At 38.4% G+C, this 57,671-nt stretch carries 49 protein-coding genes, 1 tRNA gene and 1 riboswitch (1 of these 51 running past the window's edge); of the genes, 10 read left to right on the top strand and 40 right to left on the bottom strand.

Translation table 11 applies throughout. From position 1 onward, the window contains the following. The 7 genes from AC1EK4_RS01405 to galE all read right to left on the bottom strand — a co-directional run. Window positions 1–27: the start of a vWA domain-containing protein gene (locus tag AC1EK4_RS01405; protein ID WP_480356746.1), read on the bottom strand. 1,002 nt of this gene lie to the left of the window's left edge; only the first 27 of its 1,029 coding nucleotides appear in the window; the start codon lies at window positions 25–27; its stop codon lies off the left edge, out of view. Between the two features lie 30 nt (window positions 28–57). Further along, window positions 58–1,056, bottom strand: a complete 999-nt coding sequence (locus AC1EK4_RS01400) for a vWA domain-containing protein (RefSeq protein WP_480356745.1) — start codon at window positions 1,054–1,056, stop codon at window positions 58–60. A 1-nt stretch (window position 1,057) separates the two neighbouring features. Further along, window positions 1,058–2,143: a hypothetical protein gene (locus AC1EK4_RS01395; protein WP_480356743.1), complete on the bottom strand. Its 1,086-nt coding sequence runs from the start codon at window positions 2,141–2,143 to the stop codon at window positions 1,058–1,060. A 2-nt stretch (window positions 2,144–2,145) separates the two neighbouring features. After that, a complete protein-coding gene (locus AC1EK4_RS01390) occupies window positions 2,146–3,015 on the bottom strand; it encodes a DUF58 domain-containing protein (RefSeq protein ID WP_062432374.1) in 870 nt (289 codons plus the stop codon). A gap of 50 nt (window positions 3,016–3,065) precedes the next feature. Then, window positions 3,066–4,061, bottom strand: a complete 996-nt coding sequence (locus tag AC1EK4_RS01385; protein ID WP_036898670.1) for an AAA family ATPase — start codon at window positions 4,059–4,061, stop codon at window positions 3,066–3,068. A gap of 186 nt (window positions 4,062–4,247) precedes the next feature. After that, on the bottom strand, window positions 4,248–4,790 hold the full coding sequence (locus AC1EK4_RS01380; RefSeq protein WP_062432368.1) for a 30S ribosomal protein S16: 543 nt from the start codon (window positions 4,788–4,790) through the stop codon (window positions 4,248–4,250). A gap of 146 nt (window positions 4,791–4,936) precedes the next feature. Beyond that, on the bottom strand, window positions 4,937–5,974 hold the full coding sequence (galE, locus tag AC1EK4_RS01375) for a UDP-glucose 4-epimerase GalE (protein WP_036898675.1): 1,038 nt from the start codon (window positions 5,972–5,974) through the stop codon (window positions 4,937–4,939). Between the two features lie 187 nt (window positions 5,975–6,161). Between galE and AC1EK4_RS01370 the strand changes: the two genes are divergently transcribed. Continuing rightward, window positions 6,162–7,067 (top strand): hypothetical protein, encoded by a 906-nt coding sequence (locus AC1EK4_RS01370; protein ID WP_156431008.1) that lies wholly within the window; start codon window positions 6,162–6,164, stop codon window positions 7,065–7,067. Further along, window positions 7,064–8,260 (top strand): GH25 family lysozyme, encoded by a 1,197-nt coding sequence (locus AC1EK4_RS01365; protein WP_480356741.1) that lies wholly within the window; start codon window positions 7,064–7,066, stop codon window positions 8,258–8,260. Before AC1EK4_RS01370 ends, AC1EK4_RS01365 begins: the two co-directional genes overlap by 4 nt. Before the next feature lie 235 nt (window positions 8,261–8,495). Here AC1EK4_RS01365 and AC1EK4_RS01360 read toward each other — a convergent pair whose 3' ends face one another. Then, the gene (locus AC1EK4_RS01360) at window positions 8,496–10,805 is read right to left on the bottom strand and encodes a transglycosylase domain-containing protein (protein ID WP_036898681.1); all 2,310 of its coding nucleotides are present in this window, start codon (window positions 10,803–10,805) and stop codon (window positions 8,496–8,498) included. A 143-nt stretch (window positions 10,806–10,948) separates the two neighbouring features. Here AC1EK4_RS01360 and pyrB point away from each other — a divergent pair, with 143 nt between their 5' ends. The 4 genes from pyrB to AC1EK4_RS01340 all read left to right on the top strand — a co-directional run bounded on the left by pyrB (window position 10,949) and on the right by AC1EK4_RS01340 (window position 14,155). Next, window positions 10,949–11,896, top strand: a complete 948-nt coding sequence (gene pyrB / locus AC1EK4_RS01355; protein WP_480356739.1) for an aspartate carbamoyltransferase — start codon at window positions 10,949–10,951, stop codon at window positions 11,894–11,896. Between the two features lie 5 nt (window positions 11,897–11,901). Next, window positions 11,902–12,366 (top strand): aspartate carbamoyltransferase regulatory subunit, encoded by a 465-nt coding sequence (gene pyrI / locus AC1EK4_RS01350; RefSeq protein WP_036898707.1) that lies wholly within the window; start codon window positions 11,902–11,904, stop codon window positions 12,364–12,366. Window positions 12,367–12,416: 50 nt separating this feature from the next. Further along, window positions 12,417–13,697 carry a serine hydroxymethyltransferase gene (gene glyA, locus AC1EK4_RS01345; RefSeq protein ID WP_480356737.1) on the top strand — a complete coding sequence of 427 codons (1,281 nt, stop codon included), beginning with the start codon at window positions 12,417–12,419 and terminating at the stop codon, window positions 13,695–13,697. Between the two features lie 370 nt (window positions 13,698–14,067). After that, window positions 14,068–14,155: transfer RNA gene (locus AC1EK4_RS01340), tRNA-Ser, on the top strand. A 54-nt stretch (window positions 14,156–14,209) separates the two neighbouring features. On the opposite strand, the gene AC1EK4_RS01335 is transcribed toward AC1EK4_RS01340, so the two are convergent. The 10 genes from AC1EK4_RS01335 to AC1EK4_RS01290 form a co-directional block, all read right to left on the bottom strand. Then, the gene (locus tag AC1EK4_RS01335; RefSeq protein WP_036898689.1) at window positions 14,210–14,791 is read right to left on the bottom strand and encodes an IMPACT family protein; all 582 of its coding nucleotides are present in this window, start codon (window positions 14,789–14,791) and stop codon (window positions 14,210–14,212) included. Between the two features lie 3 nt (window positions 14,792–14,794). Then, complete coding sequence (locus AC1EK4_RS01330; RefSeq protein ID WP_036898691.1) at window positions 14,795–16,045, bottom strand: DUF1015 domain-containing protein; 1,251 nt, start codon at window positions 16,043–16,045, stop codon at window positions 14,795–14,797. A gap of 4 nt (window positions 16,046–16,049) precedes the next feature. Further along, complete coding sequence (locus tag AC1EK4_RS01325) at window positions 16,050–16,967, bottom strand: NAD(P)-dependent oxidoreductase (protein WP_480356735.1); 918 nt, start codon at window positions 16,965–16,967, stop codon at window positions 16,050–16,052. 123 nt (window positions 16,968–17,090) lie between these two features. Continuing rightward, a complete protein-coding gene (serC, locus tag AC1EK4_RS01320; protein ID WP_036898693.1) occupies window positions 17,091–18,158 on the bottom strand; it encodes a 3-phosphoserine/phosphohydroxythreonine transaminase in 1,068 nt (355 codons plus the stop codon). Window positions 18,159–18,305: 147 nt separating this feature from the next. Then, window positions 18,306–19,622 (bottom strand): DEAD/DEAH box helicase, encoded by a 1,317-nt coding sequence (locus tag AC1EK4_RS01315; protein ID WP_480356733.1) that lies wholly within the window; start codon window positions 19,620–19,622, stop codon window positions 18,306–18,308. After that, complete coding sequence (locus AC1EK4_RS01310) at window positions 19,619–20,827, bottom strand: tetratricopeptide repeat protein (RefSeq protein ID WP_480356732.1); 1,209 nt, start codon at window positions 20,825–20,827, stop codon at window positions 19,619–19,621. Before AC1EK4_RS01310 ends, AC1EK4_RS01315 begins: the two co-directional genes overlap by 4 nt. Window positions 20,828–20,834: 7 nt before the next feature. Next, window positions 20,835–21,905, bottom strand: a complete 1,071-nt coding sequence (locus tag AC1EK4_RS01305; RefSeq protein WP_036898696.1) for a hypothetical protein — start codon at window positions 21,903–21,905, stop codon at window positions 20,835–20,837. A gap of 10 nt (window positions 21,906–21,915) precedes the next feature. Beyond that, the gene (locus tag AC1EK4_RS01300) at window positions 21,916–23,139 is read right to left on the bottom strand and encodes a tetratricopeptide repeat protein (RefSeq protein WP_036898697.1); all 1,224 of its coding nucleotides are present in this window, start codon (window positions 23,137–23,139) and stop codon (window positions 21,916–21,918) included. A gap of 28 nt (window positions 23,140–23,167) precedes the next feature. After that, window positions 23,168–25,771, bottom strand: coding sequence for a DNA gyrase subunit A (gene gyrA, locus AC1EK4_RS01295; RefSeq protein ID WP_062432340.1), 2,604 nt, complete (start codon window positions 25,769–25,771; stop codon window positions 23,168–23,170). A gap of 450 nt (window positions 25,772–26,221) precedes the next feature. Continuing rightward, entirely contained in the window at window positions 26,222–26,620 is a 399-nt protein-coding gene (locus AC1EK4_RS01290; RefSeq protein ID WP_156431081.1) for a hypothetical protein, read from the bottom strand. Between the two features lie 169 nt (window positions 26,621–26,789). Here AC1EK4_RS01290 and AC1EK4_RS01285 point away from each other — a divergent pair, with 169 nt between their 5' ends. After that, a complete protein-coding gene (locus AC1EK4_RS01285) occupies window positions 26,790–27,593 on the top strand; it encodes an MBL fold metallo-hydrolase (protein ID WP_036898699.1) in 804 nt (267 codons plus the stop codon). A 3-nt stretch (window positions 27,594–27,596) separates the two neighbouring features. On the opposite strand, the gene tamL is transcribed toward AC1EK4_RS01285, so the two are convergent. The 8 genes from tamL to dnaB all read right to left on the bottom strand — a co-directional run bounded on the left by tamL (window position 27,597) and on the right by dnaB (window position 38,580). Further along, a complete protein-coding gene (gene tamL / locus AC1EK4_RS01280; protein WP_480356731.1) occupies window positions 27,597–29,798 on the bottom strand; it encodes a translocation and assembly module lipoprotein TamL in 2,202 nt (733 codons plus the stop codon). Between the two features lie 127 nt (window positions 29,799–29,925). Beyond that, window positions 29,926–30,603: a tetratricopeptide repeat protein gene (locus AC1EK4_RS01275; RefSeq protein ID WP_480356729.1), complete on the bottom strand. Its 678-nt coding sequence runs from the start codon at window positions 30,601–30,603 to the stop codon at window positions 29,926–29,928. Between the two features lie 92 nt (window positions 30,604–30,695). Next, a complete protein-coding gene (gene leuB, locus AC1EK4_RS01270) occupies window positions 30,696–31,757 on the bottom strand; it encodes a 3-isopropylmalate dehydrogenase (RefSeq protein WP_036900132.1) in 1,062 nt (353 codons plus the stop codon). 2 nt (window positions 31,758–31,759) lie between these two features. Continuing rightward, a complete protein-coding gene (locus AC1EK4_RS01265; protein ID WP_062434165.1) occupies window positions 31,760–33,292 on the bottom strand; it encodes an alpha-isopropylmalate synthase regulatory domain-containing protein in 1,533 nt (510 codons plus the stop codon). Beyond that, entirely contained in the window at window positions 33,268–33,861 is a 594-nt protein-coding gene (leuD, locus tag AC1EK4_RS01260; RefSeq protein ID WP_062434162.1) for a 3-isopropylmalate dehydratase small subunit, read from the bottom strand. The genes AC1EK4_RS01265 and leuD overlap by 25 nt, the downstream gene beginning before the upstream one ends. A gap of 8 nt (window positions 33,862–33,869) precedes the next feature. Beyond that, complete coding sequence (gene leuC / locus AC1EK4_RS01255) at window positions 33,870–35,261, bottom strand: 3-isopropylmalate dehydratase large subunit (protein WP_480356726.1); 1,392 nt, start codon at window positions 35,259–35,261, stop codon at window positions 33,870–33,872. Between the two features lie 11 nt (window positions 35,262–35,272). Further along, window positions 35,273–36,775: a 2-isopropylmalate synthase gene (locus AC1EK4_RS01250; RefSeq protein ID WP_480356724.1), complete on the bottom strand. Its 1,503-nt coding sequence runs from the start codon at window positions 36,773–36,775 to the stop codon at window positions 35,273–35,275. Window positions 36,776–37,050: 275 nt separating this feature from the next. Further along, complete coding sequence (dnaB, locus tag AC1EK4_RS01245; RefSeq protein WP_036900141.1) at window positions 37,051–38,580, bottom strand: replicative DNA helicase; 1,530 nt, start codon at window positions 38,578–38,580, stop codon at window positions 37,051–37,053. A 102-nt stretch (window positions 38,581–38,682) separates the two neighbouring features. Between dnaB and ispE the strand changes: the two genes are divergently transcribed. Both ispE and AC1EK4_RS01235 read left to right on the top strand, forming a co-directional pair. Then, complete coding sequence (gene ispE, locus AC1EK4_RS01240) at window positions 38,683–39,525, top strand: 4-(cytidine 5'-diphospho)-2-C-methyl-D-erythritol kinase (RefSeq protein WP_480356723.1); 843 nt, start codon at window positions 38,683–38,685, stop codon at window positions 39,523–39,525. Between the two features lie 2 nt (window positions 39,526–39,527). Continuing rightward, complete coding sequence (locus AC1EK4_RS01235) at window positions 39,528–40,046, top strand: NUDIX hydrolase (protein WP_036900144.1); 519 nt, start codon at window positions 39,528–39,530, stop codon at window positions 40,044–40,046. 50 nt (window positions 40,047–40,096) lie between these two features. Here the strand turns inward: AC1EK4_RS01235 and AC1EK4_RS01230 are convergent, their stop codons facing one another. Genes AC1EK4_RS01230 through AC1EK4_RS01220 form a run of 3 tightly spaced genes read right to left on the bottom strand, consistent with a single transcriptional unit; the run spans window position 40,097 to window position 42,739 of the window. Beyond that, complete coding sequence (locus tag AC1EK4_RS01230; protein WP_036900146.1) at window positions 40,097–40,861, bottom strand: MBL fold metallo-hydrolase; 765 nt, start codon at window positions 40,859–40,861, stop codon at window positions 40,097–40,099. An 11-nt stretch (window positions 40,862–40,872) separates the two neighbouring features. Beyond that, complete coding sequence (murB, locus tag AC1EK4_RS01225; protein ID WP_480356720.1) at window positions 40,873–41,883, bottom strand: UDP-N-acetylmuramate dehydrogenase; 1,011 nt, start codon at window positions 41,881–41,883, stop codon at window positions 40,873–40,875. A 1-nt stretch (window position 41,884) separates the two neighbouring features. Then, window positions 41,885–42,739, bottom strand: coding sequence for a DUF4348 domain-containing protein (locus AC1EK4_RS01220; protein WP_036900149.1), 855 nt, complete (start codon window positions 42,737–42,739; stop codon window positions 41,885–41,887). A gap of 128 nt (window positions 42,740–42,867) precedes the next feature. Here AC1EK4_RS01220 and pheS point away from each other — a divergent pair, with 128 nt between their 5' ends. Then, window positions 42,868–43,908, top strand: a complete 1,041-nt coding sequence (gene pheS / locus AC1EK4_RS01215) for a phenylalanine--tRNA ligase subunit alpha (protein WP_036900151.1) — start codon at window positions 42,868–42,870, stop codon at window positions 43,906–43,908. Here pheS and cbiB read toward each other — a convergent pair. From cbiB to AC1EK4_RS01160, 11 genes are all read right to left on the bottom strand, one after another. Next, the gene (gene cbiB, locus AC1EK4_RS01210; protein WP_480356719.1) at window positions 43,905–44,843 is read right to left on the bottom strand and encodes an adenosylcobinamide-phosphate synthase CbiB; all 939 of its coding nucleotides are present in this window, start codon (window positions 44,841–44,843) and stop codon (window positions 43,905–43,907) included. The genes pheS and cbiB overlap by 4 nt on opposite strands. 1 nt (window position 44,844) lies before the next feature. Next, entirely contained in the window at window positions 44,845–45,825 is a 981-nt protein-coding gene (locus AC1EK4_RS01205; protein WP_480356717.1) for an aminotransferase class I/II-fold pyridoxal phosphate-dependent enzyme, read from the bottom strand. After that, window positions 45,822–47,267: a cobyric acid synthase gene (locus AC1EK4_RS01200; RefSeq protein ID WP_480356715.1), complete on the bottom strand. Its 1,446-nt coding sequence runs from the start codon at window positions 47,265–47,267 to the stop codon at window positions 45,822–45,824. Before AC1EK4_RS01200 ends, AC1EK4_RS01205 begins: the two co-directional genes overlap by 4 nt. 7 nt (window positions 47,268–47,274) lie before the next feature. Continuing rightward, complete coding sequence (locus AC1EK4_RS01195) at window positions 47,275–47,784, bottom strand: cob(I)yrinic acid a,c-diamide adenosyltransferase (RefSeq protein ID WP_480356713.1); 510 nt, start codon at window positions 47,782–47,784, stop codon at window positions 47,275–47,277. Next, entirely contained in the window at window positions 47,756–49,045 is a 1,290-nt protein-coding gene (locus AC1EK4_RS01190) for a cobyrinic acid a,c-diamide synthase CobB (protein ID WP_062434148.1), read from the bottom strand. The genes AC1EK4_RS01195 and AC1EK4_RS01190 overlap by 29 nt, the downstream gene beginning before the upstream one ends. A gap of 5 nt (window positions 49,046–49,050) precedes the next feature. Beyond that, window positions 49,051–50,346 carry a hypothetical protein gene (locus AC1EK4_RS01185; protein ID WP_480356711.1) on the bottom strand — a complete coding sequence of 432 codons (1,296 nt, stop codon included), beginning with the start codon at window positions 50,344–50,346 and terminating at the stop codon, window positions 49,051–49,053. Between the two features lie 12 nt (window positions 50,347–50,358). Continuing rightward, window positions 50,359–52,488 carry a TonB-dependent receptor plug domain-containing protein gene (locus AC1EK4_RS01180; protein ID WP_480356709.1) on the bottom strand — a complete coding sequence of 710 codons (2,130 nt, stop codon included), beginning with the start codon at window positions 52,486–52,488 and terminating at the stop codon, window positions 50,359–50,361. 60 nt (window positions 52,489–52,548) lie between these two features. Further along, a riboswitch (cobalamin riboswitch) is annotated at window positions 52,549–52,748 on the bottom strand. 441 nt (window positions 52,749–53,189) lie between these two features. Further along, window positions 53,190–54,380, bottom strand: a complete 1,191-nt coding sequence (locus AC1EK4_RS01175; protein WP_480356708.1) for a clostripain-related cysteine peptidase — start codon at window positions 54,378–54,380, stop codon at window positions 53,190–53,192. 168 nt (window positions 54,381–54,548) lie between these two features. Then, window positions 54,549–56,039, bottom strand: a complete 1,491-nt coding sequence (locus tag AC1EK4_RS01170) for a hypothetical protein (RefSeq protein ID WP_480356707.1) — start codon at window positions 56,037–56,039, stop codon at window positions 54,549–54,551. A gap of 41 nt (window positions 56,040–56,080) precedes the next feature. After that, window positions 56,081–56,791 carry a hypothetical protein gene (locus AC1EK4_RS01165; RefSeq protein WP_480356706.1) on the bottom strand — a complete coding sequence of 237 codons (711 nt, stop codon included), beginning with the start codon at window positions 56,789–56,791 and terminating at the stop codon, window positions 56,081–56,083. 4 nt (window positions 56,792–56,795) lie between these two features. Further along, on the bottom strand, window positions 56,796–57,671 hold an 876-nt coding region (locus AC1EK4_RS01160; RefSeq protein ID WP_480356705.1), incomplete at its 5' end, for a hypothetical protein.

The following is a 57,671-nucleotide window of genomic DNA, read 5'->3' as shown; positions in this document are numbered from 1 at the left end:
ATATGTGGGATCTTCAAATCTAATCATAAAAAATCAATCAGTATTTTTTTATTACCTTTAAGGAAGTCTCCTCAATACTATATATTGTGTGAGTATTTCCAATAATAGGAATATGAATGCAAAAAGGACGAATGGTTGGAATGCCTCGTATCTTTTAGAGAATTGCTTGACATCCATCTTCGTTTTCTCCAATTTATCAATATCTTTATATATCTGCTTTAATTCATTATTATTGGTAGCTCTATAAAAGTTCCCATCCGTCGTTATTGCTATCTCACGTAATGTTTTTGTATCTATTTCTACCGGCATATTTACATATTGTACTCTACCGGCAACATTCATGGGATAGGGAGCAACTTTATTGGTGCCTACTCCGATTGTATATACCCTTATTCCTAAGCTCTTAGCAATCTGTGCTGAAGTCATTGGCGACAAATCACCCATATTATTACTACCATCAGTTAACAGAATCACAACTTTACTTTTTGCTTTGGAGTTCTTTAAGCGTGAAACTGCATTTGCCAGTCCCATACCGACAGCTGTTCCATCAGAAATTAAGCCTCTCGCAGCAATATCTGTTCTTACATTATGTAAGAGATTGGCTAAAGATGCATGATCGGTCGTCATAGGGCATTGTGTAAAAGCTTCACCAGCAAAGATTGTCAAGCCTATATTATCATTAGGACGATCGGCAATAAATTCCGCAGCAACATTTTTTGCAGCTTCTATACGATTGGGCTTCAGATCTTCAGCAAGCATAGAGGTTGATACATCCATAGCCATCATTATATCAATACCTTCTACCAATTTGTTATTCCATGAATGACGAGTTTGAGGTCTCGCCATAGCTACTACAATCAATGTAAATGTTATACACCTTAATATCATAGGGGCATGGATAAGTCGCATTCTCCAACTCTTATGAACATATTTATAAGCGAATGTATCGCTCATCCTTAAAGTTGGCTCAGAATCTTTCCTGTATAAGAAATACCACAAGATATATGGTATCAATAATATCAATAATATAAAATATTCCTTATTTGCAAATTCCATATCAGCCAATTAATTGATAAATAGCATACATGATATATCCGAAGAGAATCGCAGCAAATCCTATAACAACACTAATTGTTGTTTTAATAATGACGCGCTGTTTCTTAGATTCCAATTCGTTCTCTGTCAGTTGTGGAACTATACGTTCTTCTTTCGGTTCAATATTCTGTTTGGTGCTGTCTATAAAATTGACAGCATTGACTAAATTCAAATCATTTTCATTGATTAATGTCGAGTATTTGGCAAATTTTACTAAGTCTGCAGTCTCAAATAAGTTATGAAGTTCGTTTAGCATTACTTGATCTCCATTATCGTGCAATTTAGAAATAATTTCACTACTTGTCATTTCCATTGCACTGAATCCGAAACGCTCTTGGATATACAATCTCAATGTGTCGGTCAATTTTGTATAATACTCCTTCGTATTTTCTGATATATCCATCTTGTCAGATTTAATCTTCTCTATCTCGTGAAGAGCTTTCTGATGAGGTGGTATATGTTTAATTATCCTTATCTTTGTGATAATAGGTTTGTTTTGTTTTAGTCTTACATATAGGTATATGGCTGATATACAAAGTAAAAGCAATAATATGCTCAAGAAAAATAAAGGAGCCCATTCACTCCATAAGAATGGATTGGACTGAACATCTTTTGGTGGATAAAACTTGTTAGGATGAAGAGTATCCACATCAATTGTCAATACTTTTAGTGCAAGAGGATTACCTTGAAAGTTCTTTCCATTGATTAAAACCTTGATAGCAGGGATGGCATATAGCTTTTCTGAGAAAGCTGTCAGCGTAATAGTTTTGGAATATTTGCTTTGGTTGTCATCAGCATCAGTAAGCACGACAGGACTTGATTCAATGATCTCAAGTCCGGGAACAATTTGCTTGGCAGACATTAGCTTTGGAAAGGTGACCTTACTTCCCCTTGGAGCTGTTATGTCAATAGTGAGATGCGCTTGTTCACCTATTAAAATAGATATAGAATCTATCTTTTGAACAACTTGTACTTGTCCAAAAGTAGAGACTGGAAAGAGCCCAATAAAAGCAATACTTAATAAGAAACTTTTAATCCAAACGTGCATAATCAATTCCTTTGCTTAAACAAATACATGAGAGACTTTACATAATCTTCATTTGTTGCTACAGAAATCCAATCAACTTGTCCCTTTGCAAATAATTGTTTCAAGACTCTTTGTCTTTGATTCCAATATTGGGTATGGGCATTCCTAACGAGTTTGGAATTGGTGTCTATTATCATCTCATGACCTGTTTCCGCATCCACGATATTTACCAAACCTACATTTGGTAATGCTTTTGCACATTGGTCATAAACTTGAATAGCCACTACATCGTGCCGTCTACTTGCAATAAGAAGTTCTTTTTCGAATGATTTTTTATCATAGAAGTCGCTTATGACAAATGCAGTAGTTCTATGTTTCATCATCCGTGAAAAGTAAGAGAGAGCGAATGATATATCTGTCTTACGACTCTGAGGCTGGAAATCCAACATCTCTCTGATAATGAAGAGAATATGTTTCCTGCCTTTCTGAGGCGGAATATACTTTTCTATTCTATCTGAGAAAAAGATTGCCCCTATTTTGTCATTGTTTTGGATCGCACTAAATGCCAATGTCGCAGCAATCTCTGTAGCCAAATCTCGTTTCATCTGGATTTGTGTCCCAAACTCAAGGCTACCGGAAACATCTATCAGCAGCATGGCTGTCATTTCCCGTTCTTCTTCGAATACCTTAATATATGGATGGTGAAAACGTGCCGTGACATTCCAATCGATGTCACGAACATCATCACCAAACTGGTATTCTCTGACTTCAGAGAAAGCCATTCCCCTACCTTTAAAGGCTGAATGATACTGTCCGGCAAAGATGTTTTGACTCAAACCTTTGGTCTTTATCTCAATCCGTCTTACTTTTTTTAGAATATCGCGAGTTTCCAAAATGAATTCTATGATTGATAAATCTTAAATATAACTACAATGAAATTCAATTATGGAACTTCCACCTTATTGATAATCTTTGATACGATTTCCTCTGTAGATACATTATTGGCTTCTGCTTCGTAGCTTAGACCGATACGGTGCCTCATGACATCATGCACGATAGCTCTCACGTCTTCAGGAACAACATATCCACGATGTTTGATGAAAGCATAAGCCCGTGCAGCATTTGCAAGATTAATACTAGCTCTAGGACTACCACCGAATGTAATCAAATCCTTTAATTCCGGTAGTTGGTATCTCTCCGGGAATCTGGTAGTAAATACAATATCTGCGATATATTGGGTGATTTTATCATCAATGTATACTTGATTGACGATAGAACGAGCCCTAACAATGTCGTCCAAAGAAGTAACAGGCGCTACCGTCCCCCAATCCGACGACAGATTCTTACGGATAATGAGCTTCTCTTCTTCTAAAGTTGGATAGTCAATAACCACTTTCAACATAAAACGGTCAACTTGTGCTTCTGGCAATTGATAAGTACCTTCCTGTTCAATTGGATTCTGGGTAGCCATAACCAAGAATGGATTTGGCAATTTGAAAGTGTTGTCACCAATTGTTACTTGATGCTCTTGCATAGCTTCCAATAAAGCACTCTGTACTTTGGCTGGAGCACGGTTAATTTCGTCTGCAAGAATAAAGTTTGCAAAGACCGGGCCTTTTTTTACTTGAAACTTCTCATCTTTTTGAGAATATATCATTGTTCCGATAACGTCAGCCGGAAGTAAGTCTGGAGTGAACTGTATTCTGCTAAAATCTGCGGCTATCAATTGAGAAAGTGTTTTGATAGCCAAAGTCTTAGCTAGTCCGGGGACACCCTCCAATAGAATGTGTCCATCGCTAAGTAATGAAATCAGCAAACAGTCTACGAGGTGTTTTTGCCCTACTATTACTTTATCCATACCTTGTACAAGGTTGGTAATAAAGCCACTCTGTTGTTCAATTCTTATATTTAATTCCCGAATGTCAATAGATTCTGCCATATTGTAATTTTGATATATTATGTTACGCAAAATTACAATAATAATAGAAGAGAGGCGAAAGTGAGAGACTAAAAAAGTATAAAAACAAAATCGTCTCTATTAAAATAAGAAAACAGCTATAAAAAGAAAGAGAGTAGAAAGATATATCTTTCTACTCTCTTTTTGTTATTACTTTGAAAGAAGTAATTAAGCTTCTGCAGGAGCAGCTTCTTCAGCAGGTGCTTCTGTAGCTTCCTCTGTAGCTTCAGCAGCCTGTGTCTCAGCAGCTAATGCTGCTTTCTTGTCTGCAACTTTCTTTGCAATAGCTTCGTTCATCTTCTTCTCTGCTTCCAATGCAGCGGCAGCTAGACTTTTCTTTGTGTCTGCAACCTTTGCGCGTACAGCGTCTACGCCTTGAGTCTTTTCGTTCTTCCAAGCGTCGAACTTCTGCTGAGCGGTAGCTTCATCGAAAGCGCCTTTCTTTACACCACCACGAAGATGCTTCATGAGGTATACACCCTCATTCTTCAAAATTGTACGTACAGTGTCTGTAGGTTGAGCACCAGTCTCTACCCAATAGAGAGCACGTTCGAAATTCAAATCTACAGTAGCCGGATTGGTATTAGGATTGTAAGTACCAATCTTCTCAGTAAATTTACCATCACGTGGTGCACGAGCGTCAGCGATAACAATACCGTAGAAAGCGTAGCCTTTACGACCGCCGCGCTGTAATCTGATTTTTGTTGCCATTTAATTTATTTATTATAAGGTTTGAATTTTATGCTATCAACTCGTAATAGCGGTGCAAAGGTAATTCTTTTTATGGTCTAAGAACTACTTTGTATTGATTAGAAACATGATGTTAATTATTATTAACAAATAACACTGTCAAAACCTTACATAACTCCGTCTTCACGCAGTTTTAATTGCCACTTCCATGCACTGGCAAGTACATCTTCCAATGGAGTATCTGCTTTCCAACCAAGAACTTCATTGGCTTTGCGTACATCTCCCCAAACCTTTTCAATGTCTCCTTCACGACGTGGGCCGAACTTCCAATTCAATTTGACACCTGTAGCTTTCTCAAAACCTTGTACAATCTCTAATGTCGATTCTCCCTTGCCGGTGCCAACATTAAAGTATTCCAAAGGTTCTGTTTCTTTTTCAAGTACACGTTCCATGGCTTTCACATGGGCTTTAGCCAAATCAACAACATAGATATAGTCGCGGATACATGTACCATCCGGTGTAGAATAATCGTTTCCAAAAATAGTGATTTCTTTTCTAACACCAATTGCCGTTTGTGTTACAAATGGAATCAAATTGTTAGGAGTGCCATTGGGCAATTCGCCAATTAGGGCAGATGGGTGAGCACCAATAGGATTGAAATAACGCAAGATAATGCTCTTTACATTAGCTCCACTATGAATATAGTCTTGAATAATCTCTTCGTTTATCTGCTTGGTATTACCATAGGGGGACAATGCTTTCTGGATAGGTGCAGATTCTGATACCGGTAGATTCTCAGCAGTTGGCTGCCCATATACCGTACAACTTGATGAGAATATAATACCTTTCACATTGTATTTTGGCATTAGTTCAAGCAAATTGACTAGTGAAATGACATTATTTCGATAATACATCAACGGCTTTTCTACACTTTCCCCAACTGCTTTTGATGCTGCAAAGTGAATAATACCTTCTATCTTAGGATATTTTTGAAATACTTTCTCTGTTGCCTCATAGTCTTTCAAGTCTACATTTTCGAACTGGGGACGGATGCCTGTAATCTTCTCGATACCATCAAGAACTTCGATTTTAGAGTTTGACAGATTGTCTACAATGACAACTTCATAGCCTGCTTGCTGTAATTCTACAGTAGTATGAGAACCGATAAATCCTGTGCCACCTGTTACCAATATTGTCTGTTTCATCTTATTGATTATTTAAGTAAATTGATTGAGTGGCAAAAATACGCAAAAATACGCTTTGTTGCAAATATTACATGCCAAAATACTTTGTATGACAGAACTTTTCTCATCTATACGAACGTATGTCTTATTTTTAGACTAACTTTGCATAAAATTGGAAATTATTATTATCTGTCTACTAAGGAGAAAGATGAAGCGCTTATTATGGCTTATTGGCATCCCCATATCAATCATTTTAGTATGGGTGATTTTTATTGTTGTTCGGTGTTGGCCGGGAAATGAACGGCAATTAACTTCTTCATTGGTTACAATGAAAAGAGTCTCTTATTTCACATTGTTATCAAATCATTCTCCCATTCTTTACTTCTCCTCTCTTCGTGATGATTCTCTAATGGAGCATCCTGCATGGAATAAGGATTCCATTATTACGAGTACGCAAATGTATCATGGATTTTGGATAAAGCCTTCATGGCTCTTTCCTGTTTGTAAAGGGAGAATGGTGGCTGCCATAGATTCTGTAAAAACGGTCTATAATGAGCAAGAAACTGTGCTTATTGTGAAAAAGGAAATCAACCGTTTGCAGAAAAAACTGAGGGATCTTGATGCACAGAGAGATGAATACAGATATTATTTGAAGGTTCACAGCGTGAAAGACGAAGGATATGAATTGGTTGCGAAACATGCAACTATAAATCATTCACGAATGGATACGATTCAACACGTTTTGCGTTTACTATCAGCTCATGTTTCCAATAAGAAATTAAAAATCAACAGAATTGATCAATACCATGCCTATATACGCCATTCGCAGAAATCAGCTTCTATAGAATGCTCTTTAGTAAGATATGGGACAAAAGGACAAATCGCATTGATGCAAACTATTGATAAGAAGACACCAAAAGATGTTTTTGCTATTAGCATTATACCGTATGCAAGCATGTTCTGGCAAGGAGTTCTCTCGCTAAGCAGTCGGGATTCTCTTCCTGTGCCGACTGCATTGGGAGAATGTGGTGCTCCTATCTTTACTAAGTATGGTAACATGGTTGGTATGAAGTTAAACAAAGGTGGCGTTGACTCTAAAGATATTTTGAAATGAAGAATTCAGCAATAGCAATTGGCTTTCTTACTATATTTTCTTTTTGGGGATGTAAAGGACTATCTACTGGTAATACGACAACCGTTGAAAAAGGGGATACAACCTATATAGGTAGTATCGTTGATGGAGCATATTCCGGATATGGAATGTTGTTGTGGCATGACAGCATCATATACAGAGGCGAATGGAGAGCTAATAAACGCCAAGGATATGGAGAATTTACAGATTCTATAGGGAGACACTATATTGCAACATGGGAAAATGATACGCTTGTAGAGGGAAGTCGGAAAGATTCTATAGGTATATATACGGGACAATTCAATCAATTCGGACAAGCTTGTGGCCATGGCGTGTATCGCGGTAACGATGGTTCATATTATGAGGGACATTGGATGAATGATCGACAAGATGGATTTGGCGTGGGAATGACAGCTCGCCACGCATTAAAATCAGGAGAATGGAGACAAGGAGTATTCAGAGGCGAACGAATGACATATACTTCTGAGCGTATATATGGAATTGATATATCCAAGCACCAGCATATCATTGGCAAAAAGCGATATGGTATTAACTGGAATAATCTACGTATTACTCATTTAGGAAGTCTTAGTAAAAAGCGAATACAGGGATATGTTGACTATCCTATATCGTATATATACATCAAGAGTACCGAAGGAACAACCGTGCGTAATAAGTTTTATAAATCTGATTATATAGAGGCTCATCGGCATGGTTATCATGTCGGGGCATACCATTTCTTCTCTACAACGTCTGACGCACGGGCACAAGCTCTTTTCTTTTTGAAGCATACACTCTTTCGCAACGGTGATTTTCCACCTGTTTTGGATGTAGAACCATCGCATGCGCAAATACAAAAAATGGGTGGAACAACGGTACTATTTAATCATGTTCGTACTTGGTTGCGTATCGTTGCAGCTCATACACACCAAAAACCGATTCTTTACATTAGCCAGTCTTTTGTAAATAGGTATTTGAAAGAAGCTCCCGACATCAAGCGCGATTACCAAGTGTGGATAGCCCGTTATGGTGAATACAAGCCAGATGTGAGATTGATTTATTGGCAATTGAGCCCTGATGGTCGGGTCAACGGGATTAAGGGCGAAGTCGATATCAATGTGTTCAATGGTTATACGGCAGAGTTCAATCAGTTCATAGAGAAATATGCCTTATAGCAATGAAGCTGTTCCTGCCTCAATCTATTTGCCTCGATAAAAGGAAAATGTTTGTTGCTGATGATAGGTAATACTTTATTCCTTTTGGGGAAGATAGGAATATTATTTCATTTATATTTTCTTGATTCAATGCAAAGTCTCAACAGAATTGCTGTTCAAATGTATCAGCAGTGCTGTTAAGACTTTGCAATATTGCTGCCTTGGCTTTGCAGCCAAAGGTGGGTAGGCCTCTACCCTATTCAAAAACTTCGTCTATGCCGTTGAAATCGTCTTCCGGAATATTGGCGCAAGGGTTATATCCTTCTGGTAAACCGAATTTTACTTGGGTATCATAGCCTAGACTACGGTCTCTATAAACCTTTTTCATATAGTAAGCCCATATAGGAAGAGCCATTGTAGCACCCTGCCCCATCTGCATGTTTTTGAAATGGATGTCGCGGTCTTCACCTCCTACCCATACACCACTAACCAGTTGGGGAGTAAATCCTACAAACCATGCATCGCTATTGTTATTGGTAGTACCGGTCTTACCACCTATCTCGCCCTCTAGATTGTATTTATAACGCAGGCGACCGGCAGTACCTCCATCTACGACCGCTTGCATGAGAACCAGCATTTTGTTGGCGCTCTCGGCACTAATCACCTCGTTCATTCGAGGCTGGAAACGTGCAACGATATTTCCTTCATTGTCTTCTATGCGTGTAACAAATAAAGGTGAGGTTCTAATACCGTGGTTGGCAAATGTGGTATAAGCACTTACCATTTCGGCAACACTTACATCGCACGGACCAAGGCATAGCGACATGGATGGATGGATATCCGGATTGTTGATGCCAAAATCATGAAGTGTGGAAACAAATTGTTGAGGATTAAGCTTAGACATCAAGTAAGCTGATATCCAGTTGTTGGACTGTGAGAGTCCCCATTTCAGTGTTACCATTTGTCCATATCGACTTCTGCTAGCATTTCTTGGTGTCCACGGGCGGCCGGCTACCATGTATGTATGTTGCACATTGGGTGCTTGGTCGCAAGGAGAGAAACCATTTTCCATTCCAAGGGCATAGAGGAAAGGCTTGATGGTAGAACCAACTTGTCTTCTACCACCGGTTACCATGTCGTACATGAAGTGGGTAAAGTCCATCCCACCCACATAAGCTTTCACATAACCATTCTTTGGATCCATACTCATAAAGCCTGCACGTAAGAATGATTTATTATAGCGGATTGAGTCTATCGGACTCATGAGCGTATCAATATCGCCATGATAGGTGAATACAGTCATCTCGGTCTTGGTACGAAAAGATTCATCTATCTCTGCATCGGAAGCACCATGAGCCTTCAATATGCGATAGCGCTCACTCTGACGAACGGCTCGTCGCATAATATCTTTTACTTGCTGTTTGGTTAAATCGCCGGAAAACGGTGCATCAGGATTGTTCAGATTACTTTTATCGAACTCCTTTTGCAGGTATTGAGCTACATGTCCATACATGGCTTCTTCTGCATATCGCTGCATTCGACTGTCGATAGTCGTGTATACTTTCAGCCCGTCTGAGTAGACATTATAGGGTGTTCCATCTTTCTTGTAATTCTTGTTACACCATCCGTATAAGGGATCATTAGCCCATGCTATGGAGTCTATCGTATATTGCACTTTATTCCAAGAAGGATAATCGTTGATGTTGGGTTGAGAAGCCATCATATATCTGCGTAGGAAATCGCGGAAATAAGTGGCAGTTCCATCCTTATGATCCATGCGATGGAAATTTAATGCCAATGGCTCATCACTATATTGATTGTACTCGGCAGTAGATAAATAACCGGCTTTCTGCATTTGTGACAATACCACATTTCTACGTTCTACACAGCGTTCGGGGTATCTGACCGGATTGAACAATGAGGGATTTTTACATAATCCAATGAGTGTGGCGGCCTCACAAATGGTAAGGTCGCTGGGCTCTTTATCAAAATAGGTGTTAGAAGCGGTCTTGATACCAACAGCATTATGTAAAAAGTCGAAATAATTGAGATAGAGCGCAATGATTTCTTCTTTGGTATAATTACGCTCCAATTTGACGGCTATCACCCACTCTATCGGTTTTTGGAGTACACGCTCTAGCGTGCTGTGGGCTACATCAGAAAATAATTGTTTGGCTAACTGCTGAGTTATGGTAGAACCACCGCCTGCAGAAGTCTGTCCGAATAGTCCACGTTTAATGACAGCGCGCCCTAATGCGATGAAGTCTATGCCTGAATGGTTGTAGAAACGAACATCCTCCGTAGCAACCAAGGCTTTGACCAAGTTTGGAGATATTTTTGAATAGGGAACGACAATACGGTTCTCTTTGTTGATATTCCATGTGCCAATGACTTTACCATCAGATGAAAAAACTTGTGTGGCAAAGCGATTGATAGGGTTTTGCAAATCGTCTATTGGCGGCATATAGCCTATCCAACCATTCCAAATGGCGGTAAAAGCTAAAACACATGCTATTATACCTGTAGCCAATAGTCCCCATAAGAGATGTATGAAAGTCTTTCTCATTATAGTCAAAATGTCTATAGATAACTTGACAGTATATCTTTTTATTTTTGGCAAAAGTACAACTTTTCTCACAATTAAGTGGCTTGAATTAAAAAATATGAGTAATTTAGCAAACGAAAACGGAACTATCAATCGCATTTTAGATGGAGAAACATAACTTTGTAACAATTGCCGATCTGACGAAGGAGGAAATCCTTTATTTAATAGAGATGGGGCAAGAGTTCGAGAAGCATCCCAATAGAGAGATTCTGAAAGGGAAAGTAGTAGCAACATTGTTCTTTGAACCTTCTACAAGAACGAGGTTGAGTTTTGAAACAGCAGCAAACAGACTAGGAGCTAAAGTCATAGGTTTCAGCGATGCGAAAGCATCTAGTGTTACCAAAGGAGAGACGTTGAAAGACACGATACTCATGGTAAGCAACTACGCAGACGTTATTGCGATGAGACATTACATCGAGGGGGCTGCTCAATATGCCTCGGAAGTAGCTCCTGTTCCGGTAGTCAATGCGGGCGATGGTGCCCATATGCATCCTTCACAATGTTTGCTTGATTTGTATTCTATCTATAAGACCCAAGGAACATTAGAAAACTTGAATATCTATCTTGTCGGTGATTTGCGATACGGGCGTACGGTTCACTCACTCATCACAGCCATGCGCCACTTTAATCCAACTTTCCATTTCATAGCTCCGCCTGAATTAGCCATGCCAAAAGAGTATAAGATTTACTGCAATGAACACCATATTCACTATGTAGAACACGAAGATTTCAATGAAAACGTCATAGCCGATGCCGACATTCTCTATATGACACGTGTACAAAAGGAACGTTTCTCTGATTTGATGGAATATGAACGTGTTAAGAATGTATATATCCTACGCAATGATATGTTGGGTAAGGCGCGCCCAAATATGAAGATTATGCACCCACTGCCACGCGTGAATGAAATTGCATTCGATGTAGATAATAATCCGCATGCATATTATATTCAACAAGCAAAGAACGGATTGTTTGCAAGAGAGGCAATATTCTGTTATTGTTTGGGAATAACATTGGACGATGTTAAGGCCGATAAAACTATCATTGATTAATGAAAATGGAGATGAACAACAAGAAAGAAAGATTGGTTGCTGCTATTGAGAACGGCACTGTTATCGATCATATTCCGGCCGATAAGACTTATCAGGTGGTAGCATTATTGGAGTTGGAAAATCTAGATTCGCCCGTCACTGTTGGTAATAATTATGCTTCAAAAAGGTTTGGACGCAAAGGTATTATCAAAGTCTCAAATAAGTTTTTTACCGATGAGGAGATTTCCAAGTTGAGTGTCATATCACCTAATGTCGTATTAAATATCATCAAGGACTACGAAGTAGTAGAAAAGAAGACGGTTCGCACTCCTGATGAGTTGAAGGGCATTGTGAAATGCAACAATCCCAAATGTATTACGAATAATGAGCCCATGCAAACTATATTCCATGTGGTAGATAAAGAGCATGGAGTGTTGAAGTGTCATTATTGTGATAAAGAACAATTTATTGACCAAGTAAAATTGGTATAGTTGTTTCAAATATAGGTATAGTTTAATTTTTACATATTATTATTGCCACAATGAAAAGAGATCAAGAAATTTTTGACCTTATTGAGAGAGAACATCAGCGTCAGCTTAAGGGTATGGAACTGATTGCATCTGAAAACTTCGTAAGCGATGAGGTGATGCAAGCTATGGGTTCTTACCTTACAAACAAATATGCGGAAGGACTTCCCGGTAAACGCTATTATGGTGGATGTCAGGTTGTTGATGAAGTGGAAGATTTGGCACGCGAACGTGTAAAGAAGCTTTTTGGAGCGGAATTTGCAAACGTGCAACCTCACTCTGGAGCACAGGCTAATGCAGCTGTATTCTTCGCCGTATTGAAACCTGGTGATACTTTCCTAGGGCTAAACCTTGCTCATGGTGGCCACTTGTCGCATGGTAGCAGCGTCAATACCTCTGGTATCCTTTATAACCCTATTGGTTATAATCTTGATAGAGAGACGGGAAGAGTTGATTATGATGAGATGGAGAAGTTGGCACTCGAACATAAGCCGAAGCTGATTATTGGTGGGGGTAGTGCATATAGTCGTGAATGGGACTATAAGCGTATGCGTAAGATTGCAGACGAGGTGGGTGCTTTGCTCATGATTGATATGGCTCACCCTGCAGGATTGATTGCTGCTGGACTTCTTGATAACCCTGTTAAATATGCACATATTGTAACAAGTACTACTCATAAGACTTTGCGTGGTCCTCGTGGCGGCATCATCTTGATGGGTAAGGATTTCCCAAATCCGTGGGGAGAGACAAATAAAAAAGGCGAAGTGAAGATGATGTCACAGCTTTTGAATTCAGCTGTATTCCCCGGAATCCAAGGTGGACCACTAGAACATGTGATTGCTGCAAAGGCTGTTGGTTTTGGTGAGAACCTTCAAGATTCTTGGAAAGTATATGCAGCTCAAGTTCAGAAGAATGCAACTGTGCTTGCTGACGAATTAATGCAGCGCGGATTTGGTATCGTTAGTGGTGGTACAGACAATCATTCTATGTTAGTGGATTTGCGTTCTAAGTATCCAGATTTGACAGGAAAGATTGCAGAGAATGCATTGGTTGCTGCTGATATTACTGTCAATAAGAATATGGTGCCATTTGATACAAGAAGTGCTTTCCAGACAAGTGGTATCCGTTTGGGGACAGCTGCTATGACAACTCGTGGCGCCAAAGAGGATATGATGAAGCTCGTTGCAGAACTCATAGAAGAGGTTTTGAATAATCCGGAAGATAGTCAGACTATTCAACGAGTAGGTGAGAAAGTGAATGCAGCCATGAAGGATTATCCTTTGTTTGCATTCTAATAAAACAAACAAAACAATTGTAGCAGTTTCTTGTCTGTAGAAGAAATAGCTACAATTGTTCTATTAACTGAACTGTTAAGGATGATAGTACAATACATTATAACATTTCTTATCATCACCCTAGCATTATCATTTGCGTTTTTTAGGCTATATACGACTTTTAAGCATGCAAATGATAAGTGTTATGGATGTAGTGGTTGTGCTATCCATGATCAGATGTTGAAAAAAAAGAAAAACTGTCGTGTTCTTTCTACTTCTATAGAAGGAAAGGAAAAATATAAATTAGTATCAAAAATAGGAAATTAGCATTGAAGTATTAGTTAATTTCCTTTGCTTTCTAAAATATTAATTGTATTTTTGCATGGCTTTTGGAAGATTGGCAGAGTGACCGAATGCGCTGGACTCGAAATCCGGTATACCCTTTTCGGGTATCGGGGGTTTGAATCCCTCATCTTCCGCATCAAGAGAATAGCTTTTTATAGAAAGTTGTTCTCTTTTTGTTTTGAAGTTTCTTAGATAAGCTTGCTGAGTTTATCTCTTAATAAATTAGCTTTACTCTTTTGAATAGCTAGGACTATTTCGCATGTGTTATCAAAGTTTTGTGAAACAATACGTGGATTTAGTTCCTTGATAATACGCATGACACTATTGAGCATAGGATAAGTGAAAGTGTAAGTAACGGTCTCTTCTATAGGCATGTATACAACTTCACTAGCACCAATAGCTTCTGCCGCAGCTGTACGGTATGCAACAATTAATCCCCCAGTCCCTAAATTTACTCCTCCGTAATAGCGAACAACAACTATTAATATATCTGTTAGTTCGTTAGAATTAATTTGCCCTAAAATAGGTTTGCCGGCAGTACTACTAGGCTCTCCATCATCATTGGCTCTAAATTCAGTTCTATCTGCACCAAGCATATATGCATAACAGATATGACGTGCATCATAATATTTCTTTTTATATTGACTTAATAAGGATTTAATTTCTTCAACAGAAGAAACGTGGTGAGAAAAAGCAAGAAACTTACTCCGTTTTTCAGAGTAAGTCCCCTCGCCTATTTTAGATGTTATAGTCTTAAATTCGTCTATCATTTATTAGTCTGAGAGTTTATGAATCACAAGGCCGGAACGTAACTTTGGTTCAAACCAAGTAGCCTTAGGTGGCATAATATTTCCACTATCGGCAATATCCATAATCTGTTTCATGGTAACTGGATATAATGCTACTGCCATACGCATCTCGCCACTATCTACCCGGCGCTTTAATTCTTCCAATCCACGCAGACCTCCAACAAAGTCTATACGTTTATCGGAACGAAAATCCTTTATGCCTAATATTTCATCAAATATGAGTCTAGACGAGATATCAACATCTAAAACTCCTATAGGATCTAGATCATTGTATGTGCCATCTTTGGCCTTTAAACTATACCATTGGCCATCAAGATACATAGAGAATTCATGTAGGTGTTGAGGTTTGTAATTTTCACAACTTTTCTTCTCTATATAGAAATTAGTTCCTAAGGCTTTTAAAAACTCTTCTGATGATAACCCATTAAGATCTTTCACAACGCGGTTGTAATCAAGTATTGTTAATTGACTAGCCGGGAAGCATACTGCCATGAAGTAATTATATTCTTCAGTTCCTTTATGATTTGGGTTGTTTTTTGCTTTTTCTGCCCCTACTAATGCCGCTGCTGCTGAACGATGATGACCGTCTGCAATATATAGATTAGGCATTTTGGCAAATTCTTTTGTAATTGTATTGATATCATCGTCGCTGGATATAATCCAAAACTGATGCCGAAAACCATCTATCGGTGCAATGAAATCATATTCAGGATTGGTAGATGTGTATTGTGCTATTAATTGGTTGAGTACAGCATTATCAGGATAAGCAAAGAATACAGGCTCAATATTCGCATCGCATACACGTACATGTTTCATGCGGTCTTCTTCCTTGTCCCGGCGAGTTAATTCATGTTTCTTAATAACACCATTCAGATAGTCTTCTACATATGCACCCACAACAAGACCATATTGGGTCTTGTTATTCATAGTTTGTGCATAGATGTAATAGTTTTCTTTGGTATCTTGTTTCAACCATCCATTATCTTGGAATTTCTGAAAATGGTTTGCAGCACTTTCATACACACGAGGATCATATTCCGATGTTCCTTGCTCAAAATTTATTTCAGGTTTGATAATATGATAAAGACTTTTTTCATTCCCCTTAGCTTCAAGGCTCGCTTCTTCGGAATTGAGAACATCGTATGGACGACTTTCTATATCTTCTACGTATTGTCGTGGTGGTCTGATGCCACGAAACGGTTTGATGATAGCCATGTTACTATTTATTTACTTGATATTTAGTGCATCCATCTTTGAAGAAAGCATTGATTTGCTTAGCCGCGGCAATGCCCGCATTCGTATTTGCTTCCGCTGTCTGAGCTCCCATTTTCTTAGGAGTAGTAAAATAACGTCCTTCAAATTGCTGGAAATCTTTATCTGCATCTGGTTTAATATCTGTGATATATTTAAGGTCAGCACGTTCTGAAAGTAATTTAATAAGCTCAGGTTCGTTGATAACTTCCTTACGAGCAGTATTGATAAGAATGCCACCCTTTGGAAGCTGATTGACAGTACGATAATCAATACTGTCCTTAGTTTCAGGAGTAGCAGGGATGTGTAGAGAGATAATATCACAGGTCCGAAATAGTTCGTCTTGGCTCTTTACAGCATGAACTCCTGCAGCCTCTATTGCTTCAGCAGGACAATATGCATCGTAAGCATAAATATCCATACCGAATCCTTTAGCAATCCGGGCTACATTGCGTCCTACGTTTCCAAAAGCAAGAATGCCTAGCTTTTTATCTTTTAGTTCGGTTCCGGCTTTTCCATTATAAAAATTACGTACTGCATAGACCAATAGTCCAAACACTAATTCAGCCACCGCATTGGAATTTTGCCCCGGAGTATTTTCTACAATAATATTCTTCTCTTTTGCATAAGCTGTATCAATAGAATCATATCCAGCACCTGCACGAACAACAATCTTGAGTGCTTTAGCTGCATCTAGTACTTCTGGTGTAACCTTATCCGAACGAACAATCATGGCATCTACGTCGTTGATAGCCTCAAGAAATTGTGAATTATCAGTGTATTTTTCGAGGAGAATTACTTGGTTTCCTGCACTCTCTATTTCTTTTTTAATACCTTCGACAGCTGTAGCTGCAAAAGGTTTCTCTGTTGCTACTAATACTTTCATGTCTTTTATGCGATTTAATGATTGAACAAATATAAACTAATAGTTGGGTGATAGTGTGAATGTCATATTCTATTATCGACAACCATACGCTAGCACCCAACCATTTTATGATGTTATTCTTAACTAGTACTTAGCCTCGAAATCCCTCATAGCCTGAACAAGTGCATTAACGCCTTCGAGAGTTTGGGCATTATAGCAACTAGCACGGAATCCTCCTACTGAGCGGTGTCCCTTGATACCGACCATTCCACGTTCTGTTGCAAAGTCTAAGAAAGATTTTTCCAATTCTTTATATTCATCGGCCATCACGAAACAAAGATTCATGACAGAACGATCTTGTTCAGCAGCAGTCCCTTTAAAGAGTTTATTACGATCTATTTCGTTGTACACAATGTCAGCATGTTGATGAGCTAGTTTGTTCATAGCTTCAACACCACCATTTTTCTTTATCCAACGTAATGTTTCCAATGCTGAATAAATTGGAACAACAGGAGGAGTATTAAACATAGAACCTTTATCTACATGAGTACGATAATCAAACATGGTGGGTAATTCGCGAGGTACCTTACCTAATTTTTCGTCTTTAACAATGATGACCGTTACACCAGCCATAGCTAGATTTTTTTGAGCTCCAGCATATATTGCATCATATTTAGAGACATCTACAGGGCGACTAAAGATATCAGAACTCATATCTGCAATTAATGGAATAGGACTATCTAGATCCTTGCGAATTTCTGTTCCATAGATTGTATTATTGGTAGTGATATGCAAGTAGTCTGCGTCTGTTGGTATTGTATAACTCTTTGGAATAAAAGTATAATTAGCATCAGCAGAAGAAGCAACTTCAGTAACTTCACCATACAGCTTGGCTTCCTTCATAGCCTTCTTAGCCCATGTACCAGTATTTAGGTATGCAGCCTTTTTGATGAGAAAGTTAGCAGGTATTTGAGTAAACTGTAAAGAAGCACCACCACCGAGATATATTACGGAATAGCCCTCAGGAATACTAAGCAGTTCCTTGATTAAGGCGACCGACTCATCTACAACAGGTTGGAAGTCTTTAGCTCGATGGCTAATCTCCATAAGAGACAGCCCACTCCCATTGAAGTCCAAAATCTGCTTGGCAGTATTTTCTATCACTTCTCTAGGAAGCATTGAAGGACCTGCATTAAAATTATACTTCTTCATCTGAAAATATTTTTAGTTATAAAATAAATGTTCTAGTGAATTAATTTGTTGTGGCGAAGTTACTATTTTTCCTTTATTTTTCAAAATAAAATAGCAACTTTTTATTATTTCCTATTATTTTATGACATTATGTTATAAACAAGCTATTTATTTAACTTCTTCTATCACAGTACGTACCCCTTTAATCTTCTCCCCTTGGACTAATTGCAGTACATGTTGTAGTCGAGGATGTGAGACTGCAACATACGTATATCTATCTTTCACATCAATGCGGCCAATCTCCGTGATTTGCAGTCCTCCTTTCTTACATAAGAAGCCTACGATATCCCCCTTGCTTAATTTATCTTTCTTTCCCTTTCCTATATACAATGTCGCCATTTGAGGCTTAGGGGGCTCTGGTAGTTCCTCTGAAATTTGATAATCCACCATATTGCCATCTATATAATCTGGAAGGGCTTCGTCAGGTCCAAGGATAAAGAACGTTTTTCCCATCTTATCCCATCTTGCAGTTCTTCCTACTCTATGTATATAACCATCTTCGTTTTCCGGTAAATGATAATGAATGATATTTGCAATATCCGGAATATCAAGTCCACGAGATGCTAAATCTGTGCTAATAAGTATATTGGCACTTTTATTAGTGAATTTATACAAAGCATCTTCACGTTGCTTTTGTTCTAAACCGCCATGAAAAGCACTAACTGTAAAACGATTTTGTTCCAAATAAGAGGCAGTTCTTTCTACACTATCTCGATAATTTAGAAAAACAATGCTACTTTGATTTCCTATATCGCAAAGAAGCTGTCTTAATGTTTCTAATTTATCTTTTATAGGGCTTTTTACTTTATATATGGTTACTCTATCCGGCACTTGTTCGGTAGAGAGATAATCAACTTTATCTGTTCTGCCCATTTGGACGAATTGAGGTATAGATTTTGCATTTGTAGCAGACAATAAAATGTGCCGTTCTACATGGGACAATTTTTCAAATATACGACTCATTTCATCTTGGAACCCCATCTCCAAACACTTATCAAATTCATCAATAATAATAAACTTAATATTGTCTATATTGAAATTGTTTTTATCAAGATGGTCGTTCAGTCGTCCGGGAGTTGCAAAGATTATATGGGGGCAAACTTGCTTCATATGTCGATGCTCCTCCATAGCAGTACGCCCACCATAACAGGCAATAGCTTTCAAACCACTGCCCATATTATTCAATACTTCTGATGATTGCAGAGCCAGTTCTCTCCCCGGAACTATAACGACAGCTTGGATCTGTGGATTATCAGGATTCAGAAGTTGAGTTAATGGCAATAAATAAGCTAATGTCTTTCCTGACCCTGTTGGCGAAAGTACAAGTATATCTTTGTTAGTATGTAATATAGCGTTCATGGCAGCCTCTTGCATACCATTCAACTTGATTCCTAGCTTCTGTTGTATATTATCTAATCCTTTCATTTTCTTTGTTTTAATATGTGGTCAATTTCATCAAACTCTTTGCCCATATTTAAATTTAAATAGATAGTATAGAGTGGCAATCCCCATCTATCTTTCTGATTGGGTGCTAATGTCTTATATTTTTGTAGATAAGGTAAAGCAGCTTTATATGATTGTATAATCATCTTTTTTTTCTTAATTTGATCTCCTGTTTTCTTATCAATCTCTATACCTTGATTGAAATATGCCAATCCTAGATTTAAATAGGCATCAACCATAGAACTATCTTGTTTCAGTAAGTCATCACATAGTCTAATACATTCTTCGTATTGTCCCATATTCAACAATGTAGTACTCATTGCAAATTTAAATATAGTATTCGTACTATCAGCTTTTAATGCTTGTTTACAGACTTCTAAAACTTTATTGTTTTGTCGTAAGTCAGAATAGTAGTCTACTAAACGGGGAAAGAAAAATGGAAATTTAGGATATTTAGAGAATCCATCCTTCAAGGTTTGTACATAACGAGCAGTGTCATTCTCAAGTTTATAAGTTTCTGCAAGATATTGTAACATCATGGCATAATGAGCCGTATCTTTCAATGCTAAATAGGTATGATGCAAGGTTGCCTTTGTATCCCCCATCTTATATCCGCAATATACGGCCCAATAGGCTGCTACTGGTAATGTCTTATCTTTTTCTAGATATTTATATGCGCTAAATAAAGGCTGGTCTGCGCTATTTATATATGTATCTAAGAAGTGATATGCAGTTTTAAAATCTTGTTTGTTGAGGAAATAAATACCTCCATTGTATAAGTTAGGTCGATATACATTCAGTAATTCCGAATGTTTTGCTCTATATTTTAGTTTTATTTCTCCTTTCTTGTCAGGGCGAGCATCTAAAGAATCCAATCCTTCCAAGGTAGTAAATAGATTGAGACAAGAATTAAATAATCTTGCAGTATCATACTTTTGTTTTAAATATAACTTCTCATTTCCTTGCTCATATTGTTTTTTTTGAGCTTCAAACAAAAGAAGCCATATCTTTTCATTTGTTCTGTTTGCCGAATCTTTTAAAAGCTGTTTCATGCTTTGTTCAACTCTTTCTAGATTCTTACCACTCTTTATGTCGCTCCTTGCTTGTGCCATTTCTTTCTTTTGAGCATTTGTGCCTAAAGAAAAAAATATCAGCACGCAAATGATAATCTTTATCTTACCTATCATAATTCAACTAATTACCTAAAACTTTTATTACCTTTTGTAATGGAAACTTCCATTTAACAATCTCCTCATTAGGATCTAATGATTCCGCTTTTCGCAGCCACATAGCAGCTTGATTTAATTCTTTCTTTATCAGTTGAAAATCTTTTCGCTTTATTTTTCCACTATCGTTTTCAAACTCCCTCCTTAAATACATGGCTTTTGAACAATAGCATAAACCTATATTATAAACGGCTTTCACCATAGTCGAATCCATAGAAAGTGCCTTGTTAAAAGAAACTATAGCATTATCCCATTGTTGGGACTTCATATCTGTCTCTCCTTTCAAGGCCCAAACCAATTTATTGTGTGGTCTGATACGGACTTCTGTGCTCGCAAATTCTTTCAGCTGACGTTTATGTCCCGGCGATGATAGATATTCTATCAATAGCTTAAAATATAATTCATCTTCAGGAGCCTTTCGATGAAGGGCAGAAAGAACAGAATAATATTGGATAGAATCAGCACTGTTCTTTAATCCCATCCTCATACAATTTATTTTTATCTTAGCGGCTTCCTTTGCATAATTAATATCCTTTAATGCTACATCTGCGAATTGTTCTGATGTAATATAATCCTTTTTTCCATAAGTAAGTAAGCTTATATAATAAGCAGCTTGTCCCTGAATATATTTTTGCTCATGGAATAAAGCACTTTCTGTACAATCCAGATAGAACTTAAAGACATTAATAGCAGAATCATTCTGCCTATGTCGATAATAATACCTTCCTGCATCTATTAATGTCTCTAAATACCCACTCAAGCGTTTGACATTCTTTGAACGATAGGTTAGTATATCATGCAGACTCTTTGAAGCTTGTACATCGTAAAAATCACATAACAATGCCATTTTTATTATTTCAGATACATTGTTATAATAAGTTGCCGAGTCTGTTTTTTGATATTGTCTACCTTCTATTTTTTGTAAAAGAACCTCTATTTGTTTATTCAGCTTTTTTGCGGTAGTACGTGGTGAAACATCTTTACCTTGTATCGATAAAGAGATCCAAAAAAGTAGAAACAAATAGAGATTCTTTTTCATTCAATATCCTTTACTTGTTTAGAGACTCCATCTCTTTAGTGCGTGCATCATTTGCACCATAAAGAGAATAGTAGCATTGATATAGAGGATAGCTCCAATTGGCTTTTTCGCGGTTAGGGTCTAAACTGCGAGCTTTTTCCAAGATTGCAGTACTCTCCTCATAGAGTTTCTTTTGGCCAGCGGCATCATTACTGATAGCACCTGCTTGAGCATTAATTGTAAAACCAAGATAAGTAAGTACAACAACGTTTTCTCCATCTATTTCCAAAGCCTTCTTGAAGCTAGAAGTTGCTTCATCTAGCTTGTTTGCATTCATTGCATTTTGACCTTTCAGTGCCCAAGCCGAGAAGCATTTTGGATCTTGTGCTATCTTGTCATTAATGAACTGAGTCTGTTCGCTAGCCATTTTTAGGCTACCATACATATTAGCCAAAGTTGCAAAGATCTGCTCATTTTTAGGATCTTTAGCATAAATTCCTTTTAAGGTTTCTACATATTGCAATGAGTCGGTCTTTGTTTTGAGTCCTTGTTGCATCAGATACATCTTTAGATTCAAAGCCTCTTTATATACTGCGGTATCCTTCATTGCTACATCGCAATATCTGTTGGCACGCTCCAAATCTTTGTTCTGGAAAGCATATACAGCTGCTACCCGAGCAACTTCGCCAAGATATTGATCAGGATTCTTTGTTTTGTCAATTCCTTTAAACAGAGGATCTTCAGAGCTATCAACATATAAACCAAAATATTTCAGGGCTTCTGCTTGATTTTCCTTTTTGCCAAACTCTTGACCACCGTTAATCAGCTGTGGACGAATGTTGTAGAGACGGTTGCTATTCGAGCTTTCGAATTTGGGCTTTATCTTTCCTTTTTCGTTCGGCTGTTGATCAAAGGCATTGCCAAGCATACCATTATTCATTGCATTGTAAACAGCGTTATAGAATCCCAAGGTATCATAGGCTTCCACCTTACCTTGTTTGAACTGTACTGCCATTTGGTTAGAATTTATGACAGCTTGCTCTTTTCCAACTTTATCCATGGCTAAATCCACCAGTTTGTTATAAGCAGCAGCCTTTTCAGCTGCATTAGCCAATTGGCTCAAATTTGTTTTAAGAAGACTTTCTGCCTCTGCAAACGTCTTAGCTTTCAAGATGGCTTTCAGAGGTTCACTGTCTCCAGCAAATACAGCTGATGTACCAAGTAACATCATTGCTGCAATCATCATTTTTTTCATACTTAAGTTATTTAAAAGTTTAATATTATTATTCACTTACTTCGTTATCTGTCTCTTCATGAACAGCTGTGTCTTCGTCTGTGTTCTCTCCTGCTGTAGAGTCTTGTTTAAACTGTTCTGATTTCTGTGCCCACTGACTTCGGCTTTCTTCCTCTACCGTAGCTTCTAGCTCAGAACTCATTACTTTACATACGCTAGCAATGACATCATTCTTTTTAGCAAGATTGATAAGACGGACTCCCTGTGTAGCACGTCCCATTGTACGTACGTCCGAAACAGCTAGACGAATAACGATACCACTCTTATTGATAATCATCAAGTCATTATCATCTGTTACATTCTTGATACTGACAAGTTTACCGGTCTTTTCTGTTATGGCAAGTGTTTTCACACCTTTACCACCACGATTGGTCACACGATAATCTTCTACATCCGAACGTTTACCGTATCCTTGCTCAGAAACAACCATAACAGTCTCTTTCTCAGGATCATCAACAACAATCATACCAATAACTTGATCTTCCTTGTCCTCGTCAAGACGCATACCGCGTACACCGGTTGCTGTACGTCCCATAGTACGAATTGTATCCTCGTTGAATCTTACGGCACGTCCGTTTCTGTTTGCAAGGATAAGTTCATTTCGTCCATTTGTCAAACGAACATCTATAACTTCATCACCCTCAGCAATATTGATTGCGATGACACCATTAGCACGGGGACGTGAATAAGCCTCAAGAGAGGTTTTCTTAACCGTACCATTCTTCGTCGCAAATACGACATAGTGAGAGTTGATGAATTCTTCATCATCCAAACCACGTAGACGCAAAATTGCATTGATAGCATCGTCTGGTTCTATGTTGAGCATATTTTGGATAGCACGTCCCTTTGAATTACGATCACCTTCAGGTATTTCAAAGCACTTTAACCAGTAACAACGCCCTTTTCTTGTAAAGAACAACATTGTTTGGTGCATGGTTGCCGGATAGATAAATTCAGTAAAGTCCTGTTCACGATGACGTGCCCCTTTTGAACCGACACCACCTCTAGCTTGTTCGCGGAACTCACTTAATGGAGTACGTTTAATGTATCCCATATGACTTACAGTAATAACAACCGGATCATTGGGATAAAAATCTTCCGGATTAAACTCTTCGCTAGAATATTTGATTTCTGTACGACGCTCATCACCGTACTTTTCTTTTACCTCTAACAACTCATCCTTCATCACTTTCTTACAAAGTTCAGGATCTGTCAGTATCTGATTGTAATATTCTATTTGTCTTTCCAATTCTTCATACTCAGCATGCAGTTGATCCATACGCAGGCCAGTCAACTGGCTCAATCGCATATCTACGATAGCTTTGCTCTGTAGCTCGTCAAGTTCGAAACGTTTTTCCAAGTTTCTTTGAGCTTCCATTGGAGTCTTGCTAGCACGAATAATATGTACGACTTCATCAATATTATCACATGCTATGATTAGTCCTTCCAAAATATGAGCACGTTCTTGAGCCTTTCTCAAATCATATTGAGTACGGCGAATCGTTACATCATGACGATGGTCTACGAAGTGTTTAACACATTCTTTTAAACTTAACAGGCGTGGACGCCCTTTGACCAGTGCAATACAGTTCACCGAGAATGAACTTTGCAAAGCTGTCATCTTAAACAGTTTATTCAAGATAACGTTGGCATTGGCATCGCGCTTAATATCTATGACAATACGCATACCTTGACGACCGCTCTCGTCGTTGGCATTACTGATTCCATCGAGTTTGCCTTCCTTTACCAGTTCCGCAATATACTCAATGAGCATAGCCTTATTTACACCGTAAGGAATTTCGGTAATAACAATCTTGTCATGATTCTCATCGCTCTCTATTTCGGCTTTGGCGCGCATAACAATACGTCCGCGTCCTGTCTCGTATGCTTGACGTACGCCTTGTATACCATATATATATGCACCGGTTGGGAAATCCGGAGCCTTGATGTACTGCATTAATCCATCTAAGTCTATATCCGGATTATCGATATAAGCACAGCATCCATCAATAACTTCACCAAGATTATGTGTCGGGATGTTGGTCGCCATACCTACAGCAATACCATTACCACCATTTACAAGTAGGTTTGGTATCTTTGTCGGCATCACCGAAGGTTCCTGTAAAGTGTCATCAAAGTTATTGTCCATATCCACGGTTTCTTTTTCCAAGTCATCCATGATATGTTCACCCATCTTTGAAAGTCTACACTCGGTATAACGCATGGCGGCAGCAGAGTCGCCATCTACGCTACCGAAGTTACCTTGACCATCAACAAGTTTATAACGCATGTTCCACTCTTGTCCCATACGTACCAACGCACCATAAACTGAAGAGTCACCATGAGGATGGTATTTACCAAGCACTTCACCCACAATACGGGCACATTTCTTATAAGGTTTGTCGCTTGTATTTCCAATACCCAGCATACCATAGAGGATACGACGGTGTACTGGTTTAAATCCATCACGCACATCAGGGAGTGCACGAGCTACAATCACCGACATTGAATAGTCGATGTACGAAGACTTCATTTCCTCCTCAATGTTGATTTTCATGATTCTGTCATGATCAATAGTCTGATTTTCGTCCATTATTATTTATATTATTTTTAGAATGATTCTTTTCGTCTAAAATCGCCGTAAAGGCCGTTTATTTTCGTTCTAAGCCGTTTAGGGCTTCACTTCCAAGCTGCTAAATTACAAAATAAATCCCCACATTCCAAACATTTAAAAACTTTATTGAGAAAATAAGAGGTCTGTTAAGATTTGTTTTATTCTAGATTAAAATTAATAAAGTGGTTGTTCATTGCGCCAGTCAGAGAAAATATAGATATCTTTCAAATTATTTTTATGTCTCTCTATGCTTTTGTCCAATAATTTACAAACTGTATGTGTCAACATTTATAACGACAGGCTAACAACTTATATGCTTAAAAACTTATTTGCTTAAATTGCTGCAAGGGCGAGGCAAAAATACTGCGTAAGCTAGGCAGTAAAACTGTTAAGTCCGAACAAGAAGCCTGCGAGGGCTATGCAGTATTTTCACTTCAGGGGTCTAGGTAGTTCATCGAGTTTTACTAGCCATTTACCTTTGATACATACCAAAGCCAAGACAAATTCCCCTTCTTTCATGATATGGCCGCTAGTACCGATGGTATCCATAGTTAGGAAGTTGTTAATCCTCACCGTCACATGCATGAGTGAATCGTTTTTCTCGTCTCTCGTATAATCAGTGATTTCTATTGCGGTCGGTTCATCCATGCCACGTAGTATGTCTACATCTTCTTGTTTGACTTGTGTTGCAGCGTAGACAATCCATTTTCTAGATGCAGGATGCGTATATTTCAATGCTTTCTTATAGTTCCAGTTAAAATATGCCGTGGCAAAAGAATCGGCAACTTCACAACTCTCCTTCTCAGTTCCAGATTCTCCGCAGGCCATAAATACCGGGAATAGAATGATCACAGATAAGTACAACAGTGCTCTCATGGGATGAAAAGTTGTTTTTGTAAGCGACATATTAAAAACATTAAATATAGGACAAAGGTAAATAATTAATTTGTTGTTTTCATGTATTCTTTCTAATTTTGTAGGAAATAAAAGAAAAAGGATGTTGAAATTTGTATCTTTCGGTAGTGGTAGTAGTGGAAACAGTTACCTTTTGTATACGGAAACCGATGGACTACTGATAGATGCGGGTGTTGGTATCAGAACCCTTAAGAAACACTTTAAAGAATATGGTTTCTCCCTAAGCCAAATCCATCATATTCTTATTACTCATGATCATGCCGACCATATTAAATCTGTCGGTAGTATTAGTTCGGATTATGATATACCAGTCTATTCTACCTTTAAAGTACATGCAGGTATTGAAAGGAATTTCTGTGTAAGGAGAAAGGTAGCCCCGGATTTTGTGAAAGTGATAGAGAAAGATATAGCTATCAATGTTGGCGAATTTGTCGTTACTCCTTTTGAAGTTCCCCATGATAGTTCCGATAATGTAGGCTACAAAATCGTTTATGATGATGTAACGTTCTGCATTCTGACAGATGTAGGACATATCACAGAGCAGATGAAAGGAATTATCAGTGATGCCAACTATTTAGTAATTGAAGCCAACCACGATGAAGAAATGTTGGCAACAGGACCTTATCCACAGCATTTAAAAATAAGAATTTCAGGCTCAACCGGGCATCTCAGCAACATGGAATGTGCTAAAGCTATTGCCGAGAATGCAACAGAAAAACTCCGACATGTGTGGTTATGCCATCTGAGTGAGGAGAACAACCATCCCGTGCTGGCACAGAAGACAGTGGAACAAACGCTACGCTCTTACGGAATCATAGCCGGAGTTGACTTTCAAGTAGAAGTATTGAAACGTAAAATACCTACCGGATATTTTGAATTGAAATAATGCTTAGAAAGGGAAACCGACCGCGAAATGGAACGCAAAGTCCCTACTCCACTTGGGATGGAAAATGGCATAATGTTCTTCTTGCGTGGTATAAGCCGGATTGATGGCTTTCATACCCATATCAAAGCGCAAAATGAAGTAATCGAAATTCAAACGTAGGCCGAGACCATAAGCCACGGCAAGTTGCTGATAGAATGAATCTAATTGGAATTGACCGCCCGGTTGCTCCGCATAATTTCTTAATGTCCAAATGTTACCGGCATCAACGAATAAAGCACCATTGAGTTTCCAGAAAAGCGATGTGCGGTATTCCACATTTATATCAAGCTTCATATCGCCCGTTTGATTGATAAAGTCTATTCGCCCATCAGTTCCTCTGTATTTACCGGGTCCCAATTCTCTCACGCTCCAACCTCTGACACTGTTGGCTCCACCTGAGAAATATCTTTTCTCGAATGGCAGAACAGAACTATTCCCATAAGGCCATGCGATGCCTAGTCCGAAGTGTAATGCCAGTTGATTATGTAAATCAAACTGTATCAGATGGGTAAAGTCGAAATCGAACTTTGCATACTGTGCATACGCAATATTAAACAAGGTATATTGTCCTTGTTGGTTTTTCTTAGTTCCAGCAATATGTGAAAAACTATTCAGCAGGTTTCCGGCAGTCTCGACATTGGCTCGTATGGCATTGATACCATCATTATAGGTTACCCCCATTCCTATCTTCATAATGAAGAGATCTTCATAGTTGTAACGAAGTATGGAGTTGCTGATACTGTCTAGATAATTAAACTTGAAAGTTTTACTAATCCACGGCATGTGGACATAGTTGAGGTCTAGTACGTCAAGTCTGTAGGATAAATGATGATGTGGTTCATTCCAACGGTAACGCCATGCCGTTGTAAAGACTCGGCGGTGGAATTCCGGACGGTTTTGTAGATTATAACTTACAGCCAATTCGGATGTTGCGTTGCTGTTTCTCTTAAAAGAATTGGATAAGAACGGTGCTACGAAACGTGGAAATTGCAACTTGGTTTCAAGATTGTATTCCACGTAGTTCTGGTTTTGATAGCCCTCCAAGCCGGTAATAGCTTCAAAGGCAGCTCGCAACTGAATAGTTAACAACTCCGAACCATGAAAGAGATTACGGTCTGAATAAATCAAAGAGGCTGCAGCACCTAAATCTCCTGCCGTATTGGTTCCTTCCGGTTGAAAGGATATGGTATTCGGTTTGTTAGTACTCAACTTAATATCACAATCCAATAAAGAACTGTCCGGAATCTCCTTGAAATTAATGTTGGTATATCTTACTGTCTGTAATTTCGCAAAATTATTATATGTTCGTTGCAGTTTGGAATAATTATATAGTTCTCCAACACGCATGGCCGTACTATTCTCCAACACACTCTTGCGCAACGGAAGTTTGCCATCTTCGTTTCCGCTGAGATAAAATATATTTCTAATGGTATAGCTCTTATGCTGGGTTTCGGGCGATTTGCTATTTTCTCTATAGGGCAACAAGTGCAAAGTGATGTTTACATCATTACTATTTCTTGCAGAGTCGGCACTATAAACAATGAAATCCCGATGAAAACGATAATACCCCCTATCCATCAAATACTGCGTAATGCGTCTACGCTCTTGGTCAAGCTTATCAACAGTAAATCTATCGCCAGATTTCAATTGAGCTTTCTGGGGTGCAGATTTCAATATTTCGGCAATCAGTGTATCTTGAATATCGTATTTTAAAGAGTGAATATAAAAAGGCGTACCGGGTTTGAGTATGTAGGTGACATACATTTTCTTCCGTTTCATAGACGTTTTTAAGTCTACCTGTGCATGCATATATCCCATATTCTGCATGGCGCTTCGTAAGTCCATACACGACAAACGGGCTTGTACTGAATCAAATAACACCGGTTTTTCTCCCATATTTCGCAGTGTGCGGTTCAGCCATTTTGTCGTGTCTTGACCAGCCATCGAATAAGTACCTAATGGTATCTTGAACAGAGAAAACCATTTGGAATTGGGCTTTTGGCGGACGTAAGTTGCCAATGTTGGAGCATCAATATCTTTTGACTCCGACTTTACAGTTACTCCTGATAGTAAATAGTGATTATCAGGAATCAATCTCGATGCTCCACAAGATGTGAGCAAAGAGACAAGTACTAATAATAGAAGTTGATGAAATCTGCATCTCATAATCAACTGCAAACTTACGAAAAAACGCTGAAAAAAGAAATCAAATCAACGAAAATAGGATAAATACCTATTAATTAAAGGCTTAAAGAGGTGGCAATATATATTTTTCGATGCGAGATGAGAAAAATTATCCTTTTTTGATTCGGTCGTAAAATTCTTTTAAACGTGCTCGCGGAATACCGGATTTCTCTAATCTGTGTAACTCTTCTATGGCTTTCTCATTCTTCCTTAAAATAATGCATAGATCAATATGATTGATGATATAATCAATATTCGTACAGTCACGCTTCATCGCTTCTGCATAGTCATATTCCGCCAATTCGTACATTTGACGTTCTTTCTCTATGCCTCCTCTGGCAGCATAGACGATAGCACTGTCAGGATAGGCCTCTGCCAACTGGTTGATTTGGTCGAAGGCCTCTGTAAGATGTTGGTCTTTTTGATTCAGTAAGGCCAAACCTAGTTGCGCTTGGAAATTTCCCGGAACGAGATACAAGAGATGTTCGTAGTCCAATCGTGCAAAATTGTATCGCTTCAGTTTCTCATTGACAAAGGCTCGGAAATATAACCCCGCAACATCTGTGGGCTTTAAGTTAAGCACCTTATCCAAATCTTCTTTAGCATACTCCCATTGTTCTAGACGAATATTCCAAGAAGTTTTCTTCAATCGGAGATCTATGCTATCTGGATAATATGCTAATCGCTCTGTAGCCAACTTCAGACTATCACGTAGCTGAGCATTGGTTTGAGCAGTCATTGTCTGTCCCAAAACGAAGAGTAAGAAACCTAAAATAACTCTATTCATGGATACAAAGATATACAAAAAGGCAGATAGTACCCTCAGAACCATCTGCCTTTTAGAAATAATATATATAATTTATTCCTTATTATTGGTTATCAAGCCTTTGCAATGTAGTTGGCTATCCAACTTCCAACTTCTTTTGTGCCGTACTGCTCACCACCCTCTATTTGTATTTCGGGCGTGCGTACGTTTGCATCTAGACTAGCATCGACAGCCTTGCGTATCAAAGCACCTTCTTGATTCAGCCCAAAATGTTCAAGCAACATAGCTGCGGAAAGAATCTGAGCTACTGGATTGGCGAGATTTTTGCCGGCAGCTTGTGGCCAAGAGCCATGTACCGGTTCAAACAAAGGGGTATGCTCACCCAAAGATGCAGATGGTTGCAAGCCCATACTGCCTGTAATACAACTAGTTTCATCTGTAAGAATATCGCCAAAAGTATTTTCAGTAACGATTACATCAAAGAATCTGGGCTCTGTCAATACACGCATTGAGGCATTATCGATGAACATGTAGTCGGTGGTAACCTCAGGATAAGCCGGTTCCATCTCTTTAGCTATCTGTCGCCATAGGCGTGAAGAAGCAAGCACATTAGCCTTATCAACAACAGTAAGGTGCTTGTTGCGCTTCATGGCATATTCGAAAGCGACCTTGAGAATGCGCTCTATTTCGGGACGAGTATAGATATCTGTGTCGTAGGCTTTATCATTGTCTTGATATTTTTCACCAAAATACATGCCACCGGTTAGCTCTCGAATGACGATGAAATCGGCACCTTTCAACAACTCATCTTTCAATGGTGATTTATGAAGTAAGCAATCGAATGTGGCTACAGGACGTACATTGGCAAATAGTCCCAGTTTCTTTCGCATAGCCAGCAGACCTTGTTCTGGCCGAACTTTGGCCGTGGGATTATTGTCAAAACGTAAATCTCCAACCGCAGCAAACAATACGGCATCGGCATCCATGCAGACTTTAAAAGTCTCTTCCGGGAATGGATCGCCTACTGCATCAATGGCATGAGCGCCACAGATGGCCTCTGTATAAGAAAAACGGTGACCGAATTTATTAGCGATAGCGTCTATCACGGCTATTCCTTGTTTCATGATTTCAGGTCCGATACCATCGCCTGATAACACTGCAATCTTTAAATCCATATTTATTCTTCAATTAAGTTTAACATCTTAAATGTTGCCTTGATGGCAGCTTCGGTCTGGTCGGCGTCGAGACCACGTGTTCTAAAGACCTTTTTATCCTGTCGCCAAGTAATAACAGTCTGTACCAAAGCATCGGTTCTACCCCCCGGTGGAATTGTTACTTGATAATTGTCAAGAACTGGAAAGGTACGATTTAGGCATTCCTTGTATATTTTACGCAATGCACTCACAAAAGCATCATACTGTCCGTCGCCGGTAGAATCGGCCTCATACTCCTTGCCATTGATTTCTACTTTCAGACTTGCAATCGGTCTTAGCCCGTATGATGTAGAAACCATATAGCTTAATAGCTTTACCTTATCTTCGGGTGCATTATGCTTCAATACATCACTGACAATATAGGGTAGGTCATCTTGTGTCACAAGTTCTTTCCGATCGCCGAGTTGGGTTATTCGATTGGTAACCGCCTTTGTTTGTTCGAGTGTGAGTTCTAATCCTAAATCTTTTAGATTTTGAATGATATTAGCTTTACCGGAATTTTTGCCTAAAGCGTATTCACGCTTCCGACCAAATCTCTCCGGGACTAAGCCGTTGCAATACAGATGGTCTTTGCTATCACCATCGGCATGTACACCCGCTACTTGTGTGAAGACATAATCGCCTACAACTGGAGTATTCGGTGCAATGACAACCCCACTATATCCTTCGACAAGTCGACTCACATCGTTGAGCATTCCCTCATTGATGTGTGTAATGGCATGAAATTGGTCTTTCAATATGACTTGAACAGATGCTAGAGGCGCATTACCACTTCTTTCACCTAGCCCATTGACCGTGACATGAATACCTTTTGCGCCACTTAAGACCGCAGCTAAAGAGTTGCTGACTGCCAAATCGTAGTCATTATGTGCATGGAAATCGAAATGAGTATTAGGATACCGACGAATCATCTTGCGCAGGAATTCCAAACATTGTAGTGGATTAAGAATACCAAGGGTGTCCGGCAAAAGGAATCGTCGAATCCCACTAACACTATGAAGTGCATCCATCAACTGATAAACATATTCAGGAGAGTCTTTCATTCCGGATGACCAATCCTCTAAATATAGATTAACAGAGACACCCTCTTGCTCCGCATAGGCTACTTCTTCTTTAATGTCGGCAATATGTGATTGGGGAGTTTTCTTAAGTTGCTGTGTGCAATGTTTCAAAGAGCCTTTTGCAAGTAAATTGATGACACGTCCCCCACATTCACGAATCCAATCTATAGACTTATGGTTGTCTACAAATCCTAGCACCTCTACCCTATTGAGCATGTCAACGCTAGCAGCATAACGACAGATTTTCTTGACGGCATCTTTTTCACCATCTGAAACTCTAGCAGATGCTACTTCTATTCTGTCGACATTGACATCACGTAGCAACATTCTCGCTATCATGAGCTTCTCATGGGGCAAGAAAGATACGCCACTAGTTTGTTCTCCATCTCGTAAGGTGGAGTCCATAATTTCTATAACTTGTTTGCCTGCTCCCATTCTTCTATTTTATCTTTACTCTGAATAAGGAAATCAATATCGTCGAGTCCATTCATCAGGCAATGTTTTTTATAGGCATTGATTTCAAATTGCTCCGAACGATTTGTTGCAAGATTGGTCACTGTCTGATTGGGTAAGTCTACTTTTACTTGGGTTTGATGGTCTTTTTCTATCGTATCGAACAATTCTTGTAGAAATTCCTCTGATACCACAACCGGTAAAACAAAATTATTCAACTCATTGTTTTTGTGAATATCGGCAAAGAAAGAACTGATAACGACTCTAAAGCCATACCCGGCAATGGCCCAAGCTGCATGTTCGCGTGAGGAGCCTGAACCGAAATTTTTACCAGCAACAAGGATACAACCACTATATGATGGATTGTTTAAGACAAAGTCTTCCTTTAACGAACCATCTTTATTGTATCTCCAATCCCGAAACAAGTTATCTCCAAATCCGGCTTTATCAGTAGCTTTTAAAAAACGGGCAGGGATAATTTGGTCTGTATCTACATTCTCTAAAGGCAATGGAATGCATGAAGAGGTTATTACATCAAATTTCTGTTTCATAATAATTTCTATAAAATACGTGGATCAGTGATTTTACCAGTTATAGCAGCTGCGGCAGCAACATAAGGAGACGCCAAAATCGTTCTGCTACCGGGGCCTTGACGACCTTCGAAGTTTCTATTACTAGTCGATACAGAGTATTTTCCAGTTGGTATCTTATCGTCGTTCATAGCCAGACATGCAGAACAACCCGGTTGGCGAATTTTAAATCCAGCGGCTTCAACTATCTTATCTATTCCTTCCTCGCGAATTTGTTTATCCACAGCCCATGAACCGGGTACCAACCATGCAGTCACATCTTTGGCTTTCTGATATCCCTTGACAATAGAGGCAAATGCACGGAAATCTTCTATTCTACCATTGGTACAAGCACCTAAAAATACATAATCTATAGGATGACCTTGTAATTTCTCACCGGGGGTAAATCCCATATAATCAAGACTCTTCAGGAATGAAGCCTGCCCAGACTCTTCTATATTATCCAAATGAGGGATACATTCAGAGATGCCGATACCCATACCCGGATTGGTTCCATAGGTGATACGGGGTTCAATATCTGCCGCTTCAAAATTTAATTCTTTGTCGAACTCTGCATCTTCCCCACTCTTCAAAGTCTTCCAATAAGCCAGTGCTTTATCCCATTCTTCACCTTTAGGAGCAAATTCGCGTCCTTTCAAGTAGGTAAATGTGGTTTCGTCCGGAGCTACAAAACCACCACGTGCTCCCATCTCAATGGACAAATTGCACAGAGTGAGTCGGCCTTCCATCGTCATATCTCGCACCACATCCCCTGCATATTCTACAAAATACCCGGTTGCGCCGGAGGTTGTAAGTTGACTCATCAAATATAATGCAACATCCTTTGGCGTAACGAAGTCACCCAGTTTACCATTGATATTGATACGCATACTCTTAGGTTTCTGCTGTAAGATACATTGAGAAGCCATTACCATCTCGACTTCAGAAGTACCAATACCGAAAGCTATAGCTCCCATGGCACCATGCGTAGAAGTATGTGAGTCGCCACAAACAATTGTCATGCCCGGTAAAGAAAGTGCTTTTTCCGGTCCTACAACATGGATGATACCATTATCTTGCGTATTCATCCCATAATGAACAAGTCCAAAATCATGGGCATTTTGTGCTAAAGTGTCAACCTGTTTTTTAGATACAGGCTCTTCGATAGGCTTATCTTGGTCGTGTGTTGGCGTATTGTGATCGGGCATACAGTAAATCTGTCTGGGTCTGAAACATTTTAATCCGCGAGCACGCATATCGGAGAAAGCCTGAGGTGAAGTAACTTCATGACAATACAACCGGTCTATATAAAGCTGCGTTGGACCTTCCTTAACAATTTGAACAACATGCTTATCCCAAATCTTGTCAAATAATGTATTCATAAAGCTAAATATTACTTGTTCCTAAATTTATTGATACAGTCGATATATGCTTCAACAGATGCCGTTACAATATCTGTATTTGCCCCAAATCCATAGTAAATATTATCTTCGTATTCTACCTGCATATGCACCTTTCCAACATCGTCAGAGCCTTTACTGATAGCCTGAATAGTAAATTCTTTCAGTATCATATGTTTCTGAATGATTTTTTTCAGCGCATTGATAGCTGCGTCGACAGGGCCGTTTCCACTAGAAGCCTCTTCAAATTTTTGTCCGGAGATATCAAGTCCGATACTTGCTACGCTACGCACACCTTTTCCTGTAGTGACTTGTAAGAAGTCGAGTTTCACGGCATGAGCATCTGCCGTATCGGCTCCTGCTAACATCAAGATATCATCATCATTGACTTCTTTCTTCTGATCGGCTAATCTAAGGAATTTTTGATAAATATTATCCAACTTATTCTCATCGGTTACGTCCACTCCATTTACACGAAGTCTGTATTTAAGAGCAGCTCTGCCAGAACGTGCTGTCAATACAATAGAGTTATCATCCAACCCAACTTCTTTGGGATCTATGATTTCATAAGTCTGTACATTTTTCAATACACCATCTTGATGAATACCACTAGAATGTGCAAAAGCATTTCTACCAACAATGGCTTTATTGGGTTGAATAGGCATGTTCATCAGGCTAGAGACCATACGGCTAGTCTGACATATCTTTGTAGTATTGATGTTTGTATCAATACCAATACCTTGGTGGCACTTCAAAATCATAGCTATCTCTTCCAAAGAGGTATTACCTGCACGTTCGCCAATACCATTGATTGTCACCTCTACCTGTCTTGCTCCATTCAATACACCTTGTAATGTATTGGCTATAGCCATGCCAAGATCGTTATGGCAGTGTGTAGAAATAATGGCTTTATCAATGTTATCAACATGTTCCATCAGATATTTTATCTTCCGTCCGTATTCATCGGGAAGACAATAGCCCGTTGTATCAGGTATATTAACAACAGTAGCACCTGCTGCAATAACAGCTTCTACAACTCTTGCTAAATACTCATTATCGGTTCGCCCCGCATCTTCAGCATAAAATTCTACATCTTCAACAAACTTTTTAGCATAAGCAACAGCTTTCACAGCACGCTCAAGAATCTCTTCTCTAGTAGAATTGAATTTATATTTAATATGACTATCACTAGTTCCAATACCAGTATGAATACGCTTGTGTTTTGCATATTGCAAAGAATCGGAAGCAACTTCAATATCTTTCTCTACAGCACGAGTAAGCGCACATATTGTCGGCCATGTTACGGCCTTACTTATCTCTATGACAGAGTTGAAATCGCCGGGACTACTAATTGGAAATCCGGCCTCTATAACATCTACACCTAATTGTTCGAGTTGCTTGGCAATCTGAATTTTCTCAACGGTGTTCAACTGGCAACCGGGAACTTGTTCACCATCCCTCAATGTTGTATCAAAAATGTATAACTTGTCGCTCATTTATATGTGAATTATGATATTATACTTAATGAAAAAGCCTTTCACACTAATGGAAGTGAGAAAGGCTTACATATCTATATGTTAGGACTACCAAGACACCTCATCACTTCCTTCGGCTCGCTTAAGTCGAATATCAATAATGATGCTCTGTAGGTTTAGTCCTGTCATATTTCTTTTATTTTCTGCAAAAGTAATAATATTATCCGACATATACAAGCAATATGTTACTTTTTTGAATATTAATATTACAAATTATAACTTCCGTGTCGTGTTAATCAAAAAGGCATAACATCAGAAGGTGGAATCGGTGGTAAATTATCGCTTGAAGGGAAATCTCCAGACGGAATACCATTCATTCTAGAACCTAGGACCTCACCTCCCTCCATGGGTGGAGCTGCAGGAGCGGCCTCCGGATTCTGGAATCGAGTGAACTCGCCCTTAAAGGTAAGAAGTACATCCCCGGTAGCGCCTTTACGATGCTTGGCTATAATAATTTGTGCCATTCCATGCAAATCATTACCCTTTTCATCTTCAAAGATATGATAATATTCCGGTCGATGTACAAAAATAACCATATCGGCATCCTGCTCTATGGCTCCAGACTCTCGTAAGTCGCTTAATTGAGGACGTTTTCCTTCCAACCCATCTCTATTTTCAACGGTACGATTCAACTGACTCAATGCTAATATAGGAATATCCAATTCTTTGGCCAATCCTTTTAAAGAACGTGAGATGGTAGACACTTCTTCTTGACGGCTACCAAATTTCATACCATTTGCATTCATGAGCTGCAAATAGTCTATCATGATAATCTTCACACCTTTCTCACGGACAAGTCGTCTTGCCTTAGTTCGTAATTCGAACACGCTCAAACCGGGAGTGTCATCTATATATATAGGTGAACCGGTTAATTTTCTAACATTTTTATCAAGCCTGCTCCACTCATCCGGGGATAGTTGTCCATTTAATATTTTATTACCTCCAATCTCGCAGGTATTAGAAATCAGACGGTTTACCAATTGGACATTATTCATTTCGAGAGAAAAGAATGCGATAGGCACCCTGCTATCTACCGCAATATTCTTAGCGACACTTAATGCAAAAGAAGTTTTACCCATGGCCGGACGCCCCGCTATAATTACAAGGTCGCTCTTTTGCCATCCACTAGTCATCTCGTCTAATTTTGTATATCCAGTAGAGATACCAGTGAGCCCTCCGCTATTAGCAGATGCCTTTTGCAGTATTTCAATAGCTTGCTGAACAACAGGATCTATCTGGGTATAATCCTGTTTCATGTTTTTTTGAGAGATTTCAAATAGATTTCCCTCTGCTTCTTGCATGAGCTCATCAACATCAACCGTCTCATCAAAAGCTTTTGTCTCTATCTTACTAGCAAATGAAATCAGTTGTCGTGCAAGGAATTTCTGAGCCAAAATATGAGCATGAAACTCTATATTAGCCGAAGAGGCAACATGTGAACTCAAATCCACAATATACTGTGCACCGCCCACATCGTCTAATGTACCTGCATGTTTTAATTCTTCTGAAACAGTAAGAATATCTACAGGACGCTCGCTCATGTTGAGATTCTGAATAGCTTGATAAACTTTTTGATTGCGTGGCTCATAAAAAGTTTCTGGTCTCAAAATCTCTGAAACAATGGAAAATGCATCTTTGTCTATCATCAGAGCACCCAATACCACTTGTTCTACATCCAATGCTTGTGGCTGTAGATGTCCGAAATTAGTGTCAATATTGGATTGTTGTTTTCTTTTCGTCTTTACCGTATCATTTTTGTCTGGCATAATTAACTCCTTGTATTTCATGCAAAGATAAAAAAAAACGTATTGTTAAAAGGCATTTCACATTTATTTTTTATCTTTGCAATATACTATATTGATAATATTATGATTTCATTTCCTTGTGCAAAAATCAATCTTGGGCTCAATATTATAGGTGAACGTAGTAATGGATACCACGACCTAGAGACAGTATTCTATCCTATTTACTCTTTACATGATACACTAGAGATTAAATATATGGGAGAAGATTTTCCTTCAGATACAGATTGTGATTTGAAGATAACGGGAAATGTAATTGAATGTAACGAACAAGATAATCTCGTAGTAAAAGCTTATAATCTCTTGGCGTCCGATTTTGAACTTCCAAGGGTGCATGCTCATTTATACAAAAAGATACCATCTCAAGCCGGACTTGGTGGTGGTTCCAGTGATGCTGCCTATATGATTAAATTACTTGATGAACGTTTCAGACTTAATATAGGATATGCAGAGATGGAGCGATATGCGGCTAAACTAGGAGCTGATTGTGCTTTTTTTATTACTTCAGAGCTATCATATGCTACTGGATTGGGTGACATCATCTCTCCTGTTGATGGACCTAAAAGTAATTTGAATGGATACTATATTGTCATTATTAAGCCTGATATATCTATCTCTACAAAAGAAGCATATCAATCTATTGTCCCGCAAAAACCATTAAAATGCTGTAAAGATATTATTAGACAGCCCATTGAGACATGGAAGGAAGCATTACACAATGATTTTGAAATACCAATATTTAAAGCTCATGAGGAGTTGGCAGCTATCAAACAAACCTTATACGATCTAGGTGCCATTTATGCTCAGATGAGTGGAAGTGGTAGTGCTATCTTTGGAATATTTAGAATTGTGCCTAATGGATTAGAAGAACAATTTCCTAATACATTTATATTCTCATCCAAACTTTGAACATGCAAGACAATTTAGAAGAATATTTTCCCTATATAGATGAAGAAGGGAATATACTAGGAGTTATTACAAGAGGACAAGCACATAATGGTAGTAAACTTCTTCATCCTGTAGTACATTTACATATTTTTAATTCTCAAGGTGAACTTTTTCTCCAATTGCGTCCGAAATGGAAAGATATACAGCCATCTAAATGGGATACTGCATGTGGGGGACATGTAAATTTGGGAGAAGATGTCACTACAGCTTTGCAAAGAGAGGTGAAAGAGGAACTAAATATAGAGGACTTTAGCCCAACAGAGCTAGGCCATTATGTCTTTGAGAGCCTAATGGAACAAGAGCTTATATATTCTTTTAAGGCCATATATAACATTCCTATCTCCATTAACAAAGAAGAATTAGCTGATGGAAAATTTTGGACTATGCAAGAAATTCATGAAAATCTAGGAAAAGGCATATTTACTCCAAATTTTGAATCAGAGTATAAACGATATTTTGCTAACGAGCAAAAAAACATATAAAAATATCAATAGCAACTTTCTCCTACTTAATGATAATTCTAGCTAAGTAGTTATACGTCGATTTGTAATCCATCATAGGCAAATTGAACGTCTTGAGGAAGTCTTAAACTTGCTTCAGCATGTAATCCTATTTTATGTGTAAGGTGTGTCAAATAGGTATGTCGTGCACCTATTTTATGAGCAAACTCAATGGCTTCGCCTACTAATTGATGGGAATGATGTGGCCTGTCCCAGCGAAGTGCATTTACAACCAATGTCTCAATTCCTTCTAAATAAGGAAGTTCTGAATCTGGAATTGTCTTCATATCCGTTATATAAGCAAAACTTCCAAATCTATAAGCAAGTATTGGTAAATCATCATGTAATACTTGAAAAGGTAGTACACGGAAATCTCCAATAGCTAAAAGTTCATGTTCCCGTATCGTTTTGATGTTTAATTTAGGTACTCCCGGATACAAATCTTCTCCAAAACAATAAGGCATAGTATGCTGTAAACCAGATGTAACGGAACTGTCTGCATAAATATGGATGTCGCCAAAGCTACAATAAGGACGCAAGTCATCTATTCCAGCTACATGGTCGTAATGTATATGTGTTATCAACACAGCATCTATACGCCGAAAATCTAAAGGGAGCAATTGCTGACGAATATCCGGACCACAGTCAATAAGGATACGAGTATTGGCTGTTTCTAGAAGACCAGCACACCGAAATCGACGGTCTCGTGGATCACAACTATGGCAAACATCGCAAGAACAGCCCAATACAGGGACTCCATTAGATGTTCCAGTGCCAAGAAAAGTGAATTTTGGCATAATCTTATAAACTACAGAATATTTACTTCCGGTTTAATTTGAATATCAAATTTTTCCAAGACAGCTTCACGAACGGTATTACATAAAGCTAATACATCGGCTCCCGTAGCGCCACCTCTATTTACAAGAACTAAAGCTTGCTTATCATGAACGGCTGCTCGTCCCAAAGCCCGACCTTTCCAGCCACTCTGTTCTATAAGCCAACCTGCAGGAATTTTTACGTGTAGTTCATCAATTGGATAATGTGGCATTTGAGGATGAAGTTCTATTAAATGCCCAAGTTGTTCTTTGCTGATAATCGGATTCATAAAGAAACTCCCTGCATTTCCTAATACTTTTGGATCTGGAAGTTTGGCTTGACGAATGGATATGATAGTATCTCTTAATTGCTTAGCAGTTGGAACATCTATGCCTTGAACATCTAAAGAAGAACGAATATTACCATAATCTAGGCGTGGATTGAATTTTGTAGATAAGCAATAGACTACATAGGTAATTAAGTATTTATGATGCCATTCATTCTTAAATCTACTTTGCCGGTATGAATATTGGCAGTCGGCATTGGTAAAAGACACTTCTAGTCCTGTAGAAATGTTTATAGCTTCAACTCTATCTATAACATCTTTTATCTCTACCCCGTATGCTCCAATATTTTGAACGGCACTGGCTCCAACCTCACCGGGAATCAGTGATAGATTTTCTAATCCATAATATCCTTGATTTACAGCATATTCTACTACATCATCAAATGTAGTACCAGCCCAACAGCGCAACCAAACTTTATCTGCATCTGCCTTTATAACCTTTATATCTAGACGCGATTCTGCTTTAACAACAGTACCATGATAATCCTTGGTCAGCAAAAGGTTACTACCACCTCCTAGGATAAAGAAAGGGGCCGTTAGTATTGAAGCTGTTTTCTTCGCATCTTCTAAATCTGTGTATTGAATAAAAGATTTACATTTAGCCTCAATACCAAATGTATTGTAATTTAACAAATTAAAATTTAGACAATATTTCATTCTACATTGACAACTTAATAAGTTTCCAAGAATTACCTAAATACTTGAATGTCAATTCAGTTTCTAGTCCATTGGCAATACCCCTAATTACAAATACTTTCTCACGACTCTCTTTATATGATTGTCCATAAAGAATATTATATATATAATTGCTTGGTAATTGAGGAGCAAAAGACGACCATTGTTCCGGCTCTAAAGTTCCATTCATAATGCCAAAATCATCGTCAGGATCTGGACCGGAAAATTGTAGAGGATTATGCACACTATTAATTTGGAATGTAGAATCTGTAACAAATTTATAGTAAAAGTTTAAAAATGAAGCGTTAAGATTTTTATGCATCCCTTTATATGCAATATTTATTAATCTCCATTGGCCATTAATACGATTAAATACGTACTCTTTGATGGTCTTTTTCTTAAAAAAGATTTTTTCAATCACAACATGGTCAATCGTAGTATCTTTGACAACCTTCATTTGTTTGGCATTGTCAAAAATCAAAGTATAGAATTCCTGACGCATGAAGAAATGCTCCATCGTCCATTGATTTCTTTTTATTTGTTCGACTTTATTGTCATGATAAACCGGCAATGGAAAGTTAATGCGTTCAAATTGAAGTTTCTTATTGGCTGCAAAATTAAAAATAAAATCATCAAAGAGTTCATCGGCTGCTTTTGGCATCGGAGTTTCTGCTATTATATTATCCATTGTATCTATAGCAGAGCTATCAATCCTGGCTGTATCTACAACAACAGAATCCATAGTCTCCAAAGGCTTTTTATTCCGACAACCGGTGATGGAAAAACTGATTATTGTAGCCACTACTACAATAAAAAAACAAAAAGTATTTTTTCTCATGACTCTAAATTTTGGGTCTTAATATACCCTCTCAAATCAGTGCAAAAATACAACTTTATTTCTATATTCTTTCTTCTTTTAGCATAAAAATATTACCTTTGCATATATTTTTCAAACGACTGAAACGCATGTTATTAGAAAAGATTGAAGCACTGTTGAAAGAGGTGACGGAACTCACGGCTACAAATGCTGAAGAAATTGAACGCCTCCGCTTAAAATATCTCAGTAAAAAAGGTGAAATCAATGCTCTTATGGCAGATTTCCGTAATGTGGCTGCAGATCAAAAGAAGGCAGTAGGTATTGAGCTCAATAAACTGAAGCAAACTGCTCAAGATAAATTGAATGAGTTGAAAGAGAAAGTAGATACTGCCGAAAGCCAACATGAGGATTTCGATCTTACCCGTACTCCTTATCCCATTCCACTTGGAACACGCCATCCATTAACCATCGTCAGAAATGAGATTATTGATATTTTCCAACGTATGGGATTTACTCTCTTTCAAGGACCGGAAATAGACGATGACAAGCATGTGTTTACAATGCTAAACTTTGCGGCAGATCATCCTGCCCGCGATATGCAAGATACATTCTTTATAGAACAAACCAATTCCTCGGATGTGACTAAGAATGTTCTATTGAGAAGCCATACATCGGGTGATGAAGCTCATTATATGGAAAATCACCAACCTCCTATTCGCATTATTTGTCCGGGACGTGTTTACCGTAATGAGGCTATTAGCTCACGTGCACACTGTTTTTTTCATCAAGTAGAAGGACTGTATGTTGATAAAAACGTTAGTTTTACTGACTTAAAACAAGTTTTACTAACATTTGCTCGTGAAATGTTTGGAGCTGATACAAAGATTCGCTTGCGTCCTAGCTATTTCCCATTTACTGAGCCTAGTGCAGAAATGGATATTTCATGTAATATCTGTGGTGGAGAAGGATGTACTTTCTGTAAGCATACGGGTTGGGTGGAAATCCTTGGGTGTGGTATGGTAGACCCACATGATTTGGAGGCATGCGGTATCGATTCTAGTGTCTATACAGGTTATGCATTTGGTATGGGAGTTGAACGTATCACAAATTTAAAGTATCGTATTAGCGATTTGCGTATGTTCTCTGAGAATGACGTACGTTTCTTGCGTGAATTTGAATCGGCAAATTAAAGAACTGCCAAAGTTAAATAAAACACAATCAAGGCAATTATTGTCAACAACTCAACTGAGCGATTGATAATAATTGCTTTTTTAAAATCCATAATGGTGAGTTCACGAGGGTTAAAACCTATCATAGGTTTATCAACCCATTCTCCAAAATATAAATGAGAGCCACCAAACCTACAATCTAGTATTGCTGCTAATGCACTCTCTGGATAACCACTGTTGGGACTTAAATGCGCCTTTCCATAGTGCATTACGAATTTTATTTGTCTAAATTTCCCACTTACAAGCAACATCATCAAAGCTGTTAATCTCGCTGGTAGATAATTAGCGATATCATCTATGCGTGCAGCTATACTTCCAAATAGAAGATAACGTTGTGTTCGATAGCCAATCATAGAATCCAATGTATTAACCATTTTATATGTCAATATCCCCGGAACACCCAATATAGCTAACCAGAATAAGGGAGCTACGACACCATCGCTTAAGTTTTCTGATAATGTTTCAAGAGTTGCTTGTTTTATCTCTTGTTCAGAAAGGCTACTTGTATCACGTCCCACGATTCTTGATACTTGTGCTCTCCCCTCTTCAAGGCTATGTTCTAAAGCACTAAACACCTGCTTCGATTCTTTTATTAAAGTGGTACCGGCTAAACAGAAGAATATTAAAATACTTTCTATACCTATTTCAAGCCAGATAGATATGAAAGATAATTCATGTATCAGAAAGTATGCAAGTGTATATACCGAGCCAATAAGTGCTAACGCCATGACTCCTCCCTTTAGCATCCTATGCCGTCCCCGATTCATGATTCGTTCTCCAAAAGCAATTGTTTTCCCAAATAATACAATAGGATGTGGGAGCCGCTCCGGATCGCCTAAGCAGAAATCCAATACCCATCCTATAATTAACGATAGTATTTTTGCAATGTAAGCCATTTTAATGAAGTCGATCTAATAAAGCCACTAGCTCTAAATTCTCTACAGGTAATTGTGTTGCCACTCTGAAATATGAATCGTCTAATCCTACAAAATTAGAAGCATCACGAATCAATATACCATATTCTTGAGCTAGCCGTTGTTTCAATATGTTAGAGGAAGGTCTTCTCTTAAGGTCAATCTTTACAAGGAAGAAATTGGTCTGGGTAGGTAAAGCTTCATATCCATCTAATTGATTGATATGATTTCTAAACAACTCTGTTTCTTTTCTCAACCATTGTGTGGCTGGTAATACGTTTTTTCCTTGGAGCCATAATCCAGCTTCCAGCGCTAAAGTATTTACGCTCCATGGACGATTTATCTCTCGTAATGCCTGTATTAACATTCTATTTCCAACCACATATCCAAGTCTCAATCCCGGTATACAATATTTCTTTGTCATCGAATGGAGTAGAAATACATTTGGACGCCATACTACTTCTGCATCAGTAAGTAATTGCTCTAGTGTATAATCTTCATAAGCTTGATCTATGATAAAGATGTCTCTCGAGCTATCAATCTCTTCCAATAATGTTTTCTTTGGGATAACTAATCCTGTGGGATTATTAGGATTACACACCCAATGAATCTTTTTCGAGGATTCAACCTTATGCTTAAATCGATTGGAAGCCAATGCATACTCTGAAAATGTAGGACTTGGAATTATCGGTTCCGCATCAGAAAAGAGTGTTGATATTAAGTAGATAGCATCAATAGAACCACTAGTCACCAATATTTCATCTTGGTGAATTCCTATAGAATTTGCCAAAGAAAGTTCTAAATTATGGGCATAAGGTTCCGGATAATGTGAAATAGTATCCAAACGATGAGCTAATTGTGCTTTTAGTTCATGTAGTTCTGCATGCCCCCATATATTAGAACTAAAATTTATACAAATATTTTTGTAACGATATAAATCGTCGCCATGAAGACTCTCTATCATACTTCTCCCTTCATAATTGAGTATAAACAATCCATATCAAGATTAGACCGAACATGGTTTGCAAGCAAATCATACTGTGTTTCCTTATACTTTTTAAGATTAAAACCCTCTTGGGATTTGCCGGCATAGGGAGCTAACAAAATATCAATAAACGAAATATTATCTAAGATGCCATGAACATATGTTCCATACACCTTATCCCTATTTACAATTTTACCATAATTACTAGTTCCATCCCTTAAAACACTTTTACCATTATGAATTTCATAGCCATTCAAGAGATAGCCCTCGAAAGAAAATTCTACTCGTTGAGTCGCTTTATTACAGTCCATGGTAGTCGACATTGGGAGTAATCCAAGTCCCGGTAATCTATCTATATCTCCTTCCACATGATTAGGATCGAGCACTTCTTCACCTAACATTTGGAATCCCCCACAGATTCCCATTATTGTCTTACCATTCTCATGAGCTTTCATAATCGCTTGTGCACAACCATTACGTCGTAGCTCATAGAGATCTTCCAATGTACTCTTGCTTCCCGGAATAATGATAATATCGACTTGTGCTATATCTTGAATATTGTTAGTATAAAATAGATTGACACGTGGGTCACGCTCTAATATATCAAAATCAGTAAAATTACTAATATACTTTAGCAATATTACGGCTATATTAATCTTATCATGGCTTACTCTCCTATTCTTAAATATTAAATCAACGCTATCCTCCTCCTCTATATGAATATCGTTGAAATAGGGAATAATCCCAAGAACAGGAACTTTACATACTTCTTCCAACATCTTACGCCCATCCTCAAATAGACGCATATCCCCTCGGAATTTATTGACTATAATCCCTTTTATAAGTTTTCTGTCTTCGGGATACTGCAAAGCTATACTCCCATAACAACTGGCAAAAACCCCACCACGATCAATATCAGCAACCAATATGACTGATGCACCGGCATATCTAGCCATAGCGAGATTGACTATGTCTTGTTTTTTTAGGTTGATTTCTGATATGCTACCAGCTCCTTCCATAACAATGGGATGATACATTTGGGCTAACTTGTCAAATGCATTATGAGCTGCTTGCTGCAAGTGTTCTCGTCCTTCTGAGCGGAAATATTCTTGTGCACTGTAGTTACCTATAGGACGACCATTTAATACTACTTGTGAGGTGTGTTCTCCTTGGGGTTTCAACAAGACTGGATTCATATCCACTTGACATTCTAAACCTGCGGCCTCTGCTTGCACAGCTTGAGCTCTTCCTATCTCTAACCCATCACTCGTGACATAGCTATTCAAGGCCATGTTCTGAGCTTTAAAGGGAGCTGGAGCATAGCCATCTTGTTTGAATATTCTACATAAAGCTGTTGCCAGTACACTTTTACCAACATCACTACCTGTGCCACACAGCATTATTGGCCTTAAACCAGTCATATATTTATTAGTCAAAATCCTCATCTGTAGCTAAAGCAAAAAGAAAATCACTCAGCCTATTCATAAAAACCATGATTTTTTTATCTTGTGGATATTCGCGGTTAACAGTCCATAATCGTCTTTCCGCAGTGCGAGCTTTACTTCTAGCCATATGCAAATAGGCCTGTAGGAAGGTTCCACCAGGCAATACAAAGCGAAATCTTCTATCTTTGGTAACCCTATCTATCTCTGTTTCCATTTCTGAAGTTAGCTCTTTCAGTTCTTCCTCACGTGGATTTTCTTTTCCCGGTGGAGTTGCTACCAAGCTCATTATAGTCATCAACTCCTGTTGAATCCTGCATAATAGGAGTCTCCGAGTATCTCCTTTTCGCATAGAAGCGCATACAACACCAATATGACAATTCAATTCATCAATTTCACCATTGGCTTCTATCCGTATATCATCTTTATCTACTCTAACACCACTGCGCAAGTGGGTTTGCCCATCATCACCAGTCTTTGTGTATATTCTTGCCATAATTCCAATATAAATGTGTATAACTTGCCGTCACATTCTTATACTTAAAAAATGGACTATCAACTATCTCGTTTCTTGCATTGCGAACTTCTGCTATGGTTTGCGGTCTTTGCCCCACAAATTGAGTGTAGTGAAATTCATGCCCTCGTAACTTCAGACCATTGGGTAATTGCAATTTACGATAGCCTAACGAAAGTTTACGATGCTCATCTTCTGCCGATATAACGTGATTAAATAGGCCAACCATTCGTCGACTCCCCTCATGAGTTCGTATTTCTTTGCACAAATACATCATACCTCCACACTCAGCCCATATACGTCCACCATGTTCACCATATTGGTATATTTCGTGCATAGTATATTCAGAGAAATCGTCTAGGTGCTTTTCTGGGTAACCACCGGGTAAATATAGCAAATCCGTATTGCGCGGAATAGTAAAATCTTCTTCCGGATTAAAATAAGTAATATGCCCCCATTTCTCCATCATATCAACATGTTCTTGATAAAGGAAAGAGAATGACTCCTCATTTTTTGCGACGCAAATATTCCATCCTCGTGGAGGTATATTTGCTAAATATGAATCATTATCTTTCGGGACATCGCGCATCACACTCTCCAATAACTGGTCAACTTGTACATATTCAAGGAAGTATGACATGTCTTTTTCCTTTATTTTGGTGAAATTCAATCCCAAATATCGACTAGATAGCTCTATATCTTTGCATTTTTGTAGATATCCAAAACATGGCAATTCCAATTCTTCTGTAACTTGACAGAGCATATTATAATGTTGAGCAGAATTTACCTTATTGAAAATAACACCAGCAATTTTGATATTTGGACGAAACTCCATAAAACCTTTCAATAAAGGAGCTATAGAGTATGCTGCACTTTTAGCATCGACAACTAGTATCACAGGAATATCTAATATGGATGCTATTTCTGCCGAAGAGCCTTTATCCCTGTCATACCCATCATACATCCCCATCATGCCTTCTACTATACAGACATCGGCTCTCTGCGCATAGTGAGTATAGATGGCTTCTACACAACATGTAGAAGCCATAAAGGTGTCAAGGTTAAGTGAGGGGCGTCCGCATGCTACTGCATGAAACTTCGTATCAATATAATCCGGACCACACTTAAATGGCTGCACATGTAACCCTCGCTTGGTCAGTGCCGACATCAATAGCCGGCATACCGTAGTTTTACCTGAACCCGATGTAGGAGCAGCCAATAAGAATTGTGGAATACGTTTCATTCGTTTTACTTATCTAATATATGGGTAATCCTCGTAAATTGATAACCGGTAGCTATAGTTATCCCCTTTGTCAACTCCTGCGTTCTCTTATTATAGACATACACACATGCCGGACTGTCTTGTGGATTTACGCCTATAAAGACTTTATTATTCAAGATAAATGAACGTTGTGAAAATGTCCCGCTGCTATAAGGTAATGCTTTACCTTTATAAGTAAACTCTTTCAAAACATTAGTAGACAAGTCTAGCAATGCATAATAGCAATTATAGTTTGCCCCCCAACCTTCGCTAAGTCTATTGTCTTTACTGGTACCTGTATGTTCAGGATCTTGGATATAGAGCAGAGCTTTATTACCCCCAACATAATCACAAGTTACGATCTTGCCATTATTTGTACCTGTGTTCATACCTATATATGACTTGTCAAATTTCTCTTCACCGTTATTGATTCTGACTATACGACTATATTTAGACGTAGCAGATTTAGCACCAGCTATACTAGATAACAGAGGAAGATATAGATTCTGATTATCGTCAAAAAAACTTTTATCCTGTAAGAGCTCTCCATAAGCCGTTCCGTCCATCTCTTCTCCTACGGTCGTTGAATCTAATTTTTCTACTGCCATTGTTGTCGGATTGATAAAGGCTGCAAAAACCTGCTTAGTAGCCTTTTTGGCTTTTTCGCAGAAAAAATAGATTAATTTGTTATCACTAGCACGATAAGTAGCCAAGCCAGAGGTACTATATTGTTTCACACGGGTCTTTTTAGCTAAATCTAAACTTCCTTCGGCTTCAATAGTCATATTATCTGTATTATATTTTGTCCAAACGACATCGTTTGCTTTACCATTAGCTGCCATGACAACAAGTTCATTATTAGCCAACCAAGCATGTGTATATCGTCTATCTTTATAAGTATTCTTATCGAAAGGACGTTCCTTGACCGTTATAATTTGACCATTAATAATCTGATACTTTCCAAACCTGTCTTTCTCTTTGGGTATCTGATAATAGTACATGCCCTTAATAATAGATTCTTGATATAATTTGGCTGTCACATCTACGCCGGTATTCTTAAAGTTAATAGTACTATCTCCTTCCAAACTCTTCAAATTTTGTACGATGATTGCATCATTGCTACCCATACCGGTACTTTGTCCGGGAGTTACCCAAATATCATAATGAACTCCCAATATCTCATCAGGATTCCGATTCGGTTCGTCATCGTTAGAGCAAGCTGTGAATAATCCACCCACAAAAATACTGGTTGCAACGATTACTAATAAATATATTTTCCTCATCTTATTATGTTGTTAATTAATAAAAACTCTGAATTTGCACATCCATTCCCTACCGGGTTTCTGTAGTTTATAGTTGTCGTAAGCTTTTGTATCAAAAATATTGTTACACTCTAGTGAGATATTATATCTCATTTTGTCCCATGAATACGAGAGAGTTGTCGAATGGAGATTTTGCGTTGGGATATGTGCTTTAGAAAATAGGGAGCCATATCCTTCCCATGTCAGATAAAACCAATGTACATATTGATACAAATAGCTGAAGCGTATATTCGTATCCTTACAAAATAGATTGGTCTTCTGTAACATTATTTCCGCATTCCCATAAAGCCATGGACGGTTGGGAAGTCTATTTTTGTAGGTCACAGATTCCTTACCATCATTCATCCATCTATTCATATCACGTGCATTCTGATAAGTTCCATTCAGTTTTAGCTGCAACCAATCAGCATACGAGTAACTCACTTCGCCTTCTACTCCTTTCACTGTGACATTATTTACATTCTTATATTGTAGCAATCCATCCTGTTCAGACAAGACTGCATGAATATAATCTCTCACCTTACGGACAAATCCTGCAACTTCATAATCTAAGCGATACGTTTTGCTGAATACTGCATGTCCATACAATCCTAAGTTTACATTGTCGCTATTCTCTGGTTTTAAAGCTAAATTGGCATAGACAGTAGCACCGTTACCCAAGAGTTCATTGGCCAGCGGAAGTCGAGCTGCATGCTCAAAAGAGCCCTTTACAGAAATTTCCGGCAACAGTGTATAACGGCTACTGAGCCCGTATCCCATATAATTCTTTGTCGTATTGCGAATCGCATTCATGGAATTAGTTATCCACGGAAGATCGGTTTGTCCAACTTTTACATGATTAATATAATCCTTTAAAAATACAGATGCTTGCCAACGACCTTTCAAGCTAACATAATAAGATAATCCTATAAGATGTTTCGTAATTCTATCACTCGACGGTTCAAAATCTGTATCGAGTTCATCCCAGCGTCGATTACCGGTACTATACATCAAATAATTAAGATTGAATGATTGATTATGTCCAAGCGTATAATCAAAATTTGTTCTGATGGTGGTAAGCGGACGACTATAATGTCGTAGCTGTTTACTACGACCAGTAATCTCATTGCGAACAGTATTAATGTAACTACCGTCCCATGCATACTTCCGATAAGTAGAATCTACAGTCACAGCCTTATCCCAAGTTTGCGATATAAGAGCCTTCAATCGTAAACCATCCACGAAGAAATTGTGTTTATCGTAACTCATCGATACATTCCAAGCATGCTGATTACACTCTGCCTGACCATATACAATACTCTGTATCTGTCCAGTTTGCAATTCCTTATCTTTCTTTTGACATGATGCAGAGACGAAAAACGCATCGGCCCACGATTTATTCTGAACTCCTACTTCCATTTGCCCTAATAAGAAAAAGTATCCATCATGAAATCGTTTTGCATCAGTTTCTATATAAGCATCTGCTTGCTCATTCCATAATTCCACACCCTTCATACGGTAATCATTCTTCGAATAAGCCAGTCCGAACGATGGTCGTATCACGATTCCGGATTTAGGTAGCACCCATTGCCCGTTTAAGTCGGCTAGTGCGGTATGAAACGAACCTGCTGTTACAGATACATCTAAATAGTTTTTTATTTTTCGAGTAGTCACTAAATTAATAGCTCCCCCCAATGCGTCTCCTCCTAGATAAGAAGGTACGACACCCTTATATATCTCAATATAATCTATAAGACTGATAGGTATGTTATCAAGCGAGGCATTACGTCCTTTCAAATCCAAGGGTACACCGTCAAGAAAGTATCTCACCGACTTACCCGACATCCCATTTAAGGATAATTCATAATCTGCCCCCAAACCACCTTCACGTCTTACTCGTGCGCCGGTAGTCTGATTAATGAGGTCGGCTAGATTTGTTGCTACATTTGATTGGTTGCGTACATCGATCATATTCATGTAGAAACCACTTTCTTTCAATTGGCGCTGTTTGCTTTTTGCTGTCACATGTACGCCCTTTAAATTGATAGAATCGGCAATATCATCCTGTGCCCATAAATATATAGGTACAATCAATGCTACAATCAACGAGGCTAAGCCTTTCATTATTATCAAATGCGATTATTTAATAAATTGTAATATACCCCATCACCCGGAGGCCATATACAACGATAATTAGATTTGGTAGGTCTTCTGACTTTCTCCATCATCTACACCTTCCCGTCGCACGTCAATGTACGCCAGTGGCTTTCATTGGTAGATAACACAAGGAGATTACAGCAGCGGGTACTGTTCGGGACTTACACCCGATTCCCTTTTAATCAAACAGGCAGTAATCTGTCTGAACCAATATCTGTTTGCAAAGTTACCCTTTTTACTGTAAGAAACAAAATTAACACAAAATGAATTCTACTAATGAGAGTTTTTTTATCGAAGATTTAATTTTACAATATGTTTTCCTTGTCTAACCTTAATTCCGCAACATTATTATAAATTAAACTTTTTAAGTACCTGAGCAACAAAAAGTTGCTCAGGATTTTGCCATGTCAGAATTTTCACTTATCTTAGTGTTGCAAAAAAACAAGAGAATCCGACGATAGACATGGCGAAGATACAAATTAAATCTGAGAGACTCACTCCTTTTGGGGGATTATTTTCGGGTCATGGAGCAATTTGACTCCACATTATCATCTGTAATCGACTCAACCCTCGGTCTAAGGTGTAGACTCGATAATAATTCAAAAAACCATAAAAGCTCATTTATAGAACCCACCTTAAATAATTCTTATCCCGAACAGGATCATTTACTAATTTGATATCACTCGTTTTTGCCAATCAGTATGATTATGAGCTTTATTGAGAGCTGGATTATAGGGATTATCGATATATACAGACAACCCAGAATGCTGAATAATTGGTAGGGAAATAAGATGAGATGTGTTATTCTTATAAATCACAAGATGGTTCATCACCCTATCTATCTCTTTACGCTGCTCTGCTGTTAGAGCCAAATAGTTAAGATATTCGCTAAAGTCAAAAAAGAGATGCGTAGAATACCGATCATAAGGTTGAAACAAACTCCTTTGGTTAGACAAATCCTTATACAAGGAACTCTTAAAAAGGATCTGCCTACTTAATTCTGCCATTTCCTCAAACGCATTAGCTCTAATAACACTAATAGTGGCAGAACGATAAATACCCTCCTGCTTATTCCAATAGTCAAAATAAGCTGCAGCAAACGCTATTAGAGGGCGAGGCTGATTGCATCGAGTACAAAAGAGTTTACTCAAATGGGTACGATAAATAGGGGTAAACCCTGGACTGAGAATTTCTGTAGCAGAGGCAATAAAATAATCGGCTTTATTACGCAACGAATAAAGTGCTTCAACATTTGCCATAAAACACATGTCAAAAGCTATAAATGCAAATCGATGATCGGGTATTGCTCCTGCAAAATCGTCGATATTCATATAGTGTGTGCCATCTTTAATGAGCGCACGTGTTACAATCCCATCACCTTGCACCTTGGGGATACCGAGCATATTAGCTTCCTGTATGTTAGTAGCAGCAGAAGTATGTCTTTCTGCAGGTAGCCATCCCGTAGCATGACTAAATACAATGAAACCATAGGTATCTGCTGGAGCAAAATGAGACATATCAGCAATAGCGGTTGTGAGTAGCACGCGGTCAGCCATATTATCTTGAGTATAAACGCGAAGCGTATCCCATTGCTTTTGATCATTGCTCATAGTAGCTTGCAATAACAAGGGGGGATGCTTCCCATCATCTGTAACCACTAAGAGCTTACCCATACTAGCATTCCAACCTGTTAGCAATGCTTCACACTTACTTTTAGCTTCTGCCGATAAGTCATTATCGGCTGCAATATAAGCCAAAACTGTACGGGTCTTATACTGCTGCTGATAGATATTTTCCTCTTTCGAACAAGAAAAAAGAATAAAGAAACTAAAGACAAAACATAAACTTATTATACGCATAAAAGCAAAGATAAGACGATATAATCAATTAGGTAATCCTCTACAGTATAGCTTGTTCTAACGCTACTGCAAAAAGAATTTATAGAACCCACCTTAAAATATATTAGGCGTGCGCTTTCGGGAGTCCGAGTGCTAACACGCCTAATAAAAACACTAATTACTTAAAGCTTAATTGCGGAAAGGAAGAATGAAAGAGGGTTCATTTTGATAGAAATAACTATCCAAAAGTAATCCCTGAACACCACTATATACGCGACCCATCGTGCAAAATCCCCTTCCGTTATAACTAGTCCAGTAATTTTCTATTATATATCTAACAACATCACTACCAGCATCTTTGTCCCAGTAATTCTCGTTAGCTATATCCTGCACTTTTAAAGAGGCACCTTTATCACCTAAATAGCGCGTTTGTACAACAACGCCTGGATAACGATATGTATATTTAAAAGCTGTAAGATACTTATTATTAGCACCCTTAAATCTAAGAGCATAAGCTACATTTTTTTCAGTAGAATAATAATCTGAAGTGACGGATAAAGGAGCATTCTCTCCATGGAATTTTACAGTTTCTTTAATATTCTGTGCATTGACTGCACCAGAAAAAAAACTTGCAGAACCATCAAAAGTCCACACACGATACGCCATAACCATAGCTTCATTCCATGTAGGAATATGCCATCCTACAGGCGAAGGATCTCCATCGTTTGTACCTTTATAGGACGCTGGCGCATTGGTAGACTTTGCAATAGCTTCCGTCCAACTTATAGCAGATTGCAAAGCGGAATTATACATATTGATATTATCACCTGTAAATATTTTATTGCTATTCCACAAACGAGAATCTGTTGGTTGCATAGAAGCCTTCTCTTCTCCGCCTGTTAAGTCTGTTTTATTACGTCCCCATTGATAGCTCTTTGCAATATTGTTTTGACCGAAATTATCGTCTGTTACAACAGGACCAAATTTATTTAGATCTGTAACATAAGCCTTTGCTACATAGGCAACAGGATTTGACGATGCAGTAGCAGCTTTCTGAGTCAAAGTAATCAATTTGGGTGCAACCTTATTAGGAGCGTAAGCATTCTGCACTTCTAATACTGCTGAGCGGTCATAGAGGTCCACATTTTTGCCAATCTTCACCAAAAATGTCTGTTGTAATTTGCCACCGCTAATATTAGCCTTGCCCAATTCACTAACAGAGATCCAAGGGTATTCTGCCTTATTTAGCAAGATACGGCTTTCCACAGTAGGGCTTTCCACATTCACCTTCAAATAGTAAGCTTCAGGAGTTTCGACCTTAATGCTTGTCACCTTATTAGCCTCTGCATTGTTGGCAGTATGCTGTACAGTAGCAGCAGTACCTTTGTCATTAGTAGCAACAATCGATGTTACTGTAGGCATCGCAGCATCTGCACCAGGTTTCAGTGTCGATACACCTCCTTCATCCCAATCTTTTACTTCTACAATATTAAAAGTCATACGAGAAATATCATCTGAATTGCGAAGCTGAACGATATAACGCGTATTACGCTTTACTTTTCTGTTGGTAAAAGGAATTGAAAATAGAGCTTTCTGCCCTTTATAGGTACCTTGCACATCAACAATTAATTGGTTCTCCTTATTTTCATAAGTGTAGAGCTGCATATACATCTTTTTCATATCGCCACTAACCCCCTTATTAGTAACAAATGGTCCAGTAGCTAAAGATGCACTCCTAAATTATCATCACAATAAAGTTCAGGAGTCTGTCCCTTAACGAGATAGGACTGATTAATATCATTACGAAGTCTGGCACCTGTCAAAACAAACTCACCATTTTTTGCCGTAGTTAAATTCTCGATATCAATACGTGCGGAAAGACGCTCTAAGGTAAAAGTAACTTTGGGACGAGGAGAATTAGAATTAACATCAGGTATAGTCACTTTCACCGGAGCTGTAGCACACATCGGGAAGAAATTAGCCTTACCAGCTTCTTGTGTGATAAAGGTTTTAGAAACTTCTTGGAAAGTTTTTCCTTCTAACCTCTCTATTTCTTTTTTAGTCAAGGATAGATTAGCTGTAGCCAAGAGATGTAGCACGCCATCTCGTCGCATATAGAATTTGCCTTTTACACCCCCTTCAGAGTCTCCTCCTGCAGTTAGCGTCAACACTTCGGTTTGCAAAAGTTTGTCAGGCTGTCCGTTTTTATCGCTAAACACATAAACACGAGCGTTGCTCAAAGCTTTCTCTGTTACATCTGCAGGATAGGTACCGGCATAAGTGATAGGCGCTAAAGTTCGTCCTGGGAAAGTGATTTCGATGGCTCCATCATTAGCTTGGCTATCAGAGCCAGCTATATTGTCTTGATTGCTACAAGCCGACAATAAAAAGGCTGTCGGAAGCAATAATGTTAGAATTTTCTTTATTTTCATGTTTTTATCCTTTTTGAATAATAGTTACTACAGTTTGCTGATTATGATTGATCTTATTACGCAGAATAAGACGCGCAGAACGATCTTTCCCTGTGGTATTGGCTGATTTAACGCAAACATTTATACCATAAGGAATGCTATTATACTTAGCATAGGCTATTCCGTGATGCGGATTAAGCCTCAGCCAATCTCTTACCAAAGTATGTGTGTCCACAGGGAGGACCTTGTTTTGCGCTTCATCAACTATTTCCCAATCAACATTAGCATTAACAGTAACGTACATGACTCTATCACTGGCTTCTTTCTTAAAAGAGATTGTCTGTGTATTGAAATCCATTGTAAAATATCCATCAGCAGTAGCGGGGTCCCGAATCTCCGAAACTCTTGGAGTTACTGGACTCAGTTTTGCTTCAACAGTTTCCTCATTCCATTTATCTACAGTGACTGTTGCCTCAAACTCACCTGGAACAGCCTTCTTTATCACCAAGGTGTAACGAGTATTGCGCTTAAATCCTAAGAAATCAGCTTGACCTTCTATCTTGAGGTGCTTTTTGTAGATAACTTTAGTCTCACGCTCTTTATCGCCTTTCCATAGCGTACCCTCAATTATAATAAGCGGAGCACTTGCTTCTTCTGTAACAGCATCGCTAATGTATGGATAGAACACGTGCTTATAATGAGTATGAACAATATCGGTAGTAGTAGCTGCAACTTCCTCCATTTCAATAGCACCGTTTGTTGCAGGAGCAGTAGGAAGAATTGCTTCTGGAAGTGCTGGAAAAGCCACACTAATTTGACCCACCCTGGCAAGTATTTTAGACCCAGTAAGGTTAAAATAATGAGACCCACCTTGCCAAAATAAGAATGACCCTTTGAAACG

This window comes from Prevotella sp. C0026C3 (assembly GCF_056590795.1).
This window is presented reverse-complemented; position numbering and strand designations above follow the sequence as displayed.

Bases quoted from the DNA above. Each gene is read 5' to 3' on its own strand.
- AC1EK4_RS01400 (WP_480356745.1), bottom strand. From the start codon at position 1,056: ATGGAATTTGCAAATAAGGAATATTTTATATTATTGATATTATTGATA.
- AC1EK4_RS01205 (WP_480356717.1), bottom strand. From the start codon at position 45,825: ATGATAGAGAGTCTTCATGGCGACGATTTATATCGTTACAAAAATATT.
- AC1EK4_RS01385 (WP_036898670.1), bottom strand. From the start codon at position 4,061: ATGGCAGAATCTATTGACATTCGGGAATTAAATATAAGAATTGAACAA.
- AC1EK4_RS01165 (WP_480356706.1), bottom strand. From the start codon at position 56,791: ATGAAAATAAAGAAAATTCTAACATTATTGCTTCCGACAGCCTTTTTA.
- AC1EK4_RS01335 (WP_036898689.1), bottom strand. From the start codon at position 14,791: ATGATAGACGAATTTAAGACTATAACATCTAAAATAGGCGAGGGGACT.
- AC1EK4_RS01170 (WP_480356707.1), bottom strand. From the start codon at position 56,039: ATGAAAAAGATGTATATGCAGCTCTACACTTATGAAAATAAGGAGAAC.
- AC1EK4_RS01290 (WP_156431081.1), bottom strand. From the start codon at position 26,620: ATGGCCTGCGGAGAATCTGGAACTGAGAAGGAGAGTTGTGAAGTTGCC.
- AC1EK4_RS01330 (WP_036898691.1), bottom strand. From the start codon at position 16,045: ATGGCTATCATCAAACCGTTTCGTGGCATCAGACCACCACGACAATAC.
- cbiB (WP_480356719.1), bottom strand. From the start codon at position 44,843: ATGGCTTACATTGCAAAAATACTATCGTTAATTATAGGATGGGTATTG.
- AC1EK4_RS01315 (WP_480356733.1), bottom strand. From the start codon at position 19,622: ATGAAAGGATTAGATAATATACAACAGAAGCTAGGAATCAAGTTGAAT.
- galE (WP_036898675.1), bottom strand. From the start codon at position 5,974: ATGAAACAGACAATATTGGTAACAGGTGGCACAGGATTTATCGGTTCT.
- AC1EK4_RS01180 (WP_480356709.1), bottom strand. From the start codon at position 52,488: ATGAAAGGCTTAGCCTCGTTGATTGTAGCATTGATTGTACCTATATAT.
- AC1EK4_RS01285 (WP_036898699.1), top strand. From the start codon at position 26,790: ATGTTGAAATTTGTATCTTTCGGTAGTGGTAGTAGTGGAAACAGTTAC.
- tamL (WP_480356731.1), bottom strand. From the start codon at position 29,798: ATGAGATGCAGATTTCATCAACTTCTATTATTAGTACTTGTCTCTTTG.
- AC1EK4_RS01310 (WP_480356732.1), bottom strand. From the start codon at position 20,827: ATGATAGGTAAGATAAAGATTATCATTTGCGTGCTGATATTTTTTTCT.
- pyrI (WP_036898707.1), top strand. From the start codon at position 11,902: ATGGAGATGAACAACAAGAAAGAAAGATTGGTTGCTGCTATTGAGAAC.
- AC1EK4_RS01250 (WP_480356724.1), bottom strand. From the start codon at position 36,775: ATGAGCGACAAGTTATACATTTTTGATACAACATTGAGGGATGGTGAA.
- AC1EK4_RS01230 (WP_036900146.1), bottom strand. From the start codon at position 40,861: ATGCCAAAATTCACTTTTCTTGGCACTGGAACATCTAATGGAGTCCCT.
- leuD (WP_062434162.1), bottom strand. From the start codon at position 33,861: ATGAAACAGAAATTTGATGTAATAACCTCTTCATGCATTCCATTGCCT.
- serC (WP_036898693.1), bottom strand. From the start codon at position 18,158: ATGAAGAAGTATAATTTTAATGCAGGTCCTTCAATGCTTCCTAGAGAA.
- AC1EK4_RS01300 (WP_036898697.1), bottom strand. From the start codon at position 23,139: ATGAAAAAAATGATGATTGCAGCAATGATGTTACTTGGTACATCAGCT.
- pheS (WP_036900151.1), top strand. From the start codon at position 42,868: ATGTTATTAGAAAAGATTGAAGCACTGTTGAAAGAGGTGACGGAACTC.
- AC1EK4_RS01380 (WP_062432368.1), bottom strand. From the start codon at position 4,790: ATGGCAACAAAAATCAGATTACAGCGCGGCGGTCGTAAAGGCTACGCT.
- gyrA (WP_062432340.1), bottom strand. From the start codon at position 25,771: ATGGACGAAAATCAGACTATTGATCATGACAGAATCATGAAAATCAAC.
- AC1EK4_RS01305 (WP_036898696.1), bottom strand. From the start codon at position 21,905: ATGAAAAAGAATCTCTATTTGTTTCTACTTTTTTGGATCTCTTTATCG.
- AC1EK4_RS01220 (WP_036900149.1), bottom strand. From the start codon at position 42,739: ATGAGAAAAAATACTTTTTGTTTTTTTATTGTAGTAGTGGCTACAATA.
- AC1EK4_RS01200 (WP_480356715.1), bottom strand. From the start codon at position 47,267: ATGACTGGTTTAAGGCCAATAATGCTGTGTGGCACAGGTAGTGATGTT.
- AC1EK4_RS01235 (WP_036900144.1), top strand. From the start codon at position 39,528: ATGCAAGACAATTTAGAAGAATATTTTCCCTATATAGATGAAGAAGGG.
- AC1EK4_RS01360 (WP_036898681.1), bottom strand. From the start codon at position 10,805: ATGAGAAAGACTTTCATACATCTCTTATGGGGACTATTGGCTACAGGT.
- dnaB (WP_036900141.1), bottom strand. From the start codon at position 38,580: ATGCCAGACAAAAATGATACGGTAAAGACGAAAAGAAAACAACAATCC.
- AC1EK4_RS01265 (WP_062434165.1), bottom strand. From the start codon at position 33,292: ATGGGAGCAGGCAAACAAGTTATAGAAATTATGGACTCCACCTTACGA.
- AC1EK4_RS01395 (WP_480356743.1), bottom strand. From the start codon at position 2,143: ATGCACGTTTGGATTAAAAGTTTCTTATTAAGTATTGCTTTTATTGGG.
- pyrB (WP_480356739.1), top strand. From the start codon at position 10,949: ATGGAGAAACATAACTTTGTAACAATTGCCGATCTGACGAAGGAGGAA.
- glyA (WP_480356737.1), top strand. From the start codon at position 12,417: ATGAAAAGAGATCAAGAAATTTTTGACCTTATTGAGAGAGAACATCAG.
- AC1EK4_RS01195 (WP_480356713.1), bottom strand. From the start codon at position 47,784: ATGGCAAGAATATACACAAAGACTGGTGATGATGGGCAAACCCACTTG.
- ispE (WP_480356723.1), top strand. From the start codon at position 38,683: ATGATTTCATTTCCTTGTGCAAAAATCAATCTTGGGCTCAATATTATA.
- leuC (WP_480356726.1), bottom strand. From the start codon at position 35,261: ATGAATACATTATTTGACAAGATTTGGGATAAGCATGTTGTTCAAATT.
- AC1EK4_RS01365 (WP_480356741.1), top strand. From the start codon at position 7,064: ATGAAGAATTCAGCAATAGCAATTGGCTTTCTTACTATATTTTCTTTT.
- AC1EK4_RS01325 (WP_480356735.1), bottom strand. From the start codon at position 16,967: ATGAAAGTATTAGTAGCAACAGAGAAACCTTTTGCAGCTACAGCTGTC.
- AC1EK4_RS01370 (WP_156431008.1), top strand. From the start codon at position 6,162: ATGAAGCGCTTATTATGGCTTATTGGCATCCCCATATCAATCATTTTA.
- leuB (WP_036900132.1), bottom strand. From the start codon at position 31,757: ATGGATTTAAAGATTGCAGTGTTATCAGGCGATGGTATCGGACCTGAA.
- AC1EK4_RS01190 (WP_062434148.1), bottom strand. From the start codon at position 49,045: ATGAAACGTATTCCACAATTCTTATTGGCTGCTCCTACATCGGGTTCA.
- murB (WP_480356720.1), bottom strand. From the start codon at position 41,883: ATGAAATATTGTCTAAATTTTAATTTGTTAAATTACAATACATTTGGT.
- AC1EK4_RS01175 (WP_480356708.1), bottom strand. From the start codon at position 54,380: ATGCGTATAATAAGTTTATGTTTTGTCTTTAGTTTCTTTATTCTTTTT.
- AC1EK4_RS01185 (WP_480356711.1), bottom strand. From the start codon at position 50,346: ATGAGGAAAATATATTTATTAGTAATCGTTGCAACCAGTATTTTTGTG.
- AC1EK4_RS01275 (WP_480356729.1), bottom strand. From the start codon at position 30,603: ATGAATAGAGTTATTTTAGGTTTCTTACTCTTCGTTTTGGGACAGACA.